The following is a 57,671-nucleotide window of genomic DNA, read 5'->3' as shown; positions in this document are numbered from 1 at the left end:
ATCTGTGGAGGCATAACCGATCAGCTCCGGATGAATGGCATGGACCTTGTCATAGAACTGCTCCAGCTCTGCCAGCGAGGTGACCTTGGTCATGTTGGCCTCCTCCAGCAGATCCTGTCTGACCAGCACGCTGTAGAATTCTGCGGAATTTGGCTTGTTGCCGACAGGAATTGCATATTGCTTGCCGTCCAGCTGGAAAGCGCTGAAGGAAGCCTCGTCAACATTTTTACTTAGGTCAGGTGCGGCATCCACATAAGGGGTAAGATCGGTATACAGCCCTTTGGCGACTGATTTCACCATATAATTGCTATCGGTATAAGTGGCGAAATCTTCTCCCGTGGACAACATCAGGTCAGTTTTGCCCCCGCCGTATTCGGTCCAGGGCAGGAACTGGAATTCTACCTCGGCATTGATTTCTTTCTTGATCACATCATGGAATTCCGACTTGCCCAATTCTTTCATCCGGTTCGACTCATCACCGTACAGCACAATTTTCAGCTTGGCGGGAGCCAGGTCGCTGCCTGCTTTGTTATCGCTGCCTGCAGAGGGGCTTGTACCTTCACTTCCGGCTCCTGTAGTAGAGTTAGCGCTTTCATTGTTGCCCTGGGAGCAGGCGCTTAACAAGAATACAGCGGACAGGAGCAAACTTAACCAACCTTTTTTCTTTTTCATGATGAACCCTCCTGAAATAGAATCAATATGCTTGAAGCTATATTGCAATGGCAGTGCTCCCTTACGTCCCATTGTACAACAAGTTGAAGCAGGGGAGCATTAGCCTGGTGCAATCCAATTTAGGGCAAAGCCTGGCGGGGAATCAGCCTTTGACGGAACCCACGACAATACCTTTGACGAAAAAGCGCTGGAGAAAAGGATACAATATGGCGATCGGCAGGACGGTCAGGCAGGTCATCGCCATTTTGGCTGTTTCCAGCGGCGGAGCAATAATTGCACCCCCGACCTGTGCGGCGTTGCCGGAAGCCAGGAACTGGATGTTCGCCATCATGTTGTACATCAAATATTGGATCGTATAGAGATCCTGGTTGGACACCAGCATCAGCGGCAGATAGAAATCGTTCCAGAACTGCAGCGCGTAGAACAGGGAGATGGTGACCAGTCCGACCCGGCCCAGAGGAACCATAATACTAAAGAAGATCCGCAGGTGACCGGCACCGTCAATTTCCGCCGATTCAACAATTTCATGCGGAATGCTGCGGAAATAGTTGGCCATCAGGAACATCAGGAACACGCTCAGCAGATAAGGCACGAACAAGCCGAGCAGTGTATCTCCGAGATGATAATATTTGGTGCTCAGTAAATACCACGGCAGGGTGCCTCCGCTGAAGAGCATGGTGAAGTAAGCGAAGAAGGCGAAGACATTTTTGAGCCGGAAGCTTTTGACAGAAATAACGTAGGCATAGGCAGTGGTAACCAGCACTGCGGAAAGAGTACCCAGCACCGTAACGATCACCGACATTGAATACGCCTTTAGAATCTGCTGCGCCTTGGAGCCGAACAGAAATTCATAGGTTTCAAAAGTGAAGCCCCGGGGCCAGAAGGAATAACCTTCCGCAGCGATTCGCGCTTCGGTGGATAATGAGCCGGATACAGCCAGAACAAACGGCACGAGACAAATGACCGAGAATATGGCAATACAGAAATAAAAGAAAATGAGCAGCCCTTTGCTGTCGGTAGTTGGCATCTTGCGGCCTCCTAAAATAGTTTGCTGTCTTTGTCATACCAGCCGGCCAGCTTGTTGGCCACAAGCACCAGAAGGAAGCCAAAGACGGATTGATAGAGAGTAATAGCAGAAGCGAAGCCGAATTCGCCGGAACGAATGGCTGTACGGTATACATACACATCAATAATATCGGTGGTGGGCAGTAGCAGCGGATTCAGGAAGGTTACCCCCATAATCATGCTAAGATCGCCTTTCAGCATGCCGCCAATACCGAGCAGTGTCATCAAAATGATGGATGGAATCAGCATCGGCAGCGTGATTTTGGTAATGATCTGCCATCTTGAGGCGCCATCGATCCGCGCTGCTTCATAATAGGAGGGATCTATTCCCTGCAGCACCGCATAATAGATAATCGCTCCGTAGCCTGCGCTTTTCCAGATATTCGCCAGCACCAGGATGATAACGAACAGCCAGGGGCTGGAATACCAGTCGACTTGGGCCAGTCCAAGCGAATGGAAGAGCTGGTTGAGAATACCCTTGTCATAATCCAGCATGGAGAAGAGAATCGCTCCGATAATAATCCACGAAATAAAATAGGGGAAAAACATTACGCTCTGCGTTACCTTGATAAACCATTTGCTGCGCAGCTCGTTCAAGATGATGGCGATCGCCACCGAAAAAAACGTGCCCGTCAGCATATAAAGCGCATTCAACATTACCGTGTTGCGTGTCGCCCTGAGGGCATCCTCCATACTGGAGAAGAAAAACTCAAAGTTGGAGAATCCTGCCCAGGGGCTGCCGAAGATCCCGTCGTTAAAGTTGTAGTTTTTGAAGACGAGAATCAATCCGCTCATCGGCAGGTATGCAAAAAGAATCAACACGATGATCCCCGGCAGTGCGAGCAGATACAGCGAGCTGTCCTTCCTCAGGGATTTGCGGAAACTTCGGGTTCTGGCCGTCCGGGTCTTCAGACTGTGCCGCCCCGTGGTCTCCGGTATAGCCTCTTGGCTCATTAATCGTCCACTCCTTTAAAGTAGCATTATCATTTCTGTCCCGTGTTCCAGGAGCATGTTCTACAAGGCAAAGCATAAAGCCGAAATCAATGTAAACGCTATCATAATAAACGAAAAAAAATTAAAAAAACGGAATGTATAGGCTTAAAAAAAGCAAAAAAGCAGCACTTTTTTGCTTTTTAGGCTAGGAATAGCCCCATTTGAGGGTGAAATCCGTACTGAGGAAGCCTGAGTGATGCAGGCGGTCCACACCAAAAAGGGATGCCTCTGGCTGCTCTATGGCAGCCGGAGGCATCCCCCTTCGGATTACTTGGATTGCAGAATATGATTCATTCTCCATTTGGAGGGTGTAACTCCATAACGTTTTTTGAATTGGGTTGTAAAATAGGTGCTGCTGTTATACCCTACCTTCTCCGCAATTTGCCGGATATCCATCTCCAGGTCTGTAACCAGCAGCGATTGCGCCCGTTCAAGACGCAGCTGGTTGATGAAATCGGGGAAGCTGCTGTCTACCTCTTCGGCAATCAGCCTGCTGAGATAAGCAGGACTGAGCGACAGCTTCTCGGCAAGGGCATTCAGGGACAGTCCGGGATCCGTATAATGCTCCCTGATATAGCTAATGGCTTCAGTGGCAATATTCCGGGTCTGTACAGCACTCATGCTGGCAATCCGCTCAAGGGCGGTGTAACAGCTCTCCTCAATCCAGCTCCGCAGCTTGTCATAGCTCTGGATGTGCCGGATCCGCTGGTAATCGTCCAGAAAGCCGGAGTGCCGGGTGTCAGCACTCAGTTCGGCTGTGCGGCTCAGCTCAAAGGCAAGCCTCGATAAAGCGATATTGGCAGATTCCGCACGGTAGCTGCAGGCCACGGCCAGCAGCCGTTCCACTGCCTGCGGGATGTGGGCCGCCTGATCGCTCTGCCTGACGGCCAGCAGCACCGGTTCAAGGGCACTGTCAGGCAGCGGACTGCTGTTCAGATGGATGGTATCATCGGCAAATATAATGCTCTGCCGCTCATGAAATTTAATATATTGCAGACCCTCTGTTGCTTCATTATATTTGCTTCTCAGCAGGCCCATATCATTCGAGAAGCCGCTGATCCCGATCGCGCAGCGGACACCGATTTCGGGAAGAGAGGCCGCAATCTCTTCCCATTTGCCGCGGTACAAGGCATAATCTCCGAAGCTGCCGCTGTGAAGTTCACTGAGAACGAGTACGGCGGTTCCCTCATGCGGCCGGAAGGCTTGCACCGCCGCCAGCCCGCTGAATGCGGTGCGAATCACCTCAATGCCCTCTCCGCCGGACTCTAAGGTGTCTGCTGCCGGTCCAGGTTCCACTATGGCCAGCACGCATACACAGTAGGCCCCTCCGGGATCACCGATGCTCATCACTGGCGTATCGCCATTGTCAGAGGCTTCACGCGGAGAGAGCAGCCAGCGCATCAAGGCGCTGTCGTCACTTTCTTTTTTGAGCTGCACCAGCTTGACACCGATTTGCTCCAGCTCCAGGCTTGCGGCGTCGAAATCACCGCCTGTCTTCAGCGCTTCTTCATTGCCGGAGAGGTGAACAATATTGCCGAACAGCCGCCCGATGGGTTTGTAGATCCGCCGGGAGATCAGGTTGGCGCTTACCGCCGCAGCCAGCATGAGAGCCAGGCACAGGCTGATCATCAGATTGCGGGCATTTGAAATGTCGCGGATGCTGTCTTTATAGGACGTCTCTGAAATAAACCATAGCTTGTCCTTAGCGGAATAAATATAGGTAATCAGCTGCGCTTCTCCGGTACTCCTGTAGACAAAGGAGCCTCTATCAGAGGTGGAGGCAACGATCTGGTTGAGCATGTCCGCCTTTAAGGGGCTGCCGGAGAGTACGCTGTGCATCAGCACATCGGCATTTCCGTCAAGCACAGCGTAACGCGTGACTTCGCCTTCTTTTTGCGTGAAGAGATTGTTCTGCAGCTTGCCCAGATTAACGGTCAGTGCTACTGCGCCGTAATACTCACTGCTGGCAAATGCACGGTCATTATAGAAGACGGTCAGCAGGGTTACGGGGGTTCCATTGTTCAAAGTGGCCTTCCATAGAAACGGAGATTCGACGATCCGGCTGGTCCGTATCCGCTGAAACAGCTCCAGCTTGGATTCGGGGCTAAGCGGCAAGTTCTCGAACATCGCGACAGGTTCATTCGTGCCGATGATGTAAGCATTCTCCAAATACTGGTTGACCACCAGTGCGCCACGGATCTGGCTAAGGGCACTGTAGAGCTGGTCGCTCCAGCTCGTATCCCCGTTCATCATCAGCGCGTTGATGTTGGGATTCGCATAGAAGTCCATGGTGTAGTTCTGGACAATCTCTTTATAGTTCATATAAACGGTTTCGGTATTCAGCAGCACATTTTGGTTCGCCTTATTGACATTATCTATGGATATATTCCGGTACAGGTAGAAGATCACGACGGCCAGAACAAGAATGCAGCCTACCGAAATCAGAGTCAGGCTCATAAAAAAGCGGGTATACAGCTTCTTTTTCTTTCCCAAGATGATCGCCCCTTTAAGTAAATCCTAGTATACCCATTCTAGAGGGACAACCGATTCATTGACAAGCGGTAAAAGATTACGAATTGAGCATGAAAGTATAAAAATGAAGAAATAGAACATAGAAAATGCAAGAAAGTTGAACTTGTACGAACTATAATTGGTGGTGCTTACAATTCGTTCGTTTGAAGGAGGACTTCTGTGTTGAGAACATTCCGTAATCCGGTGCTGCCGGGATTTTACCCTGACCCCTCGGCCATCCGTGTGGGAGAAGATTATTACCTTGTGACTTCCAGCTTTGAGTTTTTCCCTGGTGTTCCGATCTTCCACAGCAAGGATATGGTTAACTGGCGCCAGCTGGGTCATGTGCTGGACCGCCCGTCCCAGCTGAATCTGGATCAAACCCTTCCGTCCATGGGAATCTGGGCACCGACAATCCGTTTTCATGAGGGCATCTTCTATATGATCACGACGTATGTCGACAATGATAAGAATCAGCATAATTTCTATGTGACGGCAACGGATCCGGCCGGAGACTGGTCAGACCCCGTCTGGCTGGAGGATGCTCCCGGCATCGACTCGTCCCTGTTCTTCGATGAAGACGGCAAAGTGTACTACACCGGCAACCGTGTTCCGCCCGAAGGGCAGGATTATCCGAAGCATATGGATATTTGGCTGCAGGAGATTGACCTGGGCCAAGGCAAGCTGGTCGGACCGAAGCATAGCATTTGGCAAGGCGCACTCAAGGTGGCTCACGCGCAAGAGGGACCCCATATCTACAAGATCGGCGGCTGGTATTATGTCCTGATTGCCGAAGGCGGGACCGGACATACCCATGCGATTACGATTGCCAGAAGCCGGAGCGTGACCGGCCCCTATGAAGGCCACAAAGCCAACCCGATTCTGACGCACCGCCATCTCGGCAGAGCCTATCCGATCGTCAATGTCGGCCATGGGGAACTGATCGAGACGCAGCATGGAGACTGGTGGATGTTCTGCCTGGCTTCCCGGACCAGCGGCGGATATTACCGCAATCTCGGACGTGAAACGTTCCTGACACCGGTAGCCTGGGAGAATGAATGGCCTGTGGTGAACCCCGGCAAAGGGGTGCTGGAGTTTGAATCGCCAGCTCCGGACCTGCCGGAAACGACATGGCCGCAGCTGCCTGTGCGCGATGATTTTGAAGGGGCAGAGCTGGCACCGGTCTGGAACTTCCTGCGCACGCCGCGCGGTGAATTCTGGAGCCTGAGTGATCATCCGGGCTTCCTGCGGCTGCGCCTGAAGCCGGAGCGTCTCTCGGAAATCGGCAATCCCTCTTATGTCGGAAGACGCCAGCAGCATCTCAGCTTCAGGGCGGCGGTGGATATGACGTTCCAACCCGCCGCCGAAAGTGAAGTTGCCGGACTTGTGCTGCTCCAGAATGCGGACTACCACTTCCGGTGTGAATTGGGTCTGGAGGCCGGGCAGCCGTCACTGCAATTGATCGAACGCCGCGGCAGCAGTGAACAACTGCTTGCTTCGGTGCCTTATTCGGGAGACAAGGTGCAGTTGAAGGTGGAAGCCAAGGGGCAGGACTACAGCTTCTATTATAGAAGCTCCGAAAGCGACAAGTGGACAGGACTATGCGGGAAAGCGGATGGAACAGTGCTCAGCACAGATCTGGCGGGCGGTTTTACAGGGGCCTATCTCGGCATGTATGCCAGTTCCCAAGGCGCGGAAAGCGCCAATTACGCCGATTTTGGCTGGTTCAGCTATGAAGGACTCGAATAGATAGGGAGGTACAGTTCAATGAGTGGCAATCGCAACAATGTCGATTATGCCCTGCCCGAGCTTCCGCAGATTCCGGCACGGATCTTTACGATTACAGATTATGGGGCGGAAGACGGCGGACTTTCGCTGTGTACCTCCGCCATTCAGGCCGCACTGGACGCCTGCGCGGCTGCCGGAGGCGGCAAGGTGGTGATTCCTCCCGGCATTTGGCGCACAGGGCCGCTTACTCTGCGCAGCCGGATTAATCTCTGTGCCGAGCGGGGCGCGCTAGTGCTGTTTGACCCCGATCCCACTCTGTATCCGCTGCTCTCTTCCCATTTCGAGGGAACGTCCGGCTGGCGCTGCCAGGCTCCGCTGGACGGGGAGGGTCTGAGTGATGTGGCCATTACAGGGGAAGGAATCTTCGACGGCAGCGGTGAAGGCTGGCGTCCGGTGAAGCGGTTCAAGATGACGGAGCTGCAGTGGAACAGTCTGACCGCCTCCGGGGGAGCGCTTGATTACAAGAGTGAAATCTGGTGGCCTTCCCGTGAAGCCATGGAGGGAGAGGCAGTCTGCCAAATGCTGCGGAAGAGCGGGGAGACGGGTATGGAGGCATATCTGCCTGCCCGCGCGTATCTCCGTCCGGCGCTGCTCAGCCTGCGGAATTCCCGGCGGGTGCTGCTGGAAGGGCCGACCTTCCAGAATTCTCCGGCATGGTGTCTTCATCCCTTGGGCTGCGAGCACATTACCGTGAGGAATATCCGGGTGCGCAATCCGTGGTATTCGCAGAACGGGGATGGCCTCGATCTGGAATCATGCACGCACGCTCTTGTCGAGCACTGCAGCTTCGATGTGGGCGATGACGCGATTTGCCTGAAGTCGGGAAAAGACGAAGAAGGCCGCAGGTTGGGGATGCCCTGCCGGTATATTACGATCCGTCACTGTACGGTCTATCACGGGCATGGCGGAGTAGTAATTGGCAGCGAGATGTCCGGCGGTGTGCATGCAGTCAGAGTCAGCGACTGTGTGTTCATCGGCACGGACATCGGCCTGCGGTTCAAAAGTACCCGGGGAAGAGGCGGCGTAGTGGAGGATATTGTCATAGAGAACATCCGCATGAGCGGCATTCTCCATGAGGCCGTGTCTTTCCACATGTTCTATGAGGGTGTTGAAGGGTCGGAAGGATACAATGAGCAGCATTTCCCGGTTACCGAGGCAACCCCGCAGTTCCGGAATATTGCCTTGAAGAACATTGTCTGCCATGGAGCGGCAACCGCACTGCTCGTGAATGGGCTGCCGGAGATGCCGCTCGCCGGACTGAGCGTCGAGAATTTCCATGCGGTGAGTGAGCGGGGAATTGTTCTTAGGCATGCCGACAGTCTCTCGCTGGACCGTATCCAGCTACAGACGGCTAAGCTGCCTAAGCTGCAAATGCATCAATGCAGCAATGTATCGCTTCTCCGATCAGAAGATCTGGAAATGGTGGAATGATGGTTATCCTTTGAATGGGGACGAAGGCTGCGATTTGACTTCTTTCCGATACTGCAGCGGGGTCAGCCCGGTCGATTTTTTGAATGTCTTATTGAAGTGGGAGAGATGCTCGAATCCGACCGCAGAGGCGATTTCCTGAATTTTGCCTACAGATCCCGCAAGCAGTCGTTCAGCTTCCCGGATGCGTATATGGACGATGTATTCACGAAAGTGAAACCCCGTCAGCCGATGGAACACCCGGCTCAAGTAAGAAGGGCTAATGAAAAAATGCCCCGCCGTCTCTTCCAGAGTCAGCGCCTCACGGTAGTGCTCGCGGATGTAAGTGGCGACATCCGTCACCAGATGATGAAGCGGATGTTTCGTCCCGCCGGTCTGAGATGTACTCTCTGAACGCTGCAGCAGAATCATCAGCTCGGCGAACAGTGTGACTACCGAGATTTCGTAATACGCTCTCTGGAGCCGGCATTCATCCAGCATCCGGTTCAGCAGGCTCTGCACCTCATCCTGCTCGCGCAGGGTCAGCCGGAACAGGCGGTATCTGCGGTTATGGAACCATTTGGATTCCTTTCGCAGCAGGGACGGCAGCAGCTCTGGGTCGTAATTAATCAGTACCCGCTCAAACTCGGCGATTTCGGAGCTTGCGGTGGCATGAAGCTCCCGGCCTTGAATGAGAATAAGCTCACCCTTGTGCACCGTCACAACCCGTTCGTCTACAAAGTACACCCGTTCCCCCTCCGTGAGGTAGTACAGCTCGGTCAGCTCATGGCTGTGGGGGCGCGGCATGGCAGTGATGCCCTTGCGTTTCATATGCTGAATACTGAACCGGCCTTCTTCAATATGATATTTGGGATTGGGGCTGCTCACGCTGTTCATGAATTTCCTCATCTCTCTCGAACCGTTACGGTTATTATAGAATAAACACAGGCTGATAGGAAAGGAGCCGCAAATGTTAATTACAGTATCGAAGAATGGCAATGAAGGGTACACCAGTCTGCAGGAAGCGCTGGATTCCATTCCACAGGGACATCCTTCGGAGGTAACGATCCGGATCAAACCGGGCATTTACGAGGAGAAAATAACGGTGGATAAGGATGCGCCGTCGATTCTGCTGCTGGGGGAAGATTCCCATTCCACCGTCATCACCTGGTCTGACAATGCCCATACGCTGGGCCCGGACGGAGAGCCGCTGGGCACCTTCCGGACCGGCACCTTGAATGTGTTCGCCGAAGGTTTCACCGCCGAGAATCTGACCATCCGTAATGCTTCTGGCCCGGGTACCGGGCAAGCGGTGGCGGCTTTCGTCGATGCCGGGCAGGCGGTGTTCCGGCGGGTGCATCTGCTGGGCGATCAGGATACGCTCTATACCGGACAGGGCAGACAATATTATAACGAATGTTATATCGAAGGCGATGTGGATTATATTTTTGGTGCAGCCACGGCTTTATTTGATCACTGCCATCTGCACAATAAGCGCTCCAGAGGTTATATTACTGCTGCTTCCACACCGGAGGGCGCCCCGTTCGGTTATGTGTTCCTGGACTGTCAAATTACCGGCGGCGAAGGGGTAAGCGAAGTGTATCTTGGACGCCCTTGGCGGCCTTTTGCGCATGTTGCCTTCATCCGCACGGTCATGGATGGTTCGGTCATCGGGGAAGGCTGGCATAATTGGGGACAGCCGGACCGGGAGAAGAGCAGCCGGTATGAAGAATTCAGCAGCAGCGGAACAGGGGCGAATCCAGCAGCAAGAGCGCCGTGGTCCCGGCAGCTGACTGCAGAGGAAGCTGCGGAGTATAGGGTGCTGTCCGTGCTGGACGGCTGGCATCCCGAAGGTTATTAAGCTATCCGCACACTGCGGATTGGATGAGGAGGATAACTTCGGATGGAACCACTGGAACAATACATGAAACAGCTGACCGATTCCGCACCGCACAGCTCCGCTTTCCGTACGGACATTCCCTACGGGCAATGGCGGGCCGGGCTGGCGGCAGGCCTCGCCAGACGGCTGGGTGGGTTCCCGGAGAGGCCCGCCCAGCTTCAGCCCATTCTTATGGAACGGACGATCTGTAACGGGTATACAAGGGAACGGATCGAGATCACTACCTATGAAGGGCTGCGCATGCCGCTCTATCTTCTGATCCCGGAGCAGCCGATGTCTTCTCCCGCGCCCGCAGTTCTTGCCATTCATGGTCATGGCTACGGAAGCCGGGAGATCACCGGCCTGCAGCCGGATGGCTCGGATCGTGAAGGGGATCCGGGGCTGCATAAGGATTTTGCCGTTTCACTGGTGAAACGGGGGTTCGTAGTCGCCGCACCCGAGCTACTAGGATTTGGCGACAGGCGCCTTGTGGAGGACCTCGCCAGCGGTGAGCCCGGGCGCAATTCCTGCTTCCGCCTGTCCTCGGCACTGCTGATGGCGGGTCAGACAATGGCCGGCTACCGTATCTACGAAACCATGAGGGCACTGGATTATTTGCAGACAAGGGAAGAGGTTAGGAGCGAACGAATCGGAATTATGGGCATTTCCGGCGGCGGATTGGTAGCAGGTTTCACCGCTGCGCTTGACGAACGGATTGCCTGTGCAGTTGTAAGCGGGTATGCCAATACGTTCGCGGACAGCATTCTGACGCGGAATCACTGCCTGGATAATTATATTCCCGGTATTCTGCTGGAGGCGGAAATGCCGGATCTGCTGGGCCTGATTGCGCCGCGCGGCTTATTCCTGGAATCGGGAGACGCTGATCATCTGTTTGGCCCGGACGGAGTAAAGCGGGCTTTGGCCAGACTGCAGCAGATTTACACTGCCTCGGGCAGCGGCGGTCAGGCCGAGGCGGACTTTTTTGCAGGAGGGCATGAGATTCACGGTGAACCGGCATTTGCCTGGCTTCTGAAGCAGCTTGCCGGTACTGAAAGTCAAACTTAACTGGATAGACAAGCGACAGGAGGAATAGCGATGAGTATAACTGAAGCAACAACCGGACGTTGGTCCCGTAAAATCGCGGATACAATTCTCGGAGCCTGCAACGGGCAAGGGGAGAACGAATACGTGCTGGAACGCTGGGCCTATGTCCCAGGCATGCTGCTGATGGCTATGGCACGTGCCGGAGTCCAGCTCGCAGAGCCTGAATATCTCTCGTTTATGACGCGGCATATGGACAGCTTCATCAGGGAGGACGGCTCGATCCGTTCCTATACGCTGGAAGAATACAACCTGGACCAGATCAACCAGGGGAAAAATCTGTTCCGGCTGTATCAGCAAACCGGAGAGACGCGTTACGCCGAAGCAGCACACCTGCTGGCTGCGCAGCTTATCGGGCATCCCCGTACCTCCGAAGGCGGATTCTGGCATAAGAAGGTATATCCTTTCCAGATGTGGCTGGACGGGCTTTATATGGCATCACCCTTCCTTGCCGAATACGGCAAAGTTTTTCAGCGCCCTGAATTGATTGATGAGGCGGCCCATCAGCTGCTGCTGGTGGAGCGCAGAACCCGCGATCCCCGTACCGGTCTGCTCTATCACGGCTGGGATGAATCCCGGGAGCAGGAATGGGCCGACTCGTCCACCGGCTTGTCCTCCCATTTCTGGAGCCGGGCGATGGGCTGGTATGCGATGGCTGTGGTGGACTGCCTGGAGCATTTCCCGGTTACCCATCCGCAGCGGGGAACGATCATCGGGATCTTCCAGCGGATGTGCGGCGCACTAGCAGAGGTTCAAGACTCAAAGACCGGCCTCTGGTACCAGGTACTGGATCAGGCGGGACGGAAGGGCAATTATCTCGAAGCCTCCGGCTCCTGCATGTTTGTGTATGCGATGGCCAAGGGGCTGAGGCTGCGCTATCTGGAACCTTCTTTTAAAGACGTCATGCTCCAAGGTTATGAAGGCATCCTGGCCCATCTGACCTCAGAGGACGAACAGGGTGTTCATTTGCACAAGATCTGCCATGGAGCGGGTTTGAGCAAGGACCGCAACGGCTCCTACGATTACTACATTTCCGAGGCTATGGTATCTGATGCCGCTATGGGAGTGGCGCCGTTTTTACTGGCCTCGCTTGAAGTGGAAGGGTATCGCGATAGCCATTAAAGTCCACCTGGAGCAAGCTGCCGGTTACGCGCGGGAAAGCCGCCAAGTCCCTGTATTATATGTGGATATTGGTGCATGAGATGGAAACTGAAAATCATGTTTTAGATTTACCGGGTCAATAATTATAGCTGCAGTCCAATCATTCGTGATGAAAGTGAATGGTTGGGCTGTTTTTTATGATTCCGGATATTACAATGTGTCCCCAAGAGATTATTTTCCTTTAATTTGTCTAGTACATCTTTAATTTATCTCCTATGGGGTTCAACATTATATTCGTTATATTAGATGTGCATCAAATCTAAAAAAGAGGTGATAAGGTTCAGGCTATTGTGAATGCGCTTGCAATTCCACCATTGCTGAATTAGGTGATCCAAGGATTAAACCAAAATGAGGAGAGTGGACAATGGTATCTTATGCCCGAACAAAAAAGCTCAAAAAACTGACTTCGGCGGTTGTAGGCGCAGCGCTTCTGGTTACTTTGCTGCCGCAAACTGCCTTGGCGGGAGATACATGGCCGTTCAAGAATGAAAGCGCTCATGGCAAGAATCAACCGAGTGTTCACGGCTATACCAGCAATCAAATCGCGGACTGGAGTCCTGAAACAGATCCTTATGCAGCGCTTCTCAGATCCCGGGTGCCCCTGCAGCAGCGTATTGCTCCATTTGCCGCTACACAGGCTAATCCCAGACTTGATCCTAAGGTGCAAATGATTACAGTCGCCGGGGACTATGGCAATGCCTTTATCGAGAATGCCCCTTATACCAACAAGTTTGCCCAGTATCACTTCAACTACTGGCAATATATTGATTATTATTCCTACTGGCATGGCACGGCGACTGCCTATACACCGCCAGAATATTACGACGAGCTGGCGCAGAAAGACTGGCAGCAGAAATGGTTTGAGTTCGGAATATTGAATATTCCCAACCCGACCTATACCGATGCGGCGCACAAAAACGGGGTGATGTCCCTGGCCGGGATATTTTTCTCTGACAATGACCGGGGACAGCAGACTTACAAGCAAATGCTTGTAAAGGATCCTACCGGGAAATTTCCGGTGGCTGAGAAATTGATCGAAATGGCGCATTACTTCGGCTATGACGGTTATTTCATCAATCAGGAGGAAATCAGCCCTAACAATGTAGCGCCAGCAGACATTTCGGATTACATCGCTTTTGTGAAGACGCTCCAAAAAAACGGGCTGTATATACAATGGTACGATTCCCTCAATTCATCCACAGGTAAAAATGAATTTGCCCGAACGATCAATGACAACAACATCTCCTTTCTGTACGACAAAGCAGCCGGTGAGAACGTTGCAGATTCCTATTTCTTTGATTATGGCGTCGGAAATACACAGATTAACAGTGCGGCTGCGTACTTAAATAAACTGAATAGTTCGGCCGGAACTAACTTCAACTTGTTCGATGTCGGTTTTGCCGGTCTGGAAGCAGGCAGAGACCGGTTTAAAAGTGTTCAAGGGACGGCGCTCAATAATAAGCTGAACAACGGCCTTCCCCGCCTAAGTCTTGCCACACTAGGGGCGGATTTCGTCCATGCCGGTCTGGATGAGGATATGGGACTATCCTGGCCGGTTTCGCACCGGTCGGAGAACAACTATCAATGGATGACCAACCTTCGGGAGCAGCTCTGGTGGTCCGGTCCGAATGTGGACCCGAAAAACACGGCGAAATCGGCAACAAACACCGTTGCGGATGTTTACGCGGACAACAGATACTGGCCGGGGATTGCTTCGGTCATCTCGGAACGTTCTGTGCTTAAGAATTCCAATTTCTACACCAATTTCAACACCGGGCACGGGCTGTCCTATTATGTGGACGGAAAGATCTCGAATCCTGATGAATGGTCCAATATGAGTCTGCAGGATGTGCCGGTAACCTGGCAGTGGTGGCAGGACACCAAAGGCAACCGGTTAACGGTTGATTACGACTACGGTACCGGATATGATATTTCGGGAACAAACCGCCTGAGCTATCAACAGCTGGGAGGCTATAACGGGGGGAGTTCCTTGGCTGTGAACGGTAATCTTTCCAAGGAAAACTTCTTGCGTTTATACAAAAGCGACCTGAGCGTGAACTCCGGCTCCAAAATGTCGGTCACGTACAATAAACCTTCTGCCGATGATCAGTCTGTAACGCAAGCAGGCATCATCTTCGAGGATCAGCCGGCGGTCGTGGTTAAAGTTCCCCTTCCGGACAGCGGAAAGAAAACCGCGGGCTGGGTGACCAAAGAGCTGGATTTAAGCGCATATGCCGGCAAAAAAATCGCTGCTTTCGGACTGGTCTTCACACCGGGTCAGAAAACCATAACCAACTATCAGTTGAACCTTGGTCAGATCCGGATTTATGACGGTTCGGCAGTCAAGCCTGCCCCTCCGGCTGGTCTGGAGATTACCCAACTGCTTCCCAACACGAATGAGATGTACATGAACTGGAGTCTCAATACCGATTATTCGAAGGTTAAGCAGTACAATGTATATGTGAATGATGTCTATGTGGGCGGAAAGTACGACGAGACCTTTTATATTAAAAAACTGCCTGCCAAATCGGGAGTGGTTAAGGTGGCGGCTGTTGGAGCGGACGGACAGGAAGGTGAAGCCGCAACGGTATCCTTTGACCTGAATTCAGCAGTCTCGGGCATCGGAACAGAGGTCGGTGCTGACGGTAAATTCGTTGTCAAATGGACGAACCCGCAGCCGTCTTCCGGCAGTATTACAGTGACTGTGAATTCCATTAACCAGATCTCGACTCCGCAGCCCGTAACCGCGCAAAAGGTATTGCCGGAGGGCAGCACATCCGCTGCTTTCGGGCAAATGCCGGCTAACGGTGATGAGTTTACGGTTACTCTGAAGGCGGGGCAAACGAATACGGTTACTTATAACGGCAGGTTTACCGATACAATTTCCGAACCCTATGCCGGGAACTGGTCATGGACAGGAAATACACTGAACCTGCCGATGCCAAACAGCAGGGATTGGCGCTACCTTTACATTTATGAGGACGGTGTAGCCAAATCCTTCCCCACCACCTACAGTTCAGGTGATAAGCCAATGATTATCCGGGGAAGAACGACCAAAGCAAGCCTTTCCTTTACATCAACTGCGCGTGTGGTAACGGCGGTTATGGAAGATTACAGCGGCAACCGTTCAGAGCCGCTATATCTCCGAGGCAAATAGAACCTTGCCTTTGACGGGAATGGATTTTCTGAATTGAAGCAATCATCAAGGCGCTTGCCCCCCTGGCTTCGATAAGGGGAGGCGGGCGCCTCTTCAGTATCAAAGAAAGGTATATTTCTCCTGTATTCCAGAAAAAACGACATGATATACTTGATTTCGACAATAGACAATAGATCAAGGAGGGTTGCTTATGCGGAGAGAAACCCTGTATCGCAGGTATTTTAAAGATAATTTGTTTTTGCGTTTTATTCTGATTGTGTCCTGCATATTCGTTGCCAGCATTATAGTTTTTTCCTATCTCATGTTGATGCTGATATCACAATCTGCGGTGCAGAGGCAGATGGATATTCAACGAAAGACGATGGAGAGCGTCAGCAACTATGTGGAGCACAAATACCAATCCGTCCAGGACATCATGCGGGATGTATACCGGGATGGCGATCTGGCCAGCAACACCACCTTTCTGCTGGAAAATCCTTTCGGCGAATATGTTGAGCACCGCCTGGACCGTTTTTTTATCTCGAACGAGTCGAATTCCGATGTTGTGCAATATTTTCAGAATAAAATCGACGATGACCCGGATATCAGAAGCTTGATGTTGTATAGCGCCAACCAGCAGGTAATGTATTTTTACAGCAACCGCAGGCAGTTTGATATGGTGTCAACCAATGCCGCCCATTCGTTTGTCCCGGATACGATGTATCTGGATGAGGCCAGCAATGTTTCCATTCCGAATATCTGGGTGCTTAAGAGCCTCGGTATGCAGCGGTCGCCGATGTTCTCGGTGCGTATTCCCATCAGTAATAAGGCATCGCTGCGCAATATTGGTCAGATGCTCGTTTATTTTGATTCCGCTTCCATTTGGCAGAGCATGAAGAATTATCAGCAGGATTTCAAGGGTACCATTCTTGTGCTTTCCGCTCAAAATGATGTGTTGTTTGATACCTCCGGCAAAGAATACGGTAAAAAATATCTGGAACTGCAAGAAATGACTTCCGATGAGGATATATCCCTTGACGGTATGGTGGCTACCCGCCTGACCCAGAGCCAAGCCGGTTATTCTGTAGTCAGCCTTATCTCCAAGCAAGAGCTTGAGGAAACGTACAGCAGTGCCCGCAATACGATCATTACCATAGCTGCCGTATGCATTTTGTTCGCGGTATTATTGCCGGCTATGTTCATTTCCAGTTTCGCCAAAAGGACACATCGCATTATCCGCTTTACCCGCAAGGTGAAGAACGGGGATCTCAATGCGCGAATCTCGGATAGCCGGGAAGATGAATTGGGACAGATCGCCAAAAGCTTCAACGATATGCTGGACGAATTGAACCAGTATATTGATAAGGTGTTTAAAGCTGAAATCAAACAAAAACGTACCGAAATCGCTACGCTTGAAGCGCGGGTGAACCCGCATTTTCTCTATAACACCTTGGAAGTCATCCGCATGCGTGCCGTTTCCAGCGGAGCCAAAGACGTGGGTGATATGATCTACAGCCTGTCCGTCTTGTTCAAATCCTATGTCCGGCCCAAAGCCAGGTATACGTTCAAGGATGAACTGGAGGCATGCAAGATGTACCTGGAATTGTTCCGGATCCGCTACACAGACCGCTTCGCGTATACCATCGAATGCGAGAAGGAGCTGGAGAATTTGCCGGTACTAAAAATGACGCTTCAGCCGGTCATCGAAAATTATATTTTGCACGGAATGCGGACCGGGCAGAAGGATAACTGGATTAACATCAGCGTCTATCCACAGGAAGGAGTAATCCGTGCCGTCGTTAGTGACAATGGCCGGGGCATCGCGGAGGAGAAACTGAGCCGGCTTCGGCTGGATCTGGAGCAAGACGACGGGGTGTCCGAATCGGAGTCGTTTGGTCTGCGGAGCATTCATGACCGCCTCAAGCTAATGTACGGAAAGTCTTATGGCATCGAGCTTATGAGTGAAGAAGGAGCGGGAGCGGGTACAACAGTCATCATTACGTATCCCTATCCCGGCGAGGAGGAAATGAACCATGTATAAGGTGTTTATTGTGGATGACGAACCGTTCATACTTACAGGCTTGCGCGACATATTGGATTGGGAGCTGCTCGGGCTGGAGATTGTCGGCCAAGCCGAGAACGGACAAGAAGCGTTGGATATGCTTAGGGAAGTGCCTGCTGATATTCTGATTACCGATATCTCCATGCCTGTGATGTCAGGACTGGAATGTATTCGTGCCGTAACGAAATTCCGCCCGGAAATAAAAGTGATTGTGCTCAGCGGATATGATGAATTCATGTACGTCAAAGAGGGCTTGTCTCTGGGAATTGAGAACTATCTGCTCAAGCCGATTAACCTGGCGGAATTCCAGAGTACCCTGGAAACTGTCGTCGAGAAGCTGAATGTCTCCAGAGTAGATATGGAGTGGTCACAGTATACGGCATCCGTGCTCAAGGATAATATGCTGCTGCGCTGGATGCGGAATCAGATTGACCGGAACGAACTGTCGGAGCGGCTGCAGCTGCTTGGCTTGCCGATCAATAAGCGGTTTATTCAAGTAGCCTTGATTCAGACAGAGATGGAAACGGAATCATTTCAGGTGAATACCGCTGCGCTGGCTGAGAGCAACCCTTGGTTCTTCACCTTCTGGGACGCCGATAATGATTTTGTACTCGTACATAATTTTGAGGACAAAGACGCCGGGCCTGCGGAAATGGATGCCATTCTAAAGAGAATGATCGGCACCTGTCCTGCTGATCTGCGGATTCGCGCTGCTGTTGGAGCGATAGAGGAGACGGAAAACGCTGCTCACCTAAGTTATGAATCAGCAAAACAGGCGCTGGAATTTTTGACAATCCATCCGGAGCGCAAGCTAATCTATTATGAACAATTGAAGGAGCGCAAGAAAGATTTAAAAGACAGCCTGCCGGAGGACTGGAACGAGTATACGAAGTTAATCATCTCCAAGGATACGCCAGCGTTAATGGAGAGAATTGACTCGTATTTGTCAGAGGAGCGGATGGAAGGGATCACGCCTGACCTGCTTCAGGAGATCGCACTGGATTGGAATCTGTATTTCCGCATGCTGATCAAGGATATCCGAAGCGAGATGGAGCGGGAGCTCATTGCGGATGTATTGACCTCCATCAGAACGGCGAATTCCCTCCCGGCGCTGTCTGTGGCTTTGAAGAATACGGCCAAAAAAGTCATTGAGCTGCTGGAGCGCGAGGTGAAAAGCCCGGTGGTCAATCAGGTGCTGAACTACATCGAGAAATCCTATGGCGAGGATCTGTCCCTGAAAAAGCTGGGTTATTCGTTCAATATTCATCCGGTGTATTTAGGGCAGCTATTTAATAAAGCAGTCGGTGAATCTTTTGCGGAATATTTGAACCGTTACCGGATTGAGAAAGCCAAGGAACAGCTTCGCACGACGAATTGCAAGGTTCATGAAATCGCGAAAAATGTAGGTTATTGGGAGATGGGCTATTTTTACAAGCAATTTAAAAAGTATGTAGGCATTTCTCCGACTGAATTCAAAGGGCTGCTCTAACGGTTGCCCTTTATTTCTTTATTTTATACATCAGTTTATATAGTTTATCTTCTATTTGAAAATGCTTTCATTCAATAAAATGGAGACAGAGCTTAAGGAAACAGGTTGCCGGTGATAACAGGTAAGTCTGGATTCCCAAGCTAATAAAAAGGGAGGTACAGCAGATGAGCAAGAAAAAGAAAAGCTTCTCCTTATTGCTGACATCGTTGTTAGCGCTTTCTCTAACGTTAAGCGCTTGCGGAGGCAATAACAACAACAAAACAACTAACACCAATGGGGAGAACAAGGCGGGCAACAACACCGCGACAGAAACGGGAAGTTCTGAGAAACCCGTAGAGTTGACCTGGTATACCATTGGAGCACCGCAGAAGGATTTAGACAAAGTGCTTGAGGAAGTTAACAAATACACGCTCGAAAAAATCAATGCAACAATTGATATGAAAATGATTGATTTCGGGGATTACACGCAAAAAATGCAAGTCATGGTCGCCTCAGGCGAGCCTATGGATATTCTGTTTACTTGTTCCTGGGCTTTTGATTATGTGCAGAATGCACGTAAAGGTGCGTTTATGCAGCTGGATGAACTGCTGGATAAACAAGGAAAAGGTATTAAGGATACGATTGATCCCGCCTTCCTTGAAGGCTCCAAAGTCGACGGCCATAATTACGCTGTTCCGGCGAATAAAGAGCTTCCGGCACAAGAGGTATTCCGCTTCAATAAAGAATTGCTGGACAAATATAAGCTGGATATCACCAACGTGAAAACTATGGAAGGTCTGGAGCCTCTGCTGAAAACGATCAAGGAAAATGAACCGGAAGTGACTCCATACGCAATGGTCAAGGACTTTATGCCGGTCATGCCTTTCGATTACATTATCGAGAAAATGCCTATGGCCGTATATATGGACACCAAGGACTACAAGGTTGTAAATATCCTGGAATCTCCTGAAATTAAAGAAGCCCTTAAAACGGTTCGCAAATTCTATAAGGCAGGCTATATCTCTCCAGAAGTAGCAACCACCTCATCGGTTGATGACTTGTACAAATCAGGCAAATGGTTCACGGACCGGGCGGCTACCCAGCCGTTGGCCGACAATCTGTGGTCCGCAAGCTACGGTTATCCGGTAGTCTCCACTCCAGCCGGTCAGCCTTACATCTACAACTGGTCCGTCATGGGCTCCATGCAGGCCATCTCCGCCAACTCCGAACATCCTGAGAAAGCGATGGAATTCCTTAATCTGTTGAACACAGACCCTGTACTGCGCAATATGATTGATTCCGGTATTGAAGGCGTGCATTACGAGAAGGTCGGCGACAACATGGTCAAGAATCTGCCGGATGCGAAGAACTATGATATGCCTACTTTTTCACTCGGCAACATCATGATCAACTATTTGAACGAGGGCGACCCTGAGAACAAATGGGAAGAGTTCAAGAAATTTAACGATGCCGGCATTAACGCGCCGCTGCTCGGGTTCAACTTCGATACGTCGAAAATAACTAATGAAATCGCGGCGGTACAAAATGTTAAAGAGGAATTCTGGGCCCCGCTCATGACGGGAGCGGTAGATCCGGAAGAATATCTGGCCAAAGCCAATGAAAAGTTCAAGGCTGCCGGACTGGATAAAATTATCACTGAAGCTCAAACACAGCTTGATGCCTGGAAAGCAGCGAACAATAAGTAGAAACTTATTCAAGATCGGGCGGGTGATTAGACTTAGCCCGGTCTTTTGATTATGAAGACATTGATCTTTGCGGGATAGGAGGAATAAGTATTATGGGTAAAATTCGAAATACAACCCGAGATGTTGTGAGAAATAAAGTACTGCTGTTCATGGTTCTTCCGGGCACGTTATGGTTTTTATTTTTCTCCTATCTGCCAATGATCGGAACGGTCATTGCCTTTAAAGAATACCGTTTCAGCCGGGACGGGTTCTTTGCCAGCATCGTTAACAGCAAGTGGGTTGGCTGGGATAACTTCAAGTTCTTATTCACCACGAACGATGCGTATCTGATTACACGCAATACACTGTTGTATAATATGGCTTTTATCGTGGTGGGACTGATCTTATCGGTGCTGCTGGCGGTAGTGCTCTCTGAGATTGCCAATAAAAAGCTGGCCAAGCTGTATCAGACGGGAATGTTCCTGCCGTATTTTCTGTCCTGGGTGGTCGTGGGTTATTTTGCTTTCAGCTTCCTTAGCTCGGAGCGGGGACTGCTGAACGAAATATTCGGAAGCCACATTTCATGGTATTCGGAATCGAAATACTGGCCTTTCATTCTTATCTTCGTGTACTTGTGGAAGGCAGTAGGGTATAACAGCGTGGTCTATCTGGCCGCGATCATGGGCATTGACAAGTCACTGTACGAAGCGGCGATGATCGACGGAGCAAGCAAATTCCAGCAGATCCGCAACATCACGCTCCCGCTACTCAGTCCGATTATCACCATTATGACCTTGCTTGCGATCGGGAAGATTTTTTATGCGGATTTCGGACTGTTCTATCAAGTGCCAAGAGATTCGGGGACGCTCTACAGCGTGACCAATGTTATCGATACGTATGTGTACCGCGGACTCAAGACGACCGGTGAGATCGGCATGAGCACAGCTGCGGGCTTGTATCAATCAGTGGTTGGTTTTGTTCTGGTCATTACCTCCAATTACATCGTGCGGAGATTCGATAAGGACAGTGCCTTATTCTAGGTTAATGAAAGGTCAATGAAGGAAAGTGAGGGAATCCTATGTCTGTAAATCCTGCTAAAGCGCGCAACTTCCATGAGCTGTCTAAAGGATGGAACATCATTTTTAATTGCATTGCCGGCGCTTTTGCTTTTCTTTGTATTTTTCCGTTTCTGTTTGTGGTGATCATCTCGTTCACCGATGAAGGAGCGCTTGCCCGGGAGGGCTACAAGTTAATCCCCTCTAAATGGAGCATTGGTGCCTATCAATATATCTTTGATTCAGGTGACACTTTACTCCGTTCGTACGGGGTGACTATCTTTGTAACGGTGATCGGTACCATTGTCAGCCTGCTGTTTATTGCGCTGTACGCCTATGCCATTTCACGTAAAAGCTTTAAATACCGCAATTTCTTCGCGTTCTTCGCCTTCTTCACGATGCTGTTTAACGGGGGGCTGGTGCCAACCTATATTGTCGTGACCCAGTTTCTTGGGTTGAAGGACAGCATTTGGGCTTTGATTCTGCCGCTGGCCGTCAATGCCTTTTATATTATGATTCTGCGTACCTTCTACAGCACCAGCGTGCCGGATGCCATTATTGAGTCCGGGAAAATCGACGGGGCCGGCGAATTCCGGGTGTTCCTTACCCTTGTTCTGCCGCTGTCGCTGCCCGGTCTGGCTACGATTGCACTGTTCAGCACGCTCGGGTACTGGAACGACTGGTTCAACGCCTTGCTTTATATTGATAATCCCGATCTGGTGCCGCTGCAGTCGATGCTGATGCGGATTGAGACCAGCATGCAATTTATCCTGCAAAACTCGCAAAACAGTTCGCTAAGTCTGGAGGCGCTGCGGTCGATGCCTCAGGATACATCGCGTATGGCCATGGTGGTGCTTGCCACAGGTCCGATCATTTTTGCATATCCATTCTTCCAGCGTTATTTCATCCAAGGACTTACCGTAGGTGCAGTTAAAGAATAAGACAGAACAGGAGAGCGGGTGTGGGGACAAAATGATTTACAAAGACCGTACGAAGCCGATTAAGGAGCGGACAGCGCACCTGCTGGGGCTGATGACGCTGGAGGAGAAGGTGGGCCAGCTGATTCAACTTTTCGGCTGGCAGACCTATGAATATACAGAAGGCAGAGTAGAGCTGGACGAAAGCTTTAAACGTCAAGTCCGGGAAGGCGGCATCGGCTCCTTGTACGGAACCCTGCGGGCCGACCCCTGGACCGGTGTTACGCTGGAGACAGGACTGAGCCCGCGTGCCGGGGCCGAGGCGGTAAATGCCATTCAGAGCTATGTGCTGGAGCATTCCCGGCTCGGAATTCCCATGCTGATCGGGGAAGAGTGTTCCCATGGACATATGGCTATTGGCGCAACCGTATTTCCCGTTCCGCTGCTTCTCGGCAGCACTTGGAATGTCGATTTATACAGGGAGATGTGCCGGGTAACCGCGCTGGAGACCCGCGCCCAAGGCGGAACAATTACGTATTCGCCGGTGCTAGATGTGGTGCGTGATCCCCGCTGGGGCCGCACCGAGGAATGTTTTGGAGAGGACCCTTATCTTATCGGCGAGTTCGCCGCCGCTTCCGTTGAAGGGCTGCAGGGCGATGCACTGGATAGCGAATCCAGTGTTGGCGCTACGCTGAAGCATTTTGTTGCCTATGGCAGCTCGGAGGGCGGCAGGAATGCAGGTCCCGTGCATATGGGGAAGAGAGAGCTTCTGGAAGTGGATATGTATCCCTTCCGCAAGGCAGTCGCAGCCGGTGCCGTGTCAATCATGCCTGCCTACAACGAAATTGATGGAGTGCCTTGCACCAGCAATACTGAGCTGCTGCGGGACGTGCTGCGTGGAGAATGGGAATTCGACGGCATGATCATCACCGATTGCGGTGCCATTGACATGCTGGCTTCCGGCCATGATACGGCAGCGGACGGTGAAGAGGCTGCTGTGCAGGCCATTCGGGCCGGTATTGATATGGAGATGTCTGGCGAGATGTTTGGCCGTCATCTGCTGCAGGCCGTCACTTCCGGCCGTCTGGAAGAGTCGCTGCTGGATGAAGCCGCTGCCCGTGTGCTGGACCTGAAATTCCGGCTGGGCCTGTTTGAACAGCCGTTCGCCGATCCTGATCGGGCGGAGCGGGTCATTGGCAGTCCAGAGCATGCCGGTTTGGCGCGTACGATCGCCGCAGAAGGTATTGTGCTGCTGAAAAATAACGGTGTCCTTCCGCTGTCCAAACGCGGAGGCACGGTCGCTGTCATCGGACCCAACGCTGATGCCGGCTATAATCAGCTCGGCGATTACACCTCGCCGCAGCCTCCATCCAAAGTGGCAACCGTTCTGGATGGCATCCGGCATAAGCTCTCGGCAGAGCCGGAGCGGGTAAGATACGCGCCGGGCTGCCGTATCAAAGACCATTCCACCGAAGGTTTTGACTTTGCAGTGGAGGCGGCGGCCGGGGCGGATACGATTATCCTCGCACTGGGCGGGTCCAGCGCCCGGGACTTTGGCGAAGGAAGTATTGATTTAAGAACCGGAGCCTCCAAGGTTACGCACAATGTACTCAGCGACATGGACTGCGGTGAAGGCATTGACCGGATGTCGCTTCAACTGTCCGGTGTTCAACGGGAACTTGTGAAGCGGCTGAAATCTCTCGGCAAACCTATAGTGGTCGTCTATATCAATGGCCGGCCCATCGCCGAGCCGTGGATAGATGAGCAGGCGGATGCGATTCTTGAAGCCTGGTATCCGGGACAGGAAGGCGGCCATGCTATCGCGGATATTCTATTCGGCGATGTGAACCCTTCGGGGCGGCTGACTGTATCCGTCCCGAAGGATGCAGGGCAACTTCCCGTTCACTATCTGGGCAAACGGTCCCGCGGCAAACGTTATCTGGAGGCAGATTCGCAGCCGCAATATCCCTTCGGCTTCGGGCTAAGCTACACCGAATTCAGTTATACGAATTTGCGGGCAGAGCCCGCTGTTATTCACGCGGACGGGACTGCCGAAGTGACGGTGGAAGTGGAAAATACCGGCCGGTGTAGCGGAGCGGAAGTGGTTCAGCTGTATATTTCTGATCTTGTCAGCAAGGTAACCCGACCGGCCAAGCAATTGAAAGGATTCCGCAAAATCTGCCTGGAGCCGGGTGAAAAGCAAGTGGTTGCTTTTACGGTCAACGCCGAGCACTTGAGCTATATCGGACCGGAGTACACACCAGTGGTTGAACCGGGAATATTCAGAATTGGAGTTGGCAGAAATGTCAACGATACGCTCAATATTGAACTTGCGGTGGTGGAGGAATAGACATGGAACGAATCAATCGGTTTATCCGCGAATTGGCTGAGCGGCAATGGCTTGAATACAAGGCCATTGAGGATTGGCAGGTGTACTCAACGGAATATCGGCAGCCGGGAGATTATGACACGCTGCAGGTGTTCCCGGGCAGTGAATCCTTTGGATTGTTTCCCAGTGTGCAGGGGACGACGTATATTCTCCGCACCACCTTGGAAATCCCTCCGGAATGGCCCGCAAAGGGAATCGGACTCATCTTCCAATCCGGCGGAGAAGGCCTGCTGCGCCTTAACGGAAGGTCCTGGCAGGGATTGGACCGCAACCATACCTTCGCAACATTGAATCCGGAGGTGGCCGGAAGAAGTCCGAAGCTGGAGATTGAATTGTATGATCCCATTCCGGAGCCCGACGATCCGCTGAACAAGCAGGCGGTAATACAGCCGCCGATCCGTTCCATCACCACCACGCTGGTGAGGGTTAACCGGCCTGTGCAGTCCTTAATGTATACTGCGACCGTAATCCGTGATTCGGCGCTGCTGCTGCCGGAGCAGGATTTCCGGCGTGCCCGCTTAATGGAGGCGCTGAACCGGGCCATGGATTCATTTGTCCTGTTGCACCTTGAAGAGGTAAAGGACGGCAGCCTGATCGGCGGCATCGAACAAGCACTGATCGAAAGTGTCCGGAAAATCGGCGGCAACAGTGAAGGCATGATTCATATGGTAGGGCAGTCGCACATTGATATCGCCTGGCTGTGGCCAAAGCGGGAAACCGTCCGCAAGGCCAGCCGGACCTTCTCGACAGTGCATTCGCTGATGGAGGAATATCCGCATTACCGCTATGCCCAGAGCCAGCCCCAGCTTTTTGCTTATCTGAAAGAGAATGATCCTGAACTGTACAGCAAAGTGAAGGAGCGGATTCGGGAAGGACGCTGGGAACTGGTAGGGGGCATGTGGGTAGAGCCGGATTTGAACATTCCCAGCGGCGAATCCCTGATGCGTCAAATGCTCTACGGCCAGAGTTTCTATCAGGAGGAGTTCGGACAACACTCCGAGATTGAATGGCTGCCGGACACCTTCGGTTATTGCGCTTCGCTGCCGCAAATATTGAAACACGGCAAAGTGCGTTATTTCATGACGACCAAGCTCGGCTGGAATGATACGAACCTGTTCCCCTACGATTTGTTCCATTGGGTCGGTATTGACGGCACCTCGATGCTCTCTTATATGAACCATGGTGTGAATGAGAACACCCTGCCTAAGGATATCCATGACCACTGGCAGTCTTACCGTGAAAAGTCAGCCCACAGCGAGCAAATGCTGCTGTACGGGCATGGCGACGGAGGCGGCGGGGTTACTAGAGAGATGCTGGAATATATTGACCGTTCCGAGCTGATGGTAGGTCAGCCAGCTTCAGCTTATAGCACCGCGGCCGGATTTTTCGCGGGAATTGAGCAAGCCCGGCCGGAGCTACCTTCTTGGCAGGGAGACCTGTATCTGGAGCTGCACCGTGGAACGTATACGACACACTCCCGGAATAAGCGCAATAACCGCAAAGCTGAAATTCTGTACCGGGAAGCGGAATTGTGGCAGACACTGGCAGGCAGCCTCCTTGAGCCGGACCAGTCCGGAGAAGTGGGCCGTGCGCTGCATAAGGGCTGGAAGCTGATATTGCTGAACCAGTTTCACGATATTATCCCGGGCTCATCCATTCCAGAGGTCTATCAGACCTCGGAGAAGGAGTACCGCAGCATTTTCAGCCTAGGCGAAGGCAGCCTGGAGTTGGCTATGGAAGCGGTGATTGCCGGTATCAATACACGCGGGGAGGGCACCCCGTATGTGGTGCTGAACAGTCTGGGCTGGCAGCGGGACATGATTGTTGACATACAGACTGGGATCAAGGAAGCCAGCTTCCTGTCCGCCTATCAGGAGGATGGAACCAAGCTGGAATCGGAGACCCTCGTCATTGATACTAAAACTATCCTTCGTATCCGTGTGCCTGAAGTTCCCCCGTTTGGGTACAAGACGGTCTGGTTGAGAGAAGTAGACCAGTCAGCGGAAATCGACCGGAACTGCGCAGCTTCCTTTGAAGATAGCTGGGAAACCGCATATTATCGCCTGAAGTTCAATGAACGGGGGGAAATCGTCAGTCTATACGATAAACAAGTTGGGCGTGAGATTGTCAAACCGGGAGAGCAGGCCAACCGCTTTCACTTCTTCCATGACCGTCCTATTCTATGGGACGCCTGGGACATTGACAGCCGCTACGAACAGCAGCCGGCCGGAGAGGCCGTTCTGCTGGAGAAGGAGCTGATCTCCTCAGGGGAAGTCTGTGATGTGCTGGGCTTCCGCTGGAGTATTGGCCAATCCGAAATCGAGCAGGAACTGGTTCTGTACCATCAAGATCCGCGGATTGATTTCAAGACCAAAGTGATCTGGAACGAAGCCCATAAATTGCTGAAGGTTGGTTTCCCGATCGATGTAATGGCCAGCAAGGCGACCTATGAAATCCCATTCGGTGCGCTGGAACGGGTGACACACCGCAATACAAGCTGGGAACAGGCGCAATATGAGGTGTGCGGGCATCGTTTTGTGGATGTGGCGGAGCATGGCTACGGCGTCAGTCTGCTGAACGACTGCAAATACGGGTATGACGTACAGGGCAGCACGATTCGGCTGTCGCTGCTGCGCGCGCCGAGATGGCCGGATAAGACGGCGGATATTGGCACTCACGAGTTCACCTATTCACTGTACCCGCATGCGGGAGATTGGCGTGAAGCCCATACCCTGCGCAAGGCTGCCGAGCTGAATCTTCCGGCACATGCGGCTGCATGTACACCAGAAGAAGGCAAGCTGCCGGCTTCGGGTTCCTTGATCGGCTTCAACGGGAATCACGTAGTGCTGGATACGGTCAAATTGTCGGAAGACGGGAGCGGCAGCATTCTGCGGCTGTATGAATCGGCGGGTGGCCGTGAAACGGTGGAGATCAGCTGGCCGCTGCCGCATGCGAAGGTATGCCTGTCCAATGCGCTGGAGGAAGAAACAGAGGTACTTCATGAACAAGCAGGGAGTCTCCAACTGGAATTTACTCCTTTCGAAATCAAGACGATCAAAATCATTCATTCATAGACTAGGCAGAAGGAGAGATTCATATTGGAACAATTCAGACTTCCTCATATTGTGATGCCGGAGCTGCCGCTTCCTCCGTCGATTGCGGCGGTACTGGCGGAAACCGATCAGAAGCTGGCACACCGGCCGAAGCTGCGGCAGCTGTTCCGCAACTGTTTTCCCAACACCCTGGAAACGACAACCAAGCTGCTGGAGGACGGGACCACCTTCGTCATTACGGGCGATATTCCGGCAAGCTGGCTGCGTGACTCGGTCGAGCAGGTCATTCATTATGTGCCATTTGCGGGCAATGATCCCGAGCTCCAGCGTATCATCAGCGGGCTGATCAAGCGCCATATTCAATACGTTCTGATCGACCCCTACGCCAATGCGTTTAATGAAACAGCGAATGATTGGCATTGGAATGCCGGAGATGTGACGGAGATGTCGCCATGGGTCTGGGAGCGCAAATTCGAAATCGACTCGCTGTGTTTCGTGATCCGGCTGGCCCATGCGTATTGGGAAGAGACGAAACGGACCGACTTCTTCACGGCGGATTTCAAAAAAGCGCTGCGGGTCATTACCGATCTGTTCAAGCGGGAACAGCATCACTTCGATCAATCCCCGTACCGCTTCACCCGCAATAACGGGATTCCCGAGGATTCGATCCGCAACGGCGGACTGGGCATGCCGGTCAATTATACCGGAATGATCTGGTCCGGCTTCCGCTCCAGTGACGATGCCTGTGATTTCCATTACAACATTCCGGGCAATATGTTCGCGGTTGTGGCCTTGCGGCAGATGCAGGATTTCGCCGAATGGGTCTTCCGCGATCTGGATTTCCTGGCGGAGCTTAAGGCGCTGGAGCAGGAGGTCGACCATGGCATTAAGCTGTACGGCATCTACCGCCATCCGGAATTTGGGCCGATTTATGCATACGAAACGGACGGCTACGGCAACTACAGCTTGATGGACGATGCCGGAACGCCGGGCCTGATCTCCATTCCTTACCTTGGCTATGTGAAGAACGACGACCCGGTATACCAGAATACGAGACGTTTCGCGCTCAGCAAGGAGAACCCTTTCTATTTCGAAGGCAAAGTTGCCAAAGGCATCGGCAGTCCGCATACACCGCCGGGCTATATCTGGCACATGGCGCTGTCGATGCAGGGACTAACGGCGGACAACAAGGAAGAGAAGCTGGCGATGATCGATATGCTGGAAGCAACCGACGCCGATACCGGATACATGCATGAAGGGTTCCTGGCAGATGACCCGCATATCTTTACCCGTAAGTGGTTCGCCTGGTCAAACAGCCTGTTCTCGCAATTGGTCTGGCAGGCGTTGAGAGAAGAAATCTTGTAATCTTGTAACTGAAAAGGAGACATGATCATGACTACAATTATTGGAGACAAATTGTCAAATATCCCTTGGCAGGATAAGCCGGCAGGCATAAATGCACCCGTATGGCGGTATAACGCCAATCCGATCATTGAGCGCAATGCCATACCGAGTTCCAACAGTGTATTTAATTCGGCCGTCATTCCCTTTAAGGACGGGTTTGCCGGCGTCTTCCGCTGCGATTCCAAATCCGTCAGCATGGATATTTTCGCCGGCTTCAGCGAAGATGGTGTGAACTGGAAGATCAATCATGAACCCATCGTGTTCCAAGGAGACCCCGAAATAATTACGCGGGAATACCGTTACGATCCCCGGGTTTGCAAGATTGATGACCGTTATTACATCTCCTGGTGCAACGGCTATCACGGGCCAACCATCGGGCTTGCCTATACCTTTGATTTTCAAACCTTTCACCAGCTGGAAAATGCCTTCCTGCCCTATAACCGCAACGGCGTATTGTTTCCGCGAAAGATCGGCAGCCATTATGCCATGCTCAGCCGTCCGAGTGATACGGGACACACGCCTTTCGGAGATATTTTCTACAGTGAAAGCCCTGATCTCACCTTCTGGGGCAAGCACCGCTATGTAATGGGCACCGTTAATGGGGATGCTTCCGCCTGGCAGTCCAAAAAAATCGGCCCGGGCCCCATTCCGATTGAGACCGACAAGGGATGGCTGCTGATCTACCACGGCGTGATCAATACCTGCAACGGGTTTGTCTACCGCATGGGCTGCGCGCTTCTGGATCTGGACGAACCTTGGAAGGTAAAGGCACGTTCGCGCAACTATATTCTCGGCCCGGAAACCTTGTATGAATGTGTGGGCGATGTGCCGAATGTAACCTTCCCTTGCGCAGCGTTGACGGATTCGGCCACGGGGCGGATCGCCATCTATTACGGCTGTGCCGACACCGTGACCGGACTCGCCTTTACCACCGTGGATGAGCTTCTTGAGTATATGGAGGAATTCCCTTTGAAGGCTGAGGTGTAGCACACTTGAACAAACAACAAACGGCGCATATCATTTCACATACCCACTGGGACCGGGAATGGTATTTGCCTTATGAGCGGCATCATATCCGTCTCGTCCAGCTTGTGGACAGCCTGCTGGACAAACTGGAGCAGGACCCGGACTTCAAAAGTTTTTTCTTTGACGGTCAGACGATCATTATCGAGGATTATCTTCAGGTCCGCCCGGGCAACCGGGAGAGGCTGGAACGGCATATCCGCGAGGGAAGGATTTTTATCGGGCCCTGGTATATTCTCCAGGATGCCTTTCTGACCAGCCCGGAAGCCAATGTGCGCAATCTGCAGATTGGCCATAAGGACGCCCGCGTGTATGGGGAAGTTTCACGGATTGGTTATTTTCCCGACACCTTTGGCCTGACCGGACAAATTCCCCAGCTCATGGTGCAGGCCGGAATTACTAACGCATTCTTCGGGCGCGGGGTCAAGCCGACGGGATTCAACAACACCGTTTCCGACGACGGTTATGAATCCTCCTTCTCTGAGTTGCTCTGGGAAGGGCCGGACGGCTCGAAGGTGCTGGGCATCCTGTTCGCCAACTGGTATTCGAACGGCAATGAGATTCCGGTCGATCCGGCGGAGGCGAAGGTATTCTGGGACCGGAAGCTGGCCGACGCCGAACGATTCGCAGCTACGGATCAACTGCTGTTTATGAACGGCTGCGATCATCAGCCGCTGCAAACCGATTTGCCGGAGGCGATCCGTACAGCGCAGAGGTTGTATCCGCAGACGGCTTTTGTCCATTCCAACTTTGCGGACTATGTCGGGGCTGTGGCAGCCGCTGCCCTTGACCGTGGCCTCTCCACGGTCAAGGGCGAGCTGCGGAGCCAGCGCACCGATGGCTGGGGGACGCTGGTCAATACCGCTTCGGCCCGGGTGTACCTGAAGCAGATGAACCAGCGCGGCCAGGCGCTGCTTGAGAAGGTGGCGGAACCGCTAGCTTCCATCGCCAGGCTGCACGGCGGGGAGTATCCGCATCATCTGTTTACTTACGCCTGGAAGACACTCCTGCAGAACCATCCGCATGATTCGATCTGCGGCTGCAGCGTGGATGAAGTGCATCGCGAGATGGTGACCCGCTTTGACAAAAGCCGCCACATCGCCGAAGGCATTGTGGAGGGCAGCATGCAAACCATCACCCAAGCGGTTGACACTTCCCTGTTCTCCGGGTTTGGCGAAGACGCCCTGCCGCTTGTAGCGGTCAATACAAGCGGCTGGAGCCGTACGGGCACGGTGAGCGTGGAGCTGGACGTTGCCCGCCTGTATTTGCGGGAAGGTCTGCCGCTGGAAGTAACGGCCAACCGGATGAAAGCGGCAGACCTGGACGGCCGGGTACTGATCAACGAACGGGGGACAGAAATCCCCTGCACCGTCGAGGATCTGGGCCTGTCGTTTGGCTATGATCTGCCGGACGACAGGTTCCGGCAGCCGTACATGTGCCGCAAGGTAAAGCTGACCTTTGAGGCTGCGGAAGTTCCGGCGCTGGGTTGGCGCAGCTACGCATGGGTACGCCTTCAAGAGGGCAAAGGTTCACCTCTTACCGAAAAGGTCTCCCTGCTCCAAGGAGAACAGGTGCTGGAAAACGCAAACCTGCGTGTAGAGATCATGGCGGACGGTTCCTTTGCGCTGACGCACAAGCCGAGCGGCAAGGTGTACCGTGATCTTGGCATTTATGAGAATACCGGCGATATCGGCAACGAATATATGTTCAGACAGCCGGCAGGTGAAACGCCGCTCACTACCCAGGGCTTATCAGCCGGCATCCGCGTGATTGAAGACACGCCGTACCGGGCTTCCGTAGAAATTACCCATGAGTGGGTAATTCCGGCTTCAGCCGACTCCCTTCTGGAAGATGAACAGCGTTCGCTGGTCTACTATCCCGAGCGGCAGGCGCGGCGCTCGGCAGCAAGTGTGCTGCTTAAGCTGCGCACGGTGCTGAGGCTGGAGCAGGGCGGCAAAGGCCTGAAGATCGAAAGCTTCATCAGCAATACGGTGAAGGACCACCGGTTGCGGATGCTGTTCCCGACCGATCTGGCCGCGTCCACCCACCGCGCCGATTCCATGTTCGAGCTGGCCGAACGCCCGAACGAGCCGGCGCCGGAGTGGCTGAACCCCAGCAATACACAACATCAGCAGGCTTTCGTGGATGTGGCGGAAGAAGGCGCAGGACTTGCGGTAGCCAATCTTGGGCTGAATGAATATGAAATTCTGCGCGACGGGCGCAATACGATAGCCGTAACCCTGCTCCGCTGTGTCGGTGAGATGGGAGACTGGGGTTGGTTCCCTACGCCGGAAGCTCAATGCCAGGGCGAACAGACGTCGGAAATACTGCTCATTCCGCATGACGGAGACGTTGTATCCTCCGGCGCTGCCGCCGGGGCTTATCAGTTCCAGATTCCTTGGATCACCGCCCAGGCGGAGCTTCATCCGGGAACCCTTCCTGCCGTTTATTCACCACTTCGCTGGAGCGGTAAGACCGCTGCCTTGTCCTCGTTTAAAATGAACGAGGACAGCGGGGACTTGCTGATCCGCTGGTTCAATATGGAGGGCAAGCCGTGTGAATTGCATTTGGAGACGGATATACCGAATACGGGATTTTACAAATCCAATATTCTAGAGGACAAATCGGCAGTCCTGGAGTGCGGCAGCACTGTTGCGCTGGAGCTGCCGGTTGGCGGACATGAAATTGTGAGCGTGGGAATCGGGCTCGGCTAAAAGAAAACAACCCATCATCATTCTAGAAACCTAAAAAACTTATCAAAACAGCGATCCTCTTGTTACTGGAGGATTGCTGTTTTGGTTTTTGTCATTGGCCGCTTGTTTCAGCAGCTTGTTGGTGAGGGAAAGCCACCCGCCTCAAACGTTCACTTTTTCCATGCCGCGAAGAATAGTTTTCCTTCATCCGCATGAAGGTTGCGTCCGGGTCTTTCTTGCTGAAGTAGTGTTTGGTACTGCTGTTATTTTAGCAGTCGGGGTAGCAGGTCCTTGCGAAATATCCGGACGGCTCTCTAAGAGGGTTGTCTTTGGGGCTTGTCTAGGGCGTGTCTTCAAACCGCTCCCCCGCCAAAACCTGCTGCTGTATGCCCTAAGGAATCATAGGTACAGTACCATTTTCTGATCACACGCGGAGAAAGGCGTTTCGCCACTAGGTAGTTTTTTCAGTAGAGGCTTACGCCTCGGTGTTTCAAAGACTTCGCTCTTCTTCCGAAGGCGTGTGTGTGCGTCCGGAAAGTGTATTCCTGGCTCTGAGTACGAACGGACCGAGTTGCACTTATTTGGAGCTTTTAGCCTGTTACAGTAGGAAAACGGACTCCAGCGCAGTTATTTCTCCCTGCTGGCCGCTTATAGATAGAATGCAGAGCAGATAAGGTCACCTGGGTCCGCAAAAGAGAATAAACAGGGATTTTACTCTCCATAGCGCCTCCTGAGTCCGTTACGAGTAAACGAACCCGCTGCTGGCTTTTAGGGCCTACTTTCAATACTAAATCCTTGCTTCCCCAGAGCTCTTCCAGTTTGAAGACATGCTCTAGTTTCAATCCACCTTTCCCAGTTTCACCAGCGTCCACAATCAACACTTTTATATCTGGACTTGTATCTGTAGAATCGAGTGGGGGGTTGTTCTGTCTAAGGACACATGAAGGACATATCACTCGATTAAGCTGGAAAATATAAAAATGGTTTGAAGGCGGGGACTATATTGAAAAAGAAAGTTCTTCTCGTTGAGGATGAAAGCCGCATTCGTGAACTTGTTTCCGATTATTTCATAAAAAACGACTGGGAAGTACAAGAGGCGGATAATGGAAAAGATGCATTGAGCTGGTTTGATTCACTGCAACCGGATCTGCTGATTCTGGATATTATGATCCCCAAGATGGACGGCTTTGAAGTGTGCCGGGAAATTCGCAAAAAGGCAGCGATCCCCATCATATTGTTGACGGCCAAATCCGGAGATGAAGATAAAATTCACGGTTTTGAACTGGGTGCGGATGATTATGTGACGAAGCCGTTTAGCCCAAAAGTACTGATAGCCCGGGCGAATGCGCTAATGAAACGGGTCGAGGGAGGCCATTTGCCGGAATCCAGCATCGTAAAGTTTGGTTCTGCGATGTTTAATACGCTGGCCCATCGGCTTGAGGTTGCTGGTGCAGAAATAGAGCTTACCCCTAAGGAATATGATCTGTTATGGCTGTTGATCCGAAATAAGGGGATCGTGATCTCAAGGGATACGATCCTTATGCGGATATGGGGGATTGAATTCGAAGGCGATTCCCGTGTAGTGGACAGCCACATCAAAAAACTGCGAAGTAAGCTGGGGTATGAGTCACGCTATATTCGCACGGTGATTGGCACCGGGTACATATTTGAGGACGAGGCATGAAAAGATGGGGGATTACCTTTAAGCTGTTCGTGATGACAGTAGTGTTTTTTGTCTGCTTTTACGGGATGGTGATTTTGAGCCAGCTGTTTTTCTTTGACAGCTTCTATCAGCAGCAGAAGGAAAACCGCGTGGAGAAGCATCTCAAGAGCTTTGGTTCAAGCTACACAAGTGAGTCGTGGGATACCAGCAGGACTTCTCAGGAGCTTGCCCGCTTCATGCTGCGCAATAAAACGCAGCTGGTTATTATGAAGCTGGATGGCAAGATGAAATCGGAAGACCCGTTTCATATGAAGGTTATGAATGAAGACGGCCAGATCATAGCTGTTTCTTTATCCCTGTTCATGAATCAGTATGGAGATGAGTTCAACGCCGCAAATATTAAGCTGGATGATCCGTTGACCATTCAAGGAGACCAGCTGATTGAAGGAGATGTCTCCTCACCGGAGCTCATATTCCCCACTAGCATAAAAAAGCAAGGGGCCGCAGCCATTGGGGATGAATCAGAGGGAGGGGACATCCAATTTTCCGGTATTGTCACGGAGATCGTTTTACCTAATCTGAAAATATGGAATCCGCGTCAGGGCGTCCTGTTTGAGGCCTTGGACGAGTGGTTTCCGTTGTCTGAGACCCGGGTGGAACAGTTCAGAGGGCTGCAAATGCAGAAAGCGGATTGGACAGCCCCTTGGGGTGGGATCCGCAACTCTGTGATGGTTTTGCCTGTGCAGCAACGAAACGGAGATATTGATCTGTTATTCACTGTAACTTCCCTACAGGAGGTTAAGGATTCGAATGATGCGCTGCGTTGGTTCTTTTTATATCTCGGAATCGGAGGCTTTGTATTTATACTTATACTGTCCTACTTCTATTCTAAAATGGTAGCCCGTCCACTGATCAAGCTGAACAAAATTGCCAAACGTATGGTTTCCCTGGACTTTACAGGACATCCCTCCATCCGGCAGAAGGATGAACTGGGGAGCTTGTCCAATAGCATGTTCACCTTATCACAAAGTTTAGACTCCGCCTTGAGTGAGTTGAGGGAGGCCAATCAGCAGCTGGTCGAAGATATGGAGCGCAAACAAAAAATGGAGACCATGCAGCAGGACTTTTTTGCCAATGCCTCTCATGAATTGAAGACGCCTCTAAGTATTATTAAAGGATTTGCCGAGGGATTAGAAGATGGAGTAAGTGCTGCTAAACAGGATTACTACATTAAGGTCATTATAGAGGAATCTGAAAAAATGGGATTTCTTGTGAATGATATGCTGGATTTGTTCAGATTGGAGTCGGGGACGACTAAACTCCGGAAGACCTCCTTTATGCTGACGGAACTGACGGAAAAGGTAGCGGACAGGCTGATTCACTTTCTGCAGGAAAAGCAGCTGCAAGTGATGATAATTCCTGCTAATGAATTGCCGGTATACGCGGATGCGGGCTGGATCGAACAGGTTATTCTTAATTTTCTAACCAATGCAATCAGGCATGCTGAAGATGGAAGTACCATAACCGTGAATGTTCAGAGCGATGAGAAGTCTACTGTATTCTCTATTCATAATAAAGGTGAGTCGATACCCGAAGATCAACTGGGGCAGATCTGGGAGCGGTTCTACAGGGTTGAGCCTTCCCGGAGCCGACTGACAGGTGGAACGGGACTGGGGCTTTCCATTGCAAAGCGGATACTGGATATGCATGGCTGTAGTTATGCAGTGGAAAATATCGAGGAAGGCGTCAAATCTATGGTTAGATTTGAAGGCTAATCCCACCAATACATGTACTGTAGCGAAAGGAGTAAGACAGCATGAAATGGAATTGGCTGCCTTCAATGTTTACTCTGGCAAATTTGGGAATTGGAGCATTCTCTTTGCTATTCACAATTCAAGAACGATATAGTTTGGCATTAACCATGATATTGTTAGCGGCTTTGTGTGATGTGATGGATGGTTTGCTGGCCCGGTGGCTGCATTGTACCAGCGATTTCGGCAAGCAATTGGACTCACTGGCAGATATCATATCCTTTGGATTGGCTCCTGCGTTTCTGATTTTGTTGTACAAGCTGGAAAATGTTCAGTGGCTGGGGACCCTGGCTGCAGTTGCTTTCCTGATCTGCGGCGCACTGCGGTTGGCCAGATTTAATATATCAGCTTCTTCGAAGGGTTTCGTAGGGATGCCGATTACTGCTGCAGGGGTGATCCTTTCGATGATCTCTTTGCTGGATGGACGGATGAAACCGGAATACATAGTAGTATTAATGTTGATGCTGTCTATAATGATGATCAGTCGTATTCCCTTCCCTTCTTTCAAAAAAAACTTCAACAGGAAGTGAGATATCGATGCCTTGGATGATGGAGTTAATTTCACATTACGGCTATTTAGCAATTTTTGCTCTTTTGGCGCTTGGAATTCTTGGACTTCCCGTACCTGACGAGGTGTTGATGTTGTTTGTAGGGTATTTGTCGTCCATTATGGTTCTGAATTTCACACTTTCGGTACTGATCGGCTGCATAGGGTCCATAACAGGAATGATAATCAGCTACACCATTGGTTTGCGGCTGGGACAACCGGTAGTGAATAAATACGGCAAGTGGATTGGGCTTACCCCGAAGCGGTTTATCAGAGTCAAGGGATGGTTTACACGTTTTGGAATTTGGACGGTTGCTTTTGCCTATTTTATTCCGGGGGTCAGGCATGTTGCCAGTTACATTTCCGGCATTAGTGCCATGCCCTTCAAAAAATATGTATGTATATCCATTGCCTGTGCGCTGGCCTGGTCACTCCTTTTTGTTTCAATTGGTTACTTTATAGGTTCCAAGGCTTCTTTCTCCTAGACATGTTAACGCTAATCCGAAAATCAGACGATTCAAACGATAATACTCCTTCTCAAGGCTTGCCAAATTACAAGTTCTGAGGAGGAGTTTTTGTGATGTCCGGGTCCGAGGGAAATCTTCTTCATAAAGGGGCTTGACACCTTTTTTGAAAGCGGTTATATTTATCTCGTAAACAATACGTTATATAACGTTATACAAAAGGAGAGAATCAAATGAATGTACATCAGGTTGTTGAAGCTGTTCATGGAAAAGTGGCCAAGGGGATTTCAGAGGTTTATTTTGTAGCCTGCGGAGGTTCGCTGGTTGATATGTATCCCTCAAAGTATTTTCTTGAAAGCGAAGCGAAAAAGCTGGTAACGGGTCTATATACGGCTAACGAGTTTGTTCATGCTTTGCCTAAACGTCTGGGTAAACAATCGGTAGTCATTGTTTGTTCTCATGGCGGAAATACGCCGGAATCGGTGGCTGCTGCACAGGCTGCCAAAGAGAAAGGCGCACACACTATTGGCTTAACCCATAATCAGGATGCCGCGTTGCTGAAATTTTCTGATTATTCTTTCCTGTATGAATGGGGAGATGACAGTGACGTCAAAAATAATCCGATGGCGATCATTTTGGAGCTAGCTGTTGAATTTTTGCAGGTTTCCGAAGGTTATGCGCATGTTGACGCTTTTCAAAAAGGATTGCAAACCATTAACGGTATTATTAACCAGGGCAAAAAGCAGGTTGCTCCACGAGCCCGTGTATTTGCCGAAAAGTACCGCAACGAAGAGTTATATTATATCCTGACAAGCGGAGCTTCGTATGGTCATGCTTACGGTTTTGCGATCTGCTCTCTGATGGAAATGCAGTGGCTTCATGCAGCGGCTATCCACTCCGGCGAATTCTTCCATGGTCCCTTCGAAGTGACCGACAAAGAAACTCCATTCATCTTAATGATTAATGAAGGCCGCACCCGTGAGTTGGATGAACGCGCACGCACCTTCCTGAATCAATATGCTGAAAAAGTCGAAGTGATTGATGCTAAAGAGCTTGGCTTAGGTGTTATTGCCGATGAAGTCGTGGAATTCTTTAATCCGGTATTGTTCTACAGTATTATCTGCGTCTACCGCGAGGCTCTGGCCGAAGTAAGAAATCATCCGCTGGAAACCCGCCGTTATATGGGGAAAGTAGCCTACTGAACGGGAGTGTAAACCATGAGAGTATTAGGGATTGGCGATAATGTGGTCGACAAGTATGTTCATCTGCGTATGATGTACCCCGGTGGCAATGCACTCAATTTCAGTGTTTTTGCCAAAGGAGAGGGTGCGGATGCGGCCTTCCTCGGCGTGTTCGGTGATGATGATGAGGCAAGGCTGGTGGAGAATACATTGCAACAGCTGGAGATCGATACCACGCGCTGTAGATATCACAGCGGTGAAAATGGATGTGCACGCGTAACGCTGGAGAACGGGGAACGAGTCTTTCTCGGCAGCAATGAAGGCGGGGTTACCCGACTTCATCCCATAGAACTTAGTGAAGACGATAAGGAATACATCCGCGGGTTCGATATTGTTCATACGGGTCTTTACAGCCACACCGGGCATCTGCTTGCTGAGTTGAATGGTCTGAAGATTCCTCTTTCATTTGATTTTTCCGATGACTTTGAGGAAGAGCAAGTAGAACGTTATATCGGTAATGCCGATTTTGCTTTCTTTTCCTGCAGCCATATGACGGATGAAGCGACCCAAAGTTACATCCGTTCCAAACGCAAGAGAGAGGGGCAGGTATTAGTTGCAACACGCGGCGGAGACCGGTCTATCGCCTATGATGGAGCAGCCTTCTATTATCAATCGCCGGAGTTCATCCATGCTGTGGACACGATGGGAGCGGGGGATTCTTATATTACGGCCTTTTTACTAAGCATGCTTAAGGACGGAGATATTCAAGCCGCAATGAAGGAAGGTTCACGATTAGCTGCCAAGAGCTGTCTGGTAGAGGGTTCATTTGGATTCGGAGCTCATTATTAAGGCGCACACTTATCTTTGCTTGTGAAAAAGAGAATCGTTTGTTACTCTAAGGAAAGAGTGATATAACGTTATATAACAAGTGAGGGTAAACTATGTTAAATGCAGAAAACGCTGAGCCATTATACATTCAATTGAAAAACGCGGTTCAATCCGCAATCGCCAACGGCAGCTTTAATCAAGGGGATAAAATACCTACTGAAATTGAGCTGGCCGAGACCTATAATGTGAGCCGGATTACTGTGCGCAAAGCGATAGAAGAATTGGTGAGAGAAGGATATTTGACGAAGCGGCAGGGCAAGGGCACCTTTGTGAATAGGCCCAAGATCGGCCGGAAGATTGAGCATATCATCAGTTTTACGGCTGCCTGCAAAGCGAATGGAGTTTCTTCGCATAGCGTAGTCACGGAGAGAAAAAAGCTGAAAGCCGATTCAGATACCGCAGAGCGGCTGCAAATCCAGCCAGGTGAGTCTGTGCTGTATATTCAGCGCCAGAGATATGCCGGCGAACAACCGCTGATGCTGGAAAATAACTATTATCCGTTTGACCGGTTCGCTTTCTTGATGGAGGCTAATCTTGAAGGCTCGATATATGAGCTGCTGCGCAGCGAATACAATATTGATCCGAACCAGCCGGGAGAGACGATATTACAAATTGTCTTGGCGGACGAACCTCAGGCGAAATTACTGGAAGTTCCGATCGGCCAGCCTCTGTTTTACATGAACACCATTATTTACGACCAGTATAGTAAGCCGGTTCATGTAGGGAAGCAATTCATTATTGGTGACCGTTACCAATTTACTTTGTGATTCATTAAAGTCAGAGTCAGCTGGAATTTCAAATACGTAAAAGCTACTGTTTCTTCCAATGATGGAGAAGCAGTAGCTATAGTATAACGTTATAAGTCGTATTATAAATTTGAACTAAGGCGGAGAGATCATGGGAGCGGTTGAACATGGTTTTGCAGAAAGAGTACTAATGTCTAGTGCCGTGTTTACAGGAAAAGAGGAGGATGCCTCGCCTGGATTCATCGCCTTGCAAGGTGAACGGATTGCCGCGGTCGGCGATCCGGCAGAGGCAGAAGCTTGGATCGGACCGAAGACGATTGTCCATCATCTGAGGGATGCTTTGATTATGCCTGGTGTGCATGATAATCATGTGTTTTTTACCGGATATATGTCCTTGCACCGTGGCGTGGATCTGACAAATGCAGCCTCTATAGAAGATGCCTTGCAATTACTTATAGAAGAAGCGGAACAACAACCTGAAGATCAAAATGTATACGCTTACGGTTGGAGCCGGGAGTTATGGGGAAAGCTCCCAGAGCAAAGTATATTAGATAAAGCTTTTCCTCAAAGGGCAGTCATTGCCATGAATCGGACGAAAAATTATTGCTGGATGAACCAAATTGCCCAGGATAAATATCAGTTCACCCCCGAACAGTGCAGTGCTGAGGCGCGGGCCAGCTTGCTGTATGAGATGATGCAGGATCGCGAATTAGTCAAAAAAGAGTTTCTGGATTTCACCCGGATGCTTGCCAAGCGGGGTGTAACCTCCATAAAAGATATAGGCTTTGACCAGCACAGCGGTTTATTGCCGGTTCTTGAAGAACTGGAAGCTGCCGGGGAACTGCCGCTGCGGTTTCATTTTGCGCTGGAGCCTGTGCTGCAGCCGATTGATATTCCCGCCGGAATTCAATATAAAGAACGCTATCAAGGGGAGGTTCTCCGCTTTCAGGGATTCAAGCTGATGATAGACGGTGTTGTCGCTGATCATACAGGAGATATGCTGGAGCCTTACGCAGATCTGCCAGGAGTAACTACTTTGCAGCCGGTTGACTATGACGTAATTGAAGCTGCAGTATTTGAAGCAGACAGGCATGGAATTAAGTGCTGTCTTACGGCTGAAGGGGATGCAGCAATTCGCAGAGCGGTAGATATGCTCGAAACTTGCCAGCAACAGCAGGGGGATCATCCAATTAAACATTCTATAAGTGATCTGGAATACCCTCACCCCGATGATTTAAAACGAATGGGGGAAAACGGGATTTTCGCCGAGGTGTATGCCCAGATCCTGCTGTTAAATCCCTCCTATGAAGATGCTTATATGGCGGCTGTGGCTGGAAAAGCGAATGAAAGCCGGTTCTATGATTACCGGTCCATGCTGGATGCGAACATCCCCATAACGATTGGCACTGATTTACCTTTGTTCCTCACTAGTGTTCCTGATTCGATCTACGCGGCCACTTTCCGGTTGTTTCCTGACGGATCACCACCTGAAGGCTGGAATGTTGAACAGGGAATGCCAGCGTCTGAAGTCTTAAAGGCATGGACCCTTAACGGGGCCAGACACTGTGGTATGGAAGAGAGCACGGGAACTTTAGAAGCGGGGAAATATGCCGATATTGCTGTATTTGACCGCAATCTTCTGGATACAACAGCTGCCGATATCAGAGACGCACATGCCGTATTAACTATCGCTGCCGGAAAAATCACCTACGACGCTTCTAGGAATGAGGGATAGAATGGAAACCTCTAAACGTAAAATAAAATGGTCTCTGCCTCATAGTTATACATTGATTTTCTTGATTATAATTGCTATTGCCGGTTTGACTTGGGTTGTCCCGAGCGGTCAATTTGACCGGCAGGAAGTCATTGTAGATGGTTCTGCCAAGACAACTATTATCCCGGGAACCTATCATTCCGTAGCGAAAGTCAGTGAAGAGGGAGATTTGCGGCAGGGCCTTGCACAAATCGCCAGTGCACCTATGGAAGGCATTATCAATGCTGTTGACGTGGTTGCTTTCGTACTTATTGTAGGCGGAGCCTTCGGGATTATTTTGCAGACTGGTGCGATTGACCGGGCGCTGATGGCCTTGGCCGGACGGCTCAAACAAAAAGGGATATTGCTGATTCCGATAGCGATGGTCATTTTCAGCCTTGGAGGTTCCACGTTCGGAATGAGTGAGGAAATCATACCTCTTTACGCCATTTTTATTCCTTTAATGTTTGCACTCGGTTTTGACTCCATCACGGCCATCCTCATCCTTTTTCTTGGAACACAGATTGGTTATGTCGGCTCCACCGTTAATCCGTTTTCGGTATTGATTGCCCAAGGTGTAGCGGGAGTGCAAGGTAATCCACAGCTATGGCTGAGATTTATTGAATGGATTGTATTCACTGCGATATCGATCGGTTTTACCATGTGGTATGCGCAGCGGGTGAAGAAAAATCCGGAGAAATCTCCTGTATTCCAGAATGACATTTTAAACCGCCAACACTTTATTAAAGAGAACTCAGGTATAGAGGTGAGCTTCACCCATCGGGATAAACTCATCATTGGCGGCTTTATCGTTACCTTGGGGTTGATTGTGTGGGGAATTATGACCCAGGGCTGGTATATGACCGAGATCGGCGCCCTTTTCTTCGTACTTGGTATTTTCTCGGGTGTGGTCACCAAGATGAATCAGAAGGAAATCGCTGAGAACTTTGTAAAGGGCTGTGGCGAATTCATCTATGCGGCGGTCATTATCGGGTTGGCCCGGGGAATTCTTGTCGTTGCTGAGAACGGCATGATTATCGATACGATCCTGAATGCGCTGGCTAATCTGCTTAAAGGTCTGCCGAATTATTTATTCACTACCATCATGCTGGTCGTCCATAATATTATTACGTTCCTGGTTCCCTCTTCCTCCGGTGAGGCAGCTTTAACGATGCCCGTGCTTGCCCCATTGGGCGATCTGGTCGGTGTCAACCGTGAAGCGGTAGTAACTGCTTATCAATTTGGCAATGGGTTGACCAATCTGATTTCGCCAACAGGTGGAGTATTATTAGCAGGTCTGGCAATCGCCCGGATCAATTTTGGGCAGTGGCTCAAAGTCATCCTTAGGCTGTTTCCAATCTTGTGGCTGGTGGCTGCAGTCTTTGCCGCGATATCTTCAGCTGTGGGAATGTAAGTACTGCGGAATTAGAGCCGTCAATAGCGTAAATATATAGATTAAATTAAAGATTCCCCATTTGGGCGAGGACGTAACTACGGTGAATATTTGGACTTCCGGCCGCTGTTAGGTTTGGATTTCCTGATTTTAACCGCGAATCGCGGTAGAAATCCAAACCTAAAGGCGAACGCTACCGCTCCTCCAGTTCCAAAATTCCCCTCCGTTACTTTTGCCCTTTTGTGTAGTTATTAAGTTTATTCTATATGGGGGTGTCCAAAAGTCGATTTTCTATGACCAGGTCCAATCTTCTTCTTTCTAAAAACCACAATAAGTGAACAGAGCAGCGATTCTCCCGTTATTGGGGAATCGCTGCTCTTCGTTTTTGCTCCATTGCGGCTTGCTTCTGCATGTTATGGGCAAGCAAAAGTCAACCGCCCTCAAGCGGTACTTTCTCTTACGCCGCGAAGCAGAAATGCTGGAAACTTTAGACATTCCCACAGACAATTATTGCAGATGCAGGCTACGGCAGTGAAGAAAACTATGTCTGTCTGGAAAAGCGTCTTGCCTTTTCAATGTGGCTGTAAACAGCGAGTATCTGTCCTGCTTTGGTGTAGACAGTAGGCCAAAGTAAACTGGTTTGGTGGTAGCTGTTACAGCGGCCGCCCGGGAGGCAGCGTCGAAGATGGCTTCGTCCAGCCGATTCACGCTGCGTGGGCGATTTTTTGCGTTTATAAAAGATTGCAGAAACTTTTTCTGCTCAAACAGCGGAGAGGACGGACTGATTGTGGAAAAGCGGCAGCGGTCGCCTTTGTCCCCGGATTTTCACCGCTAAGGAGAATCAAAAAAATCTGGGGACAACAGCGATTGGAACAACGGTCCGTTCGCGGAGCGTCCACCCAAGTGCTCACGTTGATCCTGCTTTTTCCCGATAACCTTTACGATAAAGAGCGGGTGTGATCTCTTCGAATTTTTTGAAGATTTTAATGAAATAACCCGGTTCATTGAAGCCCAGCTCATCACTGATTTGAGAAACGGGCATATCGGTCACTTCGAGCAGCTGCTTCGCCCATTTCACCTTAAGCCTTGCCAAATAAGTGGTGAAGTTTTCTCCCGTTTCCTTCGCAAAAAGTCTGCTGAAATAGCTGGGACTGATGTGACATAGCTCAGCCATATGACTTAACGTTATATTTTCACTTTTGTTATTGTAAATATAATCCCAGGCGGGTTTAAAGATCGGATTTGTACAAATACTCATATCACTGGATGAATTTTTAAGGTAGGCATCCGCGATGGCATTGGTCATTTCTTTTTTGATCGTCTCAATATTTTTAATGGTGTAGCCGGGCAGAATAGTGGAGAGGTTTAGAGCTTCATCGTTTCCGGCAGCCATCTCGAACATTTCGACCAGCAGATTTTTGTTGAGTGCCTCTTCGATAATATAGTTGCACAGGAGAAACAGCATGTTGGATATTTTCACGACTTCTTCATAGGTCATCGTTGGTATATCATCGTAGTAAACCTTCAATTGATTCCCTTTGAGCAGATGTGCTGATTTGTTTGGCGAAGATACAATTTGCTCCAGATCTGTACCGTTCTCAGGATCGGAAAGCTTGACCTGTCCCGCCATCACAGCACCCAGGTATTTATCATCCACAGTGATAGGAATCGCAATATCTATAATATTAAAGTGGCAAAGATAAACGTAAGGTGCATTTAACCGGACCGCTTCAAGCCCGCCGCGGGAATCACATTCTGGCAAAACGGCAGCAGCTCCGGATCGTCCCGCACATTCTGACAGAAGGTCTGGCAGCTGCTGTGGCTGGTCACAGGAATCCCTTTATAATCAACCGTCAAAATAGCCAGCTTGGTAACGGTAGCCAAGGAATCTTGAAGCCGCTTCCATTTTTTGAGATCCAAAAATTTGCTTATATTTAAGGACTCTTGCATCAAAAAAATCACCCCTCGACTGAAAATCGTATAATAAGGACCTTCTCTATAGCAAGAGGATACCATTGTTACCGCACAGTGCAAATAATTACGATTAAGAATTATAATTATTGGTTATGATATTCCACTATCAAGATCAATATCCTGCTTTATACTCTAATTAATTAATAAAATTTGTTATAAAAAACAGGAGGCGTTAGATTCATGAGAAAAGCATTCATTAGTCCAACTAAATATGTTCAAGGTGAAGATGAGTTATTAAATCTTGGCTACTTTGTAACTTCATTTGGTTCCTCCGCTTTGTTGATTGCCCATCCGGATGATGTGAAACGAGTAAAGGATAAGCTCGATGCTACGTCTAAGAAGTTCAATATCACCTTTGTTGAAAGCGGTTTTAAGGGAGAGTGCTCACGTCAGGAAGTCGCCAGATTGCAGGCTATTGCGACAGAGAAGGGCTGTACCTGCACAATCGGCCTGGGCGGAGGCAAAGCGATTGATGCGGCCAAATGCGTGGCCCAGGGAGAAGCTCTGATCATTTGCCCGACGATTGCTGCTACCGATGCACCTACCAGCCATTCAGCCGTACTGTATACACCTGAGGGTGCTTTTGATGATTATGCCTATTTCAAGCAAAGTCCAAGTGTTGTTTTGGTAGATACGACGGTGATAGCTAATGCGCCTACACGCTTTCTTGTGGCAGGGATGGGGGACGCTTTGTCCACCTATTTTGAAGCAAGAGCGACCTCCAAGTCTTATTCGAGAGTGAACGCCAGTCTGCCCATGGGCTCAAGAGAAGGCCACTGTGCCCCTGCTGTAGGCACGAACGCTGCGCTCGCCCTCGCAACCTTATGTTATGAAATGCTGCTTAAAGACGGGGCGAAAGCGAAGATTGCTAGTGATAGTAATGTGGTTACACAGGCGCTGGAGAATATCGTGGAGACTAATATTTTGTTGTCGGGTCTTGGTTTTGAAAGTGCAGGCTTGGGCGGCGCACACGCGATCCATGATGGTTTAACCATTCTGGAAGGAACACATTCCTACTATCACGGGGAAAAGGTTGCCTTCGGCACACTTGCCCAACTGGTGCTGGAGAACGCCCCGACGGAGGAATTGCATCAGGTTCTGGATTTTTGTCTGGAGGTAGGGTTGCCTGTGTGCCTGGCGGATATCGGCGTAGATCACATTACGGCTGAGGAACTGCTTCAAGTCGCTGAAAAAGCCTGCATTCCTGAAGAATCCATTCATGCGATGCCATTCCCTATCACTGTAAAGGAAGTTGCAGCTGCGATTGCCGCGGCAGACAAAATTGGCCAAAACTACAAAACAGCCCGGGAGGCCTAATCCATGAAGAAGATCATCAATCAGCCGGAGAACACGGTCATTGAAATGTGCAATGGCATTGCCATGGCCCATCCGGAGCTTGAATTTGTGAGGAAGTATAAAATTATTAAGAAAAAAGAAATCAATGCAAACAAGGTCAGCCTGATTAGTGGCGGCGGCAGCGGACATGAGCCTGCACATGCAGGATATGTGGGGAAAGGCATGCTGGATGCAGCGGTATGCGGAGATATTTTCGCCTCCCCGTCCCAGATCCAGGTGTATCAGGCCATTCAGGCAACCGCCAGCAAAAAGGGTACCTTGATGATTATTAAGAATTACAGCGGTGACATGATGAACTTCAAGAACGCAGCTTTTTTGGCTGAAGAAGACGGGATCGAAGTAGATTATGTCCGGGTAGATGATGATATTTCGGTACAGGACAGTTTATATACGGTAGGACGCCGGGGAGTAGCCGGAACTGTACTGGTGCATAAAATTGCCGGGGCGGCGGCAGAAGAGGGCTGGAGTCTGGCGCAGGTGAAAGCCGCTGCGGAGAAAGCGGCTGCAAATGTTCGCAGCATCGGTTTCGGATTAACCTCATGTACGGTTCCTGCCAAGGGAACCCCCACCTTCGAAATTGCTGAGGATGAGCTGGAATATGGCGTCGGCATTCATGGGGAGCCGGGAATCCGCCGCGAAAAAATCGCAACTGCCGATAGTCTGGCAAAACGTATGGTGGAGGCACTTTTAGCGGATTTAAAGATCGGGGGCGAAGCTTCTTCCGAGATTGTACTACTCGTTAACGGGTTTGGGGGAACTCCGCTGCTGGAGCTGTATCTGTTAAATAACGCCGTGACCCGGGAATTAGCAGAGAAGAAAAATATTAAGATTTGTAAAACCTTCGTCGGAAACTATATGACAAGCATTGATATGGCCGGAGCCTCCATCACTCTTCTGAAATTGGACGAAGAACTGAAAATGCTCTTATTCAAGGAAAGCGATACCCCTGCCTTCAAAGTTTCAGGGCCTACGGAAAGCGTTCCGTATGTTGATATTGCCCAGGACAATCTCACAGAATCATCCGTATCCTTTGAGACAGAAACACCTGAAGCATATGCCAAGATCAATGGCGATACCTTTACACTCGATAATTTCGTCTATCTGTTAGACAAGATGAGCGAAATCATTATTAGAAATGAAGTTCCGTTCTGTGAACTGGATTCACATGCTGGTGATGGCGATTTCGGGATGAGTATTGCCAAAGGATTCCGGCAGTTGAAGCGGGAGTGGAAAGATATTCTGACACACAGCCAAGCGGACATTGGGAGCTTTCTGAATGCTTGTTCACTGGTTATTATGGAATATTGCGGAGGGGCTTCCGGACCGATCTGGGGTTCTGCATTCCGTTCAGCGGGTAAGGCTGTTGGTGCGAAAACAGAAATAAGTGTTTCTGAATTTGCTGACATGATGCAGGCCGCTGTACAAGGCATACAAACAGTCGGTGAACGTTCATTCGGGCGTGGAGCCGTGGTGGGGGACAAAACCTTGATCGATGCTCTTGTGCCTTGTGCAGATTCCTGGTCGAAGAGCAGTCAGGCCGGAGATGATTTCAAAACCGCTTTTGTGAAGGGTGCCGATGCAGCCATTGAAGGAGCCAAAAAGACAGAAGCTATTGTGGCACGTATGGGACGCGCAGGCACTGTTGGCGAAAGAAGCATTGGATATCCGGATGCGGGTGCCTATGCGCTTGGGGTTATTTTTAAGGAGCTTTCGGATCAATTGAAATAAAAAGATTACATGCTCAAAAGGTATCAGCGTTAGATCTCTTAGCGCTGCTATACCTATTGCGAATAATGATAACGCTTACATTCAAGGAGCTGTGATGATATAACCCCATAAGTTCAAGTCAAAGGAGCTATCTATAATGAGTAAAATGGTTTCGCAATTAAAAAAACCACAGGGCTTACTGGCCTTAGCCTTGAGTCTGATCATTCTTGGAAGTCTGATCGCCAATATGTTTAACACTTCATTTTATTCTGTGAACGTGAAAGAAATTAAATTCAAGGGTGATCATGGCACACTTTCCGGGCTGCTCTATACACCCGATGGGGCCGGTGCAGAGGATCCCAGACCGGTAATCATAACGACACATGGCTATCTGAACACCAAAGAAATGCAGGATGCTCCGGCGATCGAAATGTCCAGACGGGGTTATATTGTCCTGGCGCTTGATATGTATGATCATGGTGATTCGCGCTGGGAAAGTGACATCCCCGTGAAGGACTTATTCGGCACCTTCTGGGTTTATTCCCAATTTGACGCGTCCAAGTACATTTTTGAACAGGATTATACCAAAAAAGATGATAAGGGTAACGCATATGTCGCGGTCAGCGGCCATTCGATGGGCGGATTTTCCTCATTGGTAGCTATGTACATGGATGAACTGACCTCGCTACAGACCGGACAGCGCATGATTTATGCCGGGATTTCTGCGGGTGCCGATTTCTCTTACGCCTCCGCGGTTGCTCCTCAGGATCAGATTCAAGCTGCCTTTGGCAGCCGGACGGTAGGCATGATTGCGGGGAAATATGATGAGTTCTTCTTCAATAAGTCGGATGATGAAAAGAGTGCCACAGAGAAGAAAGTACAGGGGACCGTTACGGAAAAGGATTTTGCGGCAACGATCTCGGGCAAAGGGTTCCTTGGACTTGCCGCGGACAATCCGGCTGCAGAGACGGGAAAGTTCTACACTGTAGAATCTGGAGAATTGAAGCTTGAAGATAAAGTCGTTCGTCCAGCGCAGAGCGGTGAGCATATCTTATTTACACCTAGTCAGACTCACCCGTGGAACCATTTTTCCAAAACTGCAACCGCCAACTTTATTGATTTTTATGCTCATGCCTTTAAAGGTGTGACCTCTCCCAACCAGACAAACGCCGACCTTGGTTCAGGCAATCAAATCTGGTGGATGAAAGAAACGGGCAATGGGATAGCATTAGTGGGCTTCTTTCTACTACTGGTTCCCTTGATCAGCTTGCTGTTGAAGGTTCCATTCCTGAAGCGTTCGGTCACGGCTTCCACAACCACCGTAAGCGCGCCTTCAACCGGGATGCAGAGAATCGCCTTTTGGGCAGCCATTGTGTTCTCGACGTTGTTTCCGGCCATATTGTTCCCTACGTTAATGGATAAGCAAGCGGATGGACTGAATGTTCTGAGTGTAATTTCCATGATCCTGCTGGTCATTTGTTTGGTCGCAGCGGCCGCAGGCTTTATTCTGGCCAACAGCCAGAAGGCGAACCCGGATGCCCGCGCCAAAATGAAAAACATAGGCATAGGAAGTGCGTTGCTGGCGGTAATTTCGCTGGTGATGTGGATCGTCTTTGAGAAAGCGAGTCGTATTCTCTCGACCAGTTCTTACTTTAACGAACCTACAACAAACCAGATTGGATATTGGGCGCTTGTCTCCGGTCTCATTATTGCCTTTATAACCTGTGCGTTCTACTATTTCTCGAAAAAGCAGGCGGGTACGAAATTCAGCAGCTATGGTATCCATCTGAACTCTATTACCATCATCGCTAGCTTGTGCACTGCCATTGCTGCTGTGTTCGTCGGTTATCTGCTGCTGTTCGCCGTGCAGGCAGTAGCTGGCACAGATTTCCGTCTTTGGACCTTTGCTGTACGTACCTTTGAAATAGAGCATTTGATCACCGGGCTTCGGTATATGCCATTTTTCTTTATTTACTACTTTGTCAGTGTTGTAGCACTGAATGCCAATACAAGAGGGCAAAAAAGGGGATATCTGCTATCCATTATTCTGAATGTGGGTGGACTTATCCTTTGGATAGCTGCTCAATATGGCAAAGATTTCATTACGGGTGTTGCGCTTTATCCAGGGCAATCCTTAAACGGTATTCTGTTGTTCGCTATGGTGCCGCTTCTCGTAATAGCTGCTGTATATGCCCGGAAGATTTTTGAGAAAACCAACAATGTGTGGCTGGCCTCCTTCTTGAACACGATTCTGTTCACCATGATTACTGCAGCGAATACGGCAATGTTCTGGAATCTGGTTTAGATCAACGAGAGACAAAATTAAAGGAGGTCCCGGGCTATTAGCGTAGCTGCGGGACTTTTTTTTAATGTTTTAAAGAAAACGGAATGAATTTAATGATTTTACACTGGTGTTCGGAGGATGATTTTGATAGGTTAAGCCGTAAGAACAGTTCAATACCTGCAGATTATTGTTAGCGCTATCATTTTGTCCTGAGCAGTGCCTGACACTTTGTGTAAAAGGAGACCTGAGATGAGAAAAAGATTTATGCAGGGAAAAGCAAGTCCGGTGTGGATGATGCTCTTAATCTTATTTCTGATTGTGCCTTCATTTCCCGGGTATACGGCATCTGCCGAACAATATGATGTAGAGAGTGCAGGTGAAACGGTTATTACGGATTTCCAGCCTCATGCGGTCCCGGTGGTTAACGAGCAGGGATTCACTCATCCGGGCATTTATGTGACGGCAGAAAACCTGAATCTGATGCAGCAGATGGTCCGTGAAGGTTATGAGCCCTGGGCAAGTGCGTTTGAACAGTTCAGAAGAGATTCACGCGCCCAGAAGGACTACAAGCTGCAAAATGACGATGGAAAGGGCAATCCATATATTGATTTCCTGCCGCCCGGTACCGGATCGAAGCCTATCCGCTATGATGCCGATGCCGCTTACGCGCAAACGGTGATGTGGTATATCACCGGAGACTCCGCCTATAAGGACAATGCGCTGAAGATCCTGCGTGCCTGGTATACCTCGCTGAGAAAAGTTACGGATGCCGAAGGTTATGATTGGAGCGCAGATGTGCTGTCGGCAGGGATGTCTACGAATAAATTCAGCTTTGCCGCCGAGATCCTGAGATACACCCCCGGCTCAGGCTGGACAGAGGCAGATACGGCAGGATTTACACGATATCTTGACAATTTGTGGCCGATGTATAACCGTGACGAGCAGTTTATGAACCAGGGCGGAGTGGCGCTCATGGGCTTTATGTCCAGTGCTGTGTTCCGTGATGATATAGAGGATTATGCCAAAGCGGTTAATCGGGCGACCGTAAATTCTGCCTGTATCAATACTGCCCGGGATTACAGCATTAAGAATCAGATGCGTATGGTGACTTATAATGCTGTAACAGGTGAAGCCGTCGAACCGCATGTGCAGCTGGTGGAGATGGGCCGTGACCAGCCTCATGCCGAAGGAGATATTGCCGCACTCTCCAATGCGGCACAGATTGCCTTTGCACAAGGCACACGGGTGAATGAACAAGGGGAAATTGCAGCTGACGGCACCTCTTTATTCGAATTCCTGGATAACCGGATCATGAAGGCGGCGAACCAATACGCCAAATATAATCTGGGGAATTACATTTCGTGGACACCGGTATTTTCCGGCTGGACCAACTGGGAAGACAAGGAGAACGCAAACGGTGATATTTACAATGTGGTTGCGACCAACGGCCGTTACCGCTTAGGCCTGGAGAGTGTGGTCTACTACCACTATAAATACAAGCTTGGGATCAATGATGATGATCCGGATTTCAAATTTATCCGGCAAGCGAAAGAGAAATACGGTCTTGAGATTTCGGGACAGGATAATCTTGCGAATTCGGATTTGCTGCTGGCTCCGGTTGAAGCACGGACTGGGGAAGCTCAAGGGCCGCCTAAGCCGATAGAAAAGACCGGCTATAAAGAGAACGTTGCCGGGTTTGACCGTTATCAGGTTGCGGATTTCACCGGGAAATACGGACAGGGAATCCTTGAGGATTACCAGGATGAATATGGCCTGCGTCAAATTACGAGCGGATTTAAGAAAAACGAATATTATTGGTACAAGGATTTTGATTTTGGCGAAGAACAAGACGACCGGATCCTATTAAATTCGGGATCGAATTCCTCGGCAGGCACCCATGTTCAGATGATCCTGCTGGATCAGGTGCCCGGAATTGACTTGTCGAACGTAACAAGCGCTGATCTGGCCAAAGGGGAAATCGTCGCCGACTTTTATTCCGGCGGAACCGGCTGGTGGACATCGCTGGCGTCCAAGTCGCAAAAGCTGCTTAAGCCGCTCAGCGGCAAACATTCCTTCGCTTTGCTGTTGCTGGGTTCGGACAATGTGTATGGCCTGCAGGCTAATATGGACTGGATGAGTTTTGCCCGTTCTTACGCCCATGAAACGACCGAAGCCGAGAATGCGGATGAATTTATCCAAGGGGCGGTTAAAGGCAGCAAGGATGTAACAATGCCCGATAACTCCGCGATTTCGTATAGTATCATGGATTTTGATTACGGGACGGCGGATTTGGAAGCGACACTCTCCACATCAGGCCCGGGAGTGCTGGAAGTCAGACAAGATTCTATCGACGGGCCATTGGCCGCTTCCTATGATCTTCCAGATACAAATGATGCCTTCACAAAAGTGCAGATCCAGGCAGCAAAATTGCAAAATAACGTGAAGCTGCGCGGGAAAAATAATATTTTCCTGGTTTATAAAGGCGAAGGCTCTTTAAAACTGGACTCCTTCAAGAATGTAAAGCTGAAAAATGCGGCGGTCTTCCCGGAAATCGAATCGGAAAGCTATACGACTTTGCGTGAAGGCAAGGCAGAGTTCAAACAGGAGGCTGGAATTTCATATGTCCATGCAGAGGCGGCAGCCGAACCGGTGACGCTGGTTTACTTTGACAATCACTTTGGCGAGGGGATCCATACCTTCAGTATCCGGCTCAGGAGCGATGATATTGCCGCCATAGAGATTGCGAATGAAGCCGGGAATAAGGATGGAAGAGAATTTACGCCATACGCCAAGCTCCTTGTTCCCGATACGCATGGGAAATGGACAACGGTTTCCTTTGATATGGGCAAAGCCCCGTACCCGGTTACCGGTACACAGGTGATCTACCTGACCGTTAAAGGGGCGGGCGTAGATTTGGATTATATCAAATTTAATCCGGATAACCATACTCCTGTTATTGCAGAACCCGGCTTTGCGAACGGGAATTTCACGCTGGGAGCGGACAGTGAAGGGGTGGCGTCAGACTACCTGCTCGCAGGCAAGGAATACCGCAGTTCGTACACTGCGGCGGATAAAGACAATGACATAGCCGAACTGGCTGCGCAGCGGCTTCCGGCGGATGCGCAATTTGATTCCCCTCAAGGTTTGCTGAGCTGGACACCGTCAGCGGCCGATGCCGGCAAGGAGTTTTCGATTTATATTACGGCAGATGACGGGCAGGCAACGGCCATAGCCAAGCGGAAACTGGTGGTTTTTGAACATGTGGATGCATTAATTGCTAAAGTGACCGAAGCTTATGACCCCCATGTGAATTATGCGAAGCGCACTCTGCAGCCGTATCAGGCTGCACTGGCGCTGGTTGAGAAGCTGAAGGGCAGCCCGGACCTACCTTTCTATGAGGCGCTGGCTGTGCTGAAGGAGAAGACAGACCTGCTCTGGTCACTCGACGCTATTCAGCGTGTGGATGGAACGCTGAATATGGCGGATTTCTCAGCCATCATCACTTCGGACGGCAAGGAGGGCAAATCGACTTACCGGATCGCCGAAGATGGGGATGTGAATACCTCGCCTGACATGCGGCTGAATGGAACCGGGGCCGGCTGGATGGTCTTTGATTTCAAGGAAGGCTACGGTGTGCAGTTGAGTAAGGTGGAGATGGCAGCCCGGACCGGCTTTGCCGGACGGATCAGCGGTGCGAGAATCGAAGGCTCAACGGATAACGTGACCTGGAAACAGCTTACTCCTGCAGCGGCTAATACGGAGGCTTGGCAAAGCTTTGCAGTCACCGATATGAATCCCTACCGTTATCTGCGGATCAGCAATCCGTCTAACGGGAACTGGTATGGGAATATTGGAGAAATCCGCTTTTACGGAGCCTATCACGAAGTGACAGTGCTAGATGCCATCAAGCAGGTGTCCATCGCTTCCAATCATTCTGATCATGCACTTGCGAGTCTTGGCGATCGGGTCATGTTGTCCTTCACCGCGGCGGAGGTGATTGAAGAAGTCGCGGTGAGTATCCATGGAACCGCGGTTGAAGCGGTGTCCGCCGATGGTCTGAACTGGACAGCAAGTTATGCTGTCGGCGAATTATACACACCGGGAGCTGTCAGCTTCAATATTGCTTATAAGAACGGGAAGCCGGTCAGTCGTACCACGGATGCTTCCGCTGTTACGCTGGTGGAAGAAACGGGACTGATCCGTGATATTACAAGCAAAGCGGTGTTTATTGACTCCTCGCCTAACCGGACCCAGGAGGGAACAGTGGCGCAGGTTAAGGCGCTGTTTGACAACAATCCTTCCAATACCTCCGATTTCCGGGGATTGGATGGCAGGGGTGCGGGCTGGATTGTATTTGATTTTAAAGAGGGCAATGGCGTCGAGCTGAACACAATCAAGCTTCTGGCACGGCAAGACCAGCTAGGGCGGGCCAAGGGTGTGATTGTTCAAGGGTCGAACGACAATGTGGCCTGGACGAATCTGACCAGCGCTGCAGCAGGGGGCAAGGATTGGCAGAGCTTTAAGATAACCGATCAGAACCCATACCGCTATCTGAAAATCAGCAATCCGTCCAATGGTAACTGGTATGGCAATCTTGCTGAGGTTAAGCTGTACGGGTCGTATGAACCGGCCAACGAAAAGCCGGTTTTCGGTGAAATGTCTCCGGTATCCATTAAGCTGGGGCAGACCGTGACTGCCTCAGTGTATGCCACAGATCCGGAAGGCGGCCCGCTGACCTATGCGGGAGTGAATCTGCCGCCTGGCGCCGTACTTGATGCGGCTACCGGCCACTTTACCTGGACACCGGAGACGGCGGGGGCTTATGCGCTGACTCTCAAAGCGATAGACGAGAGAGGCGCGGAAACCCTGGCAATCCTCCAAATTACCGTGGAGGAAACTCCGCTGAATCTGCCGCCTGTCTTCCAGCCGGTAAGCCCGATCCATGTGAATTTGGGCGGAACGGTCAGCTTCAGTGTCTATGCGGCAGATCCGGAAGGGGAAGCTGTCCGGTATGCGGTTTTGAATTTGCCCAACCATGCGGTTTGGGACGAGGTGAAGGGAGAACTGAGCTGGAGGCCTGATACAGCCGGGGTGTACGAAATATTCGTCACAGCCGTGGACGAAGCGGGAAATTCAGCGAAACTTCCCGTCTCTATTACTGTTACTGACAGGGCAAATGCAAAGGATGCGCCGGGCCTGCCCGTTCTGTCCAGCAATAACGGATATGATACAGGACTTCTGGATGGGGATTATGTCCTTACGATGAATTTATGGTGGGGCAACAACGGCACTTCCTACAAACTGCTCGAAAATGGCAGAGTGATCCAATCTGGAGAGTTAACTGATAACTCGCCGTCTCCCCAGCAGACGGTAACGGAGATTACAGGCAAAAGTAACGGAACATATGTGTATGTGTATGAGCTTACCAATGCCTCCGGTACAACAGTGAGCATGCCGCTGTCTGTGAAGGTAACCGAAGCTGCGCCGGGTACTCCTGTATTGTCCAATGACAACTGGGATGGGAATGGAGAATATCAGATCACCATGAATATGTGGTGGGGAACCAATGCCACAATCTATCGTTTGTATGAAAATGAGCGTTTGATTGATACTCAGCTTCTCAGCGCCCATACCCCAGACGCCCAGTCAGTGAGTACCCTAATCTCCGGAAAAGCTCCGGGTGTGTATGAATATGTGGCCGGGCTGGAGAACAGTTCAGGACTCACCCAAAGCATAGTCATGATCATTAAGGTGGAGAAATAAACAAAAGGCGGACTAAGGGATACCTGAATGTCCGCCTTTGCATCTCTAAAAGCTATACAGCACCGGAATCGCATTTATAATGGAAAGTGTAAAGCGATGAGTGAGACAAAGAGGGGGGATGATGTATATGCCCGAATATAAAAAAACCATTTTCATACGGTTTATCATGTCTTATACGATCCTGTCTGTTGTTCTGATCGGCATCATGGGAGGGTATTGGTATACCCAAACCAATGGAATCATGGAGGATGAGATTGTTAAAGACAATCAGAACCGGCTGAATTCCGCTAAGGATTATATCGAACAGACAGTACTTAAGAAATACGAAGATAATCTGCAAAACAAAGCGCTCTCCATCCGGTTTATCCAGGAAAATTTCAATTTGAATCTGCTACTCAATAAGAGCTGGGAGGGGAATTTGAGCCGTATTGCTTCCTTCCGGCAGGATCTTGATTTTTACAGGATCGAAAATGAAGGGCTCAGCAATGTCACCGTTTATTTCCCGGCCAATAATTATGTAGTGGATTCCAGTCAATTTTATATGAAGACTGAGAATTCGGAGGAAGCGGCGTTTATCTTAAAGCTGAACAGGGTGAAGCCTAAAGAATGGCTGTTCCGGACACTGGCGGATGGAAGTCAGGTCATGACCTACGTGATTAAACTGCCTTATGAGACACCG

35 protein-coding genes and 1 pseudogene (2 of these 36 cut by a window edge) are annotated in these 57,671 nt (G+C 50.4%); 30 read left to right on the top strand and 6 right to left on the bottom strand.

What is annotated here, in order from left to right; all coding sequences use genetic code 11:
• From ACQ76X_RS17720 to ACQ76X_RS17705, 4 genes are all read right to left on the bottom strand, one after another.
• Positions 1-672 carry the 5' portion of a DUF3502 domain-containing protein gene (locus ACQ76X_RS17720; protein ID WP_438495253.1) on the bottom strand. 861 nt of this gene lie to the left of the window's left edge, so the window shows 672 of its 1,533 coding nt (coding positions 1-672); the start codon lies at positions 670-672; the stop codon falls past the left edge of the window.
• A gap of 142 nt (positions 673-814) precedes the next feature.
• Positions 815-1,699, bottom strand: coding sequence for a carbohydrate ABC transporter permease (locus tag ACQ76X_RS17715; RefSeq protein ID WP_076114482.1), 885 nt, complete (start codon positions 1,697-1,699; stop codon positions 815-817).
• 11 nt (positions 1,700-1,710) lie between these two features.
• Positions 1,711-2,691, bottom strand: a complete 981-nt coding sequence (locus ACQ76X_RS17710; RefSeq protein WP_438495252.1) for an ABC transporter permease — start codon at positions 2,689-2,691, stop codon at positions 1,711-1,713.
• A 306-nt stretch (positions 2,692-2,997) separates the two neighbouring features.
• Positions 2,998-5,223, bottom strand: a complete 2,226-nt coding sequence (locus tag ACQ76X_RS17705) for a helix-turn-helix domain-containing protein (protein WP_438495251.1) — start codon at positions 5,221-5,223, stop codon at positions 2,998-3,000.
• A gap of 201 nt (positions 5,224-5,424) precedes the next feature.
• Between ACQ76X_RS17705 and ACQ76X_RS17700 the strand changes: the two genes are divergently transcribed.
• Together ACQ76X_RS17700 and ACQ76X_RS17695 are read left to right on the top strand one after the other, a co-directional pair.
• Positions 5,425-6,990 (top strand): glycoside hydrolase family 43 protein, encoded by a 1,566-nt coding sequence (locus ACQ76X_RS17700; RefSeq protein WP_438495250.1) that lies wholly within the window; start codon positions 5,425-5,427, stop codon positions 6,988-6,990.
• A gap of 18 nt (positions 6,991-7,008) precedes the next feature.
• Complete coding sequence (locus tag ACQ76X_RS17695; protein WP_438495249.1) at positions 7,009-8,460, top strand: glycoside hydrolase family 28 protein; 1,452 nt, start codon at positions 7,009-7,011, stop codon at positions 8,458-8,460.
• 3 nt (positions 8,461-8,463) lie between these two features.
• Here the strand turns inward: ACQ76X_RS17695 and ACQ76X_RS17690 are convergent, their stop codons facing one another.
• Complete coding sequence (locus tag ACQ76X_RS17690; RefSeq protein ID WP_438495248.1) at positions 8,464-9,333, bottom strand: AraC family transcriptional regulator; 870 nt, start codon at positions 9,331-9,333, stop codon at positions 8,464-8,466.
• 73 nt (positions 9,334-9,406) lie between these two features.
• Between ACQ76X_RS17690 and ACQ76X_RS17685 the strand changes: the two genes are divergently transcribed.
• The 23 genes from ACQ76X_RS17685 to ACQ76X_RS17575 all read left to right on the top strand — a co-directional run bounded on the left by ACQ76X_RS17685 (position 9,407) and on the right by ACQ76X_RS17575 (position 43,929).
• Complete coding sequence (locus tag ACQ76X_RS17685; RefSeq protein WP_438495247.1) at positions 9,407-10,297, top strand: pectinesterase family protein; 891 nt, start codon at positions 9,407-9,409, stop codon at positions 10,295-10,297.
• A 42-nt stretch (positions 10,298-10,339) separates the two neighbouring features.
• Positions 10,340-11,380 carry an alpha/beta hydrolase family protein gene (locus ACQ76X_RS17680; RefSeq protein WP_438495246.1) on the top strand — a complete coding sequence of 347 codons (1,041 nt, stop codon included), beginning with the start codon at positions 10,340-10,342 and terminating at the stop codon, positions 11,378-11,380.
• Positions 11,381-11,410: 30 nt separating this feature from the next.
• A complete protein-coding gene (locus ACQ76X_RS17675; protein ID WP_438495245.1) occupies positions 11,411-12,538 on the top strand; it encodes a glycoside hydrolase family 88/105 protein in 1,128 nt (375 codons plus the stop codon).
• A gap of 403 nt (positions 12,539-12,941) precedes the next feature.
• Positions 12,942-15,734: an endo-beta-N-acetylglucosaminidase gene (locus ACQ76X_RS17670; protein WP_438495244.1), complete on the top strand. Its 2,793-nt coding sequence runs from the start codon at positions 12,942-12,944 to the stop codon at positions 15,732-15,734.
• A gap of 190 nt (positions 15,735-15,924) precedes the next feature.
• Complete coding sequence (locus tag ACQ76X_RS17665) at positions 15,925-17,754, top strand: cache domain-containing sensor histidine kinase (RefSeq protein WP_438495243.1); 1,830 nt, start codon at positions 15,925-15,927, stop codon at positions 17,752-17,754.
• A complete protein-coding gene (locus tag ACQ76X_RS17660) occupies positions 17,747-19,264 on the top strand; it encodes a response regulator (RefSeq protein WP_438495242.1) in 1,518 nt (505 codons plus the stop codon). The genes ACQ76X_RS17665 and ACQ76X_RS17660 overlap by 8 nt, the downstream gene beginning before the upstream one ends.
• A gap of 164 nt (positions 19,265-19,428) precedes the next feature.
• Positions 19,429-20,949, top strand: coding sequence for an ABC transporter substrate-binding protein (locus ACQ76X_RS17655; RefSeq protein ID WP_438495241.1), 1,521 nt, complete (start codon positions 19,429-19,431; stop codon positions 20,947-20,949).
• A gap of 92 nt (positions 20,950-21,041) precedes the next feature.
• Positions 21,042-21,968 carry an ABC transporter permease gene (locus tag ACQ76X_RS17650; RefSeq protein WP_438495240.1) on the top strand — a complete coding sequence of 309 codons (927 nt, stop codon included), beginning with the start codon at positions 21,042-21,044 and terminating at the stop codon, positions 21,966-21,968.
• Between the two features lie 38 nt (positions 21,969-22,006).
• Entirely contained in the window at positions 22,007-22,924 is a 918-nt protein-coding gene (locus tag ACQ76X_RS17645; protein ID WP_438495239.1) for a carbohydrate ABC transporter permease, read from the top strand.
• A 31-nt stretch (positions 22,925-22,955) separates the two neighbouring features.
• Positions 22,956-25,250: a glycoside hydrolase family 3 N-terminal domain-containing protein gene (locus tag ACQ76X_RS17640; protein WP_438495238.1), complete on the top strand. Its 2,295-nt coding sequence runs from the start codon at positions 22,956-22,958 to the stop codon at positions 25,248-25,250.
• 2 nt (positions 25,251-25,252) lie between these two features.
• Positions 25,253-28,363, top strand: coding sequence for an alpha-mannosidase (locus ACQ76X_RS17635; protein ID WP_438495237.1), 3,111 nt, complete (start codon positions 25,253-25,255; stop codon positions 28,361-28,363).
• 24 nt (positions 28,364-28,387) lie between these two features.
• Positions 28,388-29,707 (top strand): glycoside hydrolase family 125 protein, encoded by a 1,320-nt coding sequence (locus ACQ76X_RS17630; protein WP_438495236.1) that lies wholly within the window; start codon positions 28,388-28,390, stop codon positions 29,705-29,707.
• A 27-nt stretch (positions 29,708-29,734) separates the two neighbouring features.
• Entirely contained in the window at positions 29,735-30,733 is a 999-nt protein-coding gene (locus tag ACQ76X_RS17625) for a glycoside hydrolase family 130 protein (RefSeq protein WP_342436558.1), read from the top strand.
• Between the two features lie 5 nt (positions 30,734-30,738).
• Complete coding sequence (locus ACQ76X_RS17620; RefSeq protein ID WP_438495235.1) at positions 30,739-33,483, top strand: alpha-mannosidase; 2,745 nt, start codon at positions 30,739-30,741, stop codon at positions 33,481-33,483.
• 982 nt (positions 33,484-34,465) lie between these two features.
• Complete coding sequence (locus ACQ76X_RS17615; RefSeq protein ID WP_438495234.1) at positions 34,466-35,146, top strand: response regulator transcription factor; 681 nt, start codon at positions 34,466-34,468, stop codon at positions 35,144-35,146.
• Positions 35,143-36,900 (top strand): ATP-binding protein, encoded by a 1,758-nt coding sequence (locus tag ACQ76X_RS17610; protein WP_438495233.1) that lies wholly within the window; start codon positions 35,143-35,145, stop codon positions 36,898-36,900. The genes ACQ76X_RS17615 and ACQ76X_RS17610 overlap by 4 nt, the downstream gene beginning before the upstream one ends.
• A 41-nt stretch (positions 36,901-36,941) precedes the next feature.
• Positions 36,942-37,466 (top strand): CDP-diacylglycerol--serine O-phosphatidyltransferase, encoded by a 525-nt coding sequence (pssA, locus tag ACQ76X_RS17605; RefSeq protein WP_076114417.1) that lies wholly within the window; start codon positions 36,942-36,944, stop codon positions 37,464-37,466.
• Positions 37,467-37,473: 7 nt separating this feature from the next.
• Positions 37,474-37,968 (top strand): DedA family protein, encoded by a 495-nt coding sequence (locus ACQ76X_RS17600; RefSeq protein ID WP_438495232.1) that lies wholly within the window; start codon positions 37,474-37,476, stop codon positions 37,966-37,968.
• 212 nt (positions 37,969-38,180) lie between these two features.
• Entirely contained in the window at positions 38,181-39,149 is a 969-nt protein-coding gene (locus ACQ76X_RS17595) for an SIS domain-containing protein (protein ID WP_438495231.1), read from the top strand.
• Between the two features lie 15 nt (positions 39,150-39,164).
• A complete protein-coding gene (locus ACQ76X_RS17590; RefSeq protein ID WP_438495230.1) occupies positions 39,165-39,977 on the top strand; it encodes a PfkB family carbohydrate kinase in 813 nt (270 codons plus the stop codon).
• 92 nt (positions 39,978-40,069) lie between these two features.
• Entirely contained in the window at positions 40,070-40,783 is a 714-nt protein-coding gene (locus tag ACQ76X_RS17585) for a GntR family transcriptional regulator (protein ID WP_438495229.1), read from the top strand.
• A gap of 130 nt (positions 40,784-40,913) precedes the next feature.
• Positions 40,914-42,497 carry an amidohydrolase gene (locus tag ACQ76X_RS17580; protein ID WP_438495228.1) on the top strand — a complete coding sequence of 528 codons (1,584 nt, stop codon included), beginning with the start codon at positions 40,914-40,916 and terminating at the stop codon, positions 42,495-42,497.
• Position 42,498: 1 nt separating this feature from the next.
• Positions 42,499-43,929 carry a YfcC family protein gene (locus tag ACQ76X_RS17575; protein WP_438495227.1) on the top strand — a complete coding sequence of 477 codons (1,431 nt, stop codon included), beginning with the start codon at positions 42,499-42,501 and terminating at the stop codon, positions 43,927-43,929.
• 886 nt (positions 43,930-44,815) lie between these two features.
• On the opposite strand, the pseudogene ACQ76X_RS17570 reads toward ACQ76X_RS17575, so the two are convergent.
• Positions 44,816-45,858, bottom strand: a pseudogene (locus ACQ76X_RS17570) (PocR ligand-binding domain-containing protein).
• A gap of 204 nt (positions 45,859-46,062) precedes the next feature.
• Here ACQ76X_RS17570 and ACQ76X_RS17565 point away from each other — a divergent pair.
• The 5 genes from ACQ76X_RS17565 to ACQ76X_RS17545 all read left to right on the top strand — a co-directional run.
• Entirely contained in the window at positions 46,063-47,199 is a 1,137-nt protein-coding gene (locus tag ACQ76X_RS17565) for a glycerol dehydrogenase (protein WP_340897079.1), read from the top strand.
• A 3-nt stretch (positions 47,200-47,202) separates the two neighbouring features.
• Entirely contained in the window at positions 47,203-48,966 is a 1,764-nt protein-coding gene (dhaK, locus tag ACQ76X_RS17560; RefSeq protein WP_438495226.1) for a dihydroxyacetone kinase subunit DhaK, read from the top strand.
• Between the two features lie 136 nt (positions 48,967-49,102).
• On the top strand, positions 49,103-51,250 hold the full coding sequence (locus ACQ76X_RS17555; protein ID WP_438495225.1) for an alpha/beta hydrolase family protein: 2,148 nt from the start codon (positions 49,103-49,105) through the stop codon (positions 51,248-51,250).
• 228 nt (positions 51,251-51,478) lie between these two features.
• Entirely contained in the window at positions 51,479-56,992 is a 5,514-nt protein-coding gene (locus tag ACQ76X_RS17550) for a putative Ig domain-containing protein (RefSeq protein WP_438495224.1), read from the top strand.
• Positions 56,993-57,119: 127 nt separating this feature from the next.
• Positions 57,120-57,671, top strand: the start of a protein-coding gene (locus tag ACQ76X_RS17545) for a helix-turn-helix domain-containing protein (protein WP_438495223.1). 1,662 nt of this gene lie beyond the right edge of the window; 552 of the gene's 2,214 nt are visible here — the first part of the coding sequence; its start codon is at positions 57,120-57,122; the stop codon falls past the right edge of the window.

It is taken from the genome of Paenibacillus sp. IHBB 3054, assembly GCF_051594305.1.
GTDB lineage: Bacteria > Bacillota > Bacilli > Paenibacillales > Paenibacillaceae > Paenibacillus_AQ.
Note: the sequence above shows the minus strand (reverse complement) of the source record. Positions and strands in the feature narration are given on the sequence as shown.

Bases quoted from the DNA above. Each gene is read 5' to 3' on its own strand.
- ACQ76X_RS17715 (WP_076114482.1), bottom strand. From the start codon at position 1,699: ATGCCAACTACCGACAGCAAAGGGCTGCTCATTTTCTTTTATTTCTGT.
- ACQ76X_RS17710 (WP_438495252.1), bottom strand. From the start codon at position 2,691: ATGAGCCAAGAGGCTATACCGGAGACCACGGGGCGGCACAGTCTGAAG.
- ACQ76X_RS17695 (WP_438495249.1), top strand. From the start codon at position 7,009: ATGAGTGGCAATCGCAACAATGTCGATTATGCCCTGCCCGAGCTTCCG.
- ACQ76X_RS17690 (WP_438495248.1), bottom strand. From the start codon at position 9,333: ATGAACAGCGTGAGCAGCCCCAATCCCAAATATCATATTGAAGAAGGC.
- ACQ76X_RS17685 (WP_438495247.1), top strand. From the start codon at position 9,407: ATGTTAATTACAGTATCGAAGAATGGCAATGAAGGGTACACCAGTCTG.
- ACQ76X_RS17680 (WP_438495246.1), top strand. From the start codon at position 10,340: ATGGAACCACTGGAACAATACATGAAACAGCTGACCGATTCCGCACCG.
- ACQ76X_RS17675 (WP_438495245.1), top strand. From the start codon at position 11,411: ATGAGTATAACTGAAGCAACAACCGGACGTTGGTCCCGTAAAATCGCG.
- ACQ76X_RS17670 (WP_438495244.1), top strand. From the start codon at position 12,942: ATGGTATCTTATGCCCGAACAAAAAAGCTCAAAAAACTGACTTCGGCG.
- ACQ76X_RS17665 (WP_438495243.1), top strand. From the start codon at position 15,925: ATGCGGAGAGAAACCCTGTATCGCAGGTATTTTAAAGATAATTTGTTT.
- ACQ76X_RS17660 (WP_438495242.1), top strand. From the start codon at position 17,747: ATGTATAAGGTGTTTATTGTGGATGACGAACCGTTCATACTTACAGGC.
- ACQ76X_RS17655 (WP_438495241.1), top strand. From the start codon at position 19,429: ATGAGCAAGAAAAAGAAAAGCTTCTCCTTATTGCTGACATCGTTGTTA.
- ACQ76X_RS17650 (WP_438495240.1), top strand. From the start codon at position 21,042: ATGGGTAAAATTCGAAATACAACCCGAGATGTTGTGAGAAATAAAGTA.
- ACQ76X_RS17645 (WP_438495239.1), top strand. From the start codon at position 22,007: ATGTCTGTAAATCCTGCTAAAGCGCGCAACTTCCATGAGCTGTCTAAA.
- ACQ76X_RS17640 (WP_438495238.1), top strand. From the start codon at position 22,956: ATGATTTACAAAGACCGTACGAAGCCGATTAAGGAGCGGACAGCGCAC.
- ACQ76X_RS17635 (WP_438495237.1), top strand. From the start codon at position 25,253: ATGGAACGAATCAATCGGTTTATCCGCGAATTGGCTGAGCGGCAATGG.
- ACQ76X_RS17625 (WP_342436558.1), top strand. From the start codon at position 29,735: ATGACTACAATTATTGGAGACAAATTGTCAAATATCCCTTGGCAGGAT.
- ACQ76X_RS17610 (WP_438495233.1), top strand. From the start codon at position 35,143: ATGAAAAGATGGGGGATTACCTTTAAGCTGTTCGTGATGACAGTAGTG.
- pssA (WP_076114417.1), top strand. From the start codon at position 36,942: ATGAAATGGAATTGGCTGCCTTCAATGTTTACTCTGGCAAATTTGGGA.
- ACQ76X_RS17600 (WP_438495232.1), top strand. From the start codon at position 37,474: ATGCCTTGGATGATGGAGTTAATTTCACATTACGGCTATTTAGCAATT.
- ACQ76X_RS17595 (WP_438495231.1), top strand. From the start codon at position 38,181: ATGAATGTACATCAGGTTGTTGAAGCTGTTCATGGAAAAGTGGCCAAG.
- ACQ76X_RS17590 (WP_438495230.1), top strand. From the start codon at position 39,165: ATGAGAGTATTAGGGATTGGCGATAATGTGGTCGACAAGTATGTTCAT.
- ACQ76X_RS17585 (WP_438495229.1), top strand. From the start codon at position 40,070: ATGTTAAATGCAGAAAACGCTGAGCCATTATACATTCAATTGAAAAAC.
- ACQ76X_RS17580 (WP_438495228.1), top strand. From the start codon at position 40,914: ATGGGAGCGGTTGAACATGGTTTTGCAGAAAGAGTACTAATGTCTAGT.
- ACQ76X_RS17575 (WP_438495227.1), top strand. From the start codon at position 42,499: ATGGAAACCTCTAAACGTAAAATAAAATGGTCTCTGCCTCATAGTTAT.
- ACQ76X_RS17565 (WP_340897079.1), top strand. From the start codon at position 46,063: ATGAGAAAAGCATTCATTAGTCCAACTAAATATGTTCAAGGTGAAGAT.
- dhaK (WP_438495226.1), top strand. From the start codon at position 47,203: ATGAAGAAGATCATCAATCAGCCGGAGAACACGGTCATTGAAATGTGC.
- ACQ76X_RS17555 (WP_438495225.1), top strand. From the start codon at position 49,103: ATGAGTAAAATGGTTTCGCAATTAAAAAAACCACAGGGCTTACTGGCC.
- ACQ76X_RS17550 (WP_438495224.1), top strand. From the start codon at position 51,479: ATGAGAAAAAGATTTATGCAGGGAAAAGCAAGTCCGGTGTGGATGATG.